This is a genomic window from Paraburkholderia ginsengiterrae (assembly GCF_001645125.1).
GTDB classification, from domain to species: domain Bacteria; phylum Pseudomonadota; class Gammaproteobacteria; order Burkholderiales; family Burkholderiaceae; genus Paraburkholderia; species Paraburkholderia ginsengiterrae.
The window spans coordinates 1-57495 of the sequence record NZ_LXKA01000327.1 but is presented as its reverse complement, the minus strand read 5'-3'; the positions used below and the strand labels follow the sequence as shown (position 1 = coordinate 57495).

Genomic DNA, 57495 nt, shown 5'->3' with positions numbered 1-57495 from the left:
CCGAAAATCGCGACACGTCCGCAATTGTGGATCCTCGGCTCGAGTGAATTCGGCGGACAGCTCGCCGCCCAGCTCGGCATCCGGTTTTCGTTCGCGCATTTCATCAACGCGCATTTCGGGCAACAGGTGGTGCAGGCCTACCGCGAGCGCTTCAAAGCCAGCCTGGAAGCGCAGAAGCCCTACCTCGCCGCAGCCGTCTTCGTGATCTGCGCGGACACCGAACAGGAAGCCGCCGACCTGGAGAAGGCCGTCGATCTGCGCCGCGTGCAGATGGCCCACGGATTGAATGAGCCGATTCCATCGATCGAACAAGGTCTCGCTCAGGAGTACGGAACACGCGAGCAACTCGTGGTCGACCGTGAAAAGCCTCGCAGTATCATCGGTACGCCGGAAACCGTCACCGAGCGGCTCCATGCGCTGCAGGAGCAGTTCCAGGCCGACGAATTGATCGTGCTCACCGTGGCGGGCAGCTACCGCGCCCGGCTGCGCTCCTATGAACTTCTTGCCGAAGCGTTCCAGACCGGACGCCCGGCCCCTAGCCCTTAACCCTTCGACCCTGCATGAAACTCGACCTGAAGATTCTCGATGCGCGCATGCGCGACCAACTCCCGGCTTACGCCACCACCGGCAGCGCGGGCCTCGACCTGCGCGCCTGCCTCGACGAACCGCTCACGCTGAAGCCAGGCGAAACCGCGCTGGTGCCGACGGGTCTCGCGGTTCACGTTGGCGATCCGGGCTACGCGGCGCTGATTCTGCCGCGTTCGGGCTTGGGGCATAAGCACGGTATCGTGCTGGGCAATCTGGTTGGCCTGATCGACTCCGATTATCAAGGTCAACTGATGATCTCGACGTGGAACCGCGGCCAGACCACATTCGTGCTTAATCCGATGGAACGTCTCGCGCAACTGGTCATCGTGCCGGTGGTGCAGGCCGAGTTCAATATCGTCGACGATTTCGAAACCAGCGAACGTGGAGCTGGCGGTTTCGGCAGCACAGGCAAGCACTGATCGAAGCCGATCGGTGTGCACAAAGAAAAACGGCGCGGGGTTTGAAACCCGCGCCGTTTTTTATAGCGACCGAAAGTTACTCGATTTCCACCGCTTCCGGATTCGGATTGCGCGGCGCCGGATGCTCGTCGAAGGTCAACTGCACCTTGTCTTCCGCATCGACGTCGACCGTCACACGGCCGCCGTTCATCAGCTTGCCGAACAACAGCTCGTCGGCGAGTGCGCGACGGATCGTGTCCTGAATCAGGCGCTGCATTGGCCGCGCGCCCATCAGCGGGTCGAAACCGTGCTTGGCGAGATGCTTGCGCAGCGCGTCGGTGAAGAGCGCGTCGACCTTCTTCTCGTGCAACTGATCTTCCAGCTGCATCAGGAACTTGTCGACCACACGCATGATGATTTCTTCATCGAGCGAGCGGAAGCTGATCGTCGCGTCCAGACGGTTACGGAATTCCGGCGTGAACATGCGCTTGATGTCGACCATTTCGTCGCCGGTTTCGCGGCGGTTCGTGAAGCCGATCACCGATTTGCCCATCGCCTCGGCGCCCGCATTCGTCGTCATGATGATGATGACGTTGCGGAAGTCCGCCTTGCGGCCGTTGTTATCCGTCAGCGTGCCATGGTCCATGACCTGCAGCAGCACGTTGTAGATGTCCGGATGCGCCTTCTCGGTTTCGTCGAGCAGCAGCACGCAATGCGGCTTCTTGGTGACAGCTTCGGTCAGCAAACCGCCCTGGTCGAAACCGACATAGCCCGGCGGCGCGCCGATCAGACGGCTGACCGCGTGACGCTCCATGTATTCCGACATGTCGAAGCGGATCAGCTCGATGCCCAGCGTGAACGCCAGCTGCTTCGCCACTTCGGTCTTGCCGACACCGGTGGGGCCGGAGAACAGGAACGCGCCGATCGGCTTGTCCAGCTTGCCGAGGCCCGCGCGCGCCATCTTGATCGCGGCCGACAGCGCGTCGATGGCCGGGTCTTGCCCGAACACCACGCTCTTCAGGTCGCGATCCAGCGTTTGCAGCTTGCTGCGGTCGTCTTGCGACACGCTTTGCGGCGGCACGCGCGCGATCTTCGAAATGATTTCCTCGATCTCGTTCTTGCCGATCGTCTTCTTCTGCTTCGACTTCGGCAGAATGCGTTGCGCCGCGCCCGCCTCGTCGATCACGTCGATCGCCTTGTCCGGCAGATGACGATCCGTAATGAAGCGCGCCGACAGCTCAGCCGCCGCCGACAGCGCACCCGACGAGTACTTCACGCCGTGGTGCTCTTCGAACCGCGACTTCAGGCCGCGCAGGATCGCCACGGTCTGCTCGACGGTCGGCTCGGTCACGTCGACCTTCTGGAAACGACGCGACAATGCCGCGTCTTTTTCGAAGATGCCGCGATATTCCGTGAACGTGGTCGCGCCGATGCACTTGAGCGTGCCCGACGACAACGCCGGCTTCAGCAGGTTCGACGCGTCCAGCGTGCCGCCCGATGCGGCGCCTGCGCCGATCAGCGTATGAATTTCGTCGATGAACAGGATGGCGTGCGGACGCTCCTTCAATTCCTTGAGGACCGTTTTCAGCCGCTGCTCGAAGTCGCCGCGGTACTTGGTGCCGGCGAGCAGCGCGCCCATGTCGAGCGAATACACCTGCGCATCCGCCAGAATGTCCGGCACTTCGCCGCGCGTGATGCGCCATGCGAGCCCTTCGGCGATCGCCGTCTTGCCGACGCCCGCTTCACCGACTAGCAGCGGATTGTTCTTGCGGCGGCGGCACAGCACCTGCACCACGCGCTCGACTTCCGACTCGCGCCCGATCAGCGGATCGATGCGGCCATCTTTCGCCATCTGGTTCAGGTTCTGGGTGAACTGGGCGAGCGGCGTTTCCTTCTGCGCGGCGGCCTCGTCGGACTCGGCATTCGCGTCGCTCGCTTTCGCGGCGTCCGTGCTGCTCGTCTTGGCGATGCCGTGCGAGATGAAATTCACCACATCGAGGCGCGTCACGCCCTGCTGCTGCAGGTAGTACACCGCGTGTGAGTCTTTCTCACCGAAGATTGCCACCAGCACATTCGCGCCAGTCACTTCCTTCTTGCCATTCGAGGTGGACTGCACATGCATGATCGCGCGCTGGATCACACGCTGGAAACCCAGCGTGGGCTGCGTGTCGACGTCGTCCGTGCCCGGCACGGTCGGCGTGTTGTCATGAATGAAGTTGCGCAGGTTCTGGCGCAGATCCTCGATATTGGCCGCGCATGCACGCAACACCTCCGCCGCTGTCGGATTGTCCAACAGTGCCAGCAAAAGATGTTCGACCGTTATGAACTCGTGCCGCGCCTGGCGTGCTTCCATGAACGCCATGTGCAGGCTGACTTCCAGTTCCTGGGCAATCATGCTTCCTCCATCACACACTGCAGCGGATGCCCGGCCTGCCGTGCGTGGGTAACGACTTGCTCGACTTTGGTCGACGCGATGTCCCGCGTATAGACCCCACAAACTCCCCTGCCTTCGCGATGCACCTTCAACATGACCTGCGTTGCGGTTTCACGATCTTTATTGAAATATTCCTGCACGACCATCACGACAAATTCCATTGGCGTGAAGTCGTCATTCAGCAGCACCACCTTGTACATGGATGGCGGCTTGAGCTTTTTCTCCTGCCGCTCCAGTACGGTGCCGTCCTGCTTGTCCGGGATAATCGCCATACACCCATTCTAAACAACTAGGACAGGCCCGCAATCCTGTCAAAACCCGGCCGACCGGCCGGTGATCCTGTTCGCCGCCGCCTGATGGGTGATTACCCTCCATGCGCGCGCCAATACGACGAGCCGCTTGCGGAGCCGGCCCCTATCCTGTGATGCATTGCGGTCGTGTTGCACCGCAGCCGGATCGAGTATCGCACAACCTGCCGCGGCTAGCTGAGGGGCTGCCCGCGCCGCCTGGCGGCGGGCAACCCGCAGAACACCATGTGAGTCGATTATGCGACTTTTCAAGACGCCTCGCTTGCGCAACCGCACATAACGAAAGCGGGAAAAACCCTGGAAAGTGCTGGTTTGCAACTCGACAACGGCATCTCAAAATTTTCTTGACACCCGAATAAAGAGCCCCAACAATCAAGCTGGCACTTTTTTCACCAAGCCATAATTTCGAAAAAATGCCGATGGTGAGCTTGTGAGGAGGGAGCGGCTGCACCGCGCGGTCGCCGAGCTTTTCGAGGGCTCGTGGTAGTGATATGAGTTACAGGGGAAGTTGGAAATGGCAACTGGTACGGTCAAATGGTTCAATGACGCAAAAGGTTTCGGATTCATCACGCCTGACGAAGGCGGCGAGGATCTGTTTGCACACTTCTCGGCCATCCAGATGAATGGGTTCAAGACCCTCAAGGAAGGCCAAAAGGTGACCTTCGAGGTCGTGCAAGGCCCGAAAGGCAAACAGGCATCGAACATCCAGGCACCCGCCTGATACTGGTCGATACCCGTCCTTTGAAACCCGGCTTCGCGCCGGGTTTCTTTTTTCTGGCGCGGGCCCAGCGCACGACGCAAGCGGCCAGCCAGAAACAGACAACCCCGGCCGCCTCGCGGCGCCGGGGTTGTTGATGCTAACCGGGCCAGCCCGGCGCGCGCCGCTTACATGTTTTCGATCAGCACCTGGCCGAAACCGGAGCACGAGACCTGCGTGGCCCCTTCCATCAGGCGCGCGAAGTCGTACGTGACGCGCTTTTGCAGAATCGACTTTTCCATTGACTTGATGATCAGGTCGGCCGCCTCGAACCAGCCCATGTGGCGCAGCATCATTTCCGCCGAGAGAATCTCAGACCCCGGATTCACGTAGTCCTTGCCCGCATACTTCGGCGCCGTGCCGTGCGTGGCCTCGAACATCGCGACCGAATCCGACAGGTTCGCACCCGGTGCGATACCGATACCGCCGACTTGCGCGGCCAGCGCGTCCGACACATAGTCGCCATTCAGGTTCAGCGTGGCGATCACGTCGTATTCGGCCGGACGCAACAGGATCTGCTGCAGGAACGCGTCGGCAATCACGTCCTTGATCACGACATCGCTGCCCGTTTTCGGGTTCTTGACCTTCATCCACGGACCACCGTCGATCAGCTCCGCGGCGAATTCCTTTTGCGCCAGCGCATAGCCGTAGTCACGGAAGGCGCCTTCCGTGAACTTCATGATGTTGCCCTTGTGCACCAGCGTGACCGAGCGGCGATCGTTGTCGATCGCGTACTGAATCGCCTTGCGCACCAGACGCTCCGTTCCCTCCCGCGACACCGGCTTGATGCCGATGCCCGACGATTCCGGGAAGCGGATCTTCTTCACGCCCATCTCTTCGCGCAGGAATTTGATGACCTTCTTCGCCTGTTCCGATTCGGCCGGCCATTCGATACCCGCGTAGATGTCTTCCGAGTTCTCGCGGAAGATCACCATATTGGTCTTCTCGGGTTCACGCACCGGTGAGGGCACGCCCTTGAAGTACTGCACCGGACGCAAACACACGTAGAGGTCGAGTTCCTGGCGCAGCGCCACGTTCAGCGAACGGATACCGCCACCCACCGGCGTGGTCAGCGGCCCCTTGATCGACACGACGTATTCCTTGAGCACCTGCAGCGTCTCTTCCGGCAGCCACACGTCCGGACCGTACACCTTGGTCGACTTCTCGCCGGCGTAGATTTCCATCCAGTGGATTTTCTTCTTGCCCGCGTACGCTTTTTCTACTGCGGCATCCACCACCTTGATCATGACCGGGGTGATGTCGAGGCCCGTGCCGTCGCCTTCGATGAACGGAATGATCGGCTGGTCGGAAACGTTGAGCGAGAAATCGGCGTTGACAGTGATCTTGTCACCGCCCGTCGGAACCTTGATGTGCTGATACGGCATGATCGGACTCCAGTGAAGGCTGTGCTGAAAGCTGATGGGAGACTGCGAAAATGGGCGCTCCTCGCTACGCGCGCCATGCCGGACGCCTGCAAGCGGCCTGGCCGCTATTCTAGCCCACACGGGCGCCGCAACGAGGCTGCGGCGGCTCGGGGTTTTCCAACATGAAAAGGCAAAGCAGCAAGGCATGATTCTTATATCTTATATAAGACATAAGAATCGTAGCGGCGTATTATGCTTTATTATCCCGCCCTTGACTATCTGACTGCCGGCCAGGCCTCTTGCCGGGACCTCGGCGGCATCGCCCGCCCCGGCCTGCACCGCGACTTTATCCATTGCTCCATGACCCTTCTCGCCCTGAACAAACCGTTCGGCACCATCTGCCAGTTTTCGCCGCACGAGACGCGCGCGTCGCTGGCCGACTGGGTCAAGGCGCCTGGCGTCTATCCCGCGGGCCGGCTCGATTCCGATAGCGAAGGCCTGCTGCTTCTCACCGACGACGGCGCGCTGCAGGCGCGCATCGCCGAGCCGCGTCACAAGCTTGTCAAACGCTACTGGGCGCAAGTGGAAGGCGCGGTCGATGCGGCTGCGCTCGGCAAACTCGCGCGTGGAGTCGACCTCGGCGACTATGTGACGCAGCCCTGCCGCGCCGACTATGTGTAACCGGCCGACACACTCTGGACACGCACGCCGCCGATTCGCTATCGCGCGGCGATACCGACCACGTGGATCGAGTTGTCGATCACGGAAGGCAAGAACCGCCAGGTGCGCCGCATGACCGCGGCAGTCGGATTTCCGACGCTGCGCCTTGTGCGCGTCGGCATCGGCGCGCTCGACATTTTTTCGCTCGGGCTGCAGCCGGGCGAAAGCGTCGAATTGCCGCCGAAGGCCCCTTGGCAAGGCATGGCCTAAACACGCCCGCGGGGCACGCACAGCTCGCCTAGAATCTGCGCCGAACCTCTATTTCATACTGCGAATTAATGCGCTAACTCGTTGTATCAACAAACAAAGTCGCGCGTGAAACCATTATAAAAACCGCGTGAAACAATTACGGGCACAGCCATTGCGCCGCCCCTCATCGGCATCTGTGCGCCGGCAAATAAATTTTCCAGAAAATTTGCGTCAACCGGTGCGCGAGTTCAGGCGTTATTCCACGCAGATGCCGCCCGAAGCTATCCGGCATTCAGCCTTAAGGGCCTTTGCACAAGCCGCTCGCGCGGCAAACGCGGGGAGTCTGAGCGCTAACGCAGACGTGTCGAAAAATTGTTCGATGCGGCTGTCAACCGAAAGGTGGATGGCACGTTTACCGACATGACTCCACATATAACCGGGTCATTTGGTTAATTAACTAAAGCTGAGGATTTACAAAATGAACAAACTGATCGCCGCTCTGGTCGCTGGCCTCTTCGCAACGGCAGCATTCGCACAAGCTTCGGCACCGGCAGCTCCGGCAGCAGCTTCGGCAGCTCCGGCAGCAGCAGCTTCGTCGGCAAAGAAGACCACGAAGCACGCTCACAAGAAGTCGCACAAGAAGGCAGCAGCAGCTGCTGCAGCTTCGGGCGCTTCGGAGTAAGTTTGTTGTAAAAACGCAGTCAAGAACACGCTTCATTGCCGTTCTTACGGCGTTGAAAGGCAGATCACCGCAAGGCGATCTGCCTTTTTGTTTTTGACGCGCTCGCGTAACATTCGCGGGTTAAATTCCAGCAAGGAGTCATGTCGTGCGATTTCCCCTGCGCTCGTTGATTGCGCGTTTCGCTGTTGCCGTTGTGCTGCCGCTCGCTGCGTTGTCCGCGGTGTCGATTACCGCCGCCACCGCTGCTCACGCGCAGCAGATGCCGGCCGGCGCCAAACAGCCTGGCGAATTCCCGCGCGCCAAGCTAACCGCCGGCATGTTCGTGATCGACGCCGCGGTTGCCGCGAACGACGCGGACCGCGAGCAAGGTCTCATGTATCGCACGAACCTCGCACCGAACGAAGGCATGCTGTTCGTTTTCAATGAAAACGCGGTGCATTGCTTCTGGATGAAGAACACGCTGATCCCGCTGTCGATTGCGTTCATGCGCGCCGACGGCACGGTCACCGACATCGACGAGATGCAGGCCGAGACCACCAACAATCACTGCCCGAAGAACAACGGCGTGTACGCGTTGGAGATGAGCAAAGGCTGGTTCACGTCGAAAGGCATCAAACCGGGCATGAAGATTCAGGGCTTGCCGGCCGCGCAATAAATCGCGCCGCCACGGCGGCGAGCGCTGCCGCTTCGTCCCACCGCTTCCGGAAAGCCGGTGCCTTGTCATGAGGCACCGGCTTTTTTTCGTCGACGCGCCGCAAAGCGCGGTATTGCGCCGTATCGAAGCCTGCCGTCGCGCCCCTCGAAACCTTGCCAGCAGCCGCTCGCGGCCGATTGGCAAGATTCCAGCAAAAGTCGGGCCGACGAGCTATCCTAGTAATCCTGGTCGAACAGCGACCAGGCTCCCCGGGCGGCATGGATTGCCGCCCGGCAAGCGTTTCAGGCGCGCTATTCCAAGGAGGTTCACGTGCCCCGCAAGACTCCCATCGAGCGCTACCGGAATATCGGCATCAGCGCTCACATCGATGCCGGCAAAACCACCACCACTGAACGCATCCTGTTCTACACCGGCGTGACCCACAAGATCGGCGAGGTTCACGACGGTGCGGCGACGATGGACTGGATGGAACAGGAGCAGGAGCGCGGCATCACGATCACGTCGGCTGCCACCACCGCCTTCTGGAAAGGCATGGCCGGCAACTATCCCGAACACCGGATCAACATCATCGACACTCCGGGCCACGTCGACTTCACGATCGAGGTGGAGCGCTCCATGCGCGTGCTCGACGGCGCGTGCATGGTGTACGACTCGGTCGGCGGCGTGCAGCCGCAGTCGGAAACCGTGTGGCGTCAGGCGAACAAGTACAAGGTGCCGCGCATTGCGTTCGTCAACAAGATGGACCGCGTGGGCGCGGACTTTTTCCGCGTGCAGCGGCAGATCGGCGATCGCCTGAAAGGCGTCGCGGTACCGATCCAGATTCCGATCGGCGCCGAGGAGCACTTCCAGGGCGTGGTCGACCTCGTCAAGATGAAGGCGATCTTCTGGGACGAAGAGAACCAGGGCATCAAGTTCGAATACCGCGACATTCCGGATGAACTCGCCGCCACGGCGAAGGAATGGCACGACAAGATGGTCGAGTCCGCCGCCGAGGCAAACGAGGAACTGCTCGACAAATACCTGCACGGTGGCGCGCTCACCGAAGAAGAGATCAAGCACGGCCTGCGCACGCGCACCATCGCCAATGAAATCGTGCCGATGCTGTGCGGCAGCGCGTTCAAGAACAAAGGCGTGCAGGCCATGCTCGACGCGGTGATCGACTATCTGCCTTCGCCGGTCGACGTGCCCGCCATCACCGGTCACGACGAGCACGACAACGAGATCGAGCGTCATCCGAACGACAACGATCCGTTCTCGGCGCTCGCCTTCAAGATCATGACCGACCCGTTCGTCGGCCAGCTGATTTTCTTCCGCGTGTATTCGGGCGTGGTGAATTCCGGCGACACGGTCTACAACGCGGTCAAGGAAAAGAAGGAGCGTCTCGGCCGGATCCTGCAGATGCACGCCAACGAGCGCAAGGAAATCAAGGAAGTCTACGCGGGCGACATCGCCGCGGCCGTCGGCCTGAAAGAAGCGACCACGGGCGATACGTTGTGCGACCCGAACAACGTGATCATCCTTGAAAAAATGATCTTCCCGGAGCCGGTGATCTCGCAGGCCGTCGAGCCGAAGACCAAGGTCGACCAGGAAAAAATGGGCATCGCGCTGAACCGTCTTGCCCAGGAAGACCCGTCGTTCCGTGTGCAGACGGACGAAGAATCCGGCCAGACGATCATCTCCGGCATGGGCGAGCTGCACCTGGAAATTCTGGTCGACCGCATGAAGCGCGAGTTCGGTGTCGAGGCCACGGTCGGCAAACCGCAGGTGGCGTATCGCGAAACGGTGCGCAACAAGGTCGAAGAGGTCGAAGGCAAGTTCGTCAAGCAGTCGGGCGGCCGCGGCCAGTACGGCCACGCGGTGATCACGCTGGAGCCGGCGGCGCAGGGCAAGGGCTACGAGTTCGTCGACGCGATCAAGGGCGGCGTGATTCCGCGCGAATACATTCCGGCGGTCGACAAGGGCATCGTCGAAACGCTGAAGGCCGGCGTACTGGCAGGCTATCCGGTGGTCGACGTGAAGGTGACGCTGACCTTCGGCTCGTACCACGACGTCGACTCGAACGAAAACGCGTTCCGCATGGCCGGCTCCATGGCATTCAAGGAAGCCATGCGCAAGGCCAAGCCGGTGCTGCTCGAACCCATGATGGCGGTTGAAGTGGAAACGCCGGAAGACTTCATGGGCAACGTGATGGGCGACCTGTCGAGCCGTCGCGGACTCGTGCAAGGCATGGAAGACATCGCGGGCGGCGGCGGCAAGCTGGTGCGCGCGGAAGTGCCGCTCGCGGAAATGTTCGGCTACTCGACATCGCTGCGCTCGGCCACCCAGGGCCGCGCGACCTACACGATGGAGTTCAAGCACTACGCCGAAACGCCGAACAACGTTGCCGAAGCGGTAATCAACGCCAAGCACAAGTAAGCACCGCGCAGCAGGCGGATCACACAAGCAACTCGAAGCCCGTCCCCTGTGGACGGGCTTTTTTTTGGTCCGCTGCACTGCACACAGAGCTGCTTCACACGCACGTTTTTGAACGTGCAAAAATGCCCGACAGCACCGCGCCGAGCATCGGGACTCCCGCCCACGAGGAGACGCATCATGAGCCAGGAACACGAACATCCGCACTACAAGAACGAGCAGCCCGCGGCGCCGGTCGATTGGCGCGAGCACGGCGTGAAGGTCATCCGGGGCGATCAACTCGACAGCAACACCGCGCAAACGCCGGGCATGAATCGCGCCGCCGCGATCAACGCGGCGCGGGTCGGCGCTCAGAAAATCTGGGCCGGCACCGTCACGATCCATCCGAACGCGAAGACCGGCGCGCATCATCACGGCGCACTGGAAAGCGTGATCTACGTGGTGCGCGGCCACGCGCGCATGCGCTGGGGCGAGCATCTGGAATTCACCGCCGAGGCCGGACCGGGCGACTTCATCTTCGTGCCGCCTTATGTGCCGCATCAGGAGATCAACGCGAGCACCGACGACCCGCTCGAATGCGTGCTGGTGCGCAGCGACAACGAAGCGGTCGTGGTCAATCTGAACATCGACGCGGTGGAGCAGCCCGAGACGGTTTTCTGGGTCGATCCGATCCATAAGCATCCGCACGACCATTAACGCCATTCGCTCCATGACCACCCGTCCACGCGATTCATGACGCCGACCGCCTCGCTGCGCCCTCGCCTGCTCACGCTCTACGCCGTTCTGATCGCCGCCAATGTCGGTGCATGGGCGTGGGCGCTGATCGCGTTTCGCCACTACCCGCTGCTGCTGGGCACCGCATTGCTCGCCTACGGCTTCGGCCTGCGCCATGCGGTCGACGCCGACCACATCGCCGCGATCGACGCCGCCACGCGCAAGCTGATGCAAACCGGCAGGCGGCCGCTCGGCATCGGGCTGGCATTTTCGCTGGGGCACTCGACCATCGTGATTCTGGCGACGGTCGGCATTGCATGGACCGCGCACTCGCTGCATGGCCGCTTCGAGACCTTCAAGGCGATGGGCGGCACGATCGGCACGCTCGTTTCGGCGACTTTCCTGCTGGCGCTGGCCGCCGTGAACCTCGTGATCCTGCGCGATGTCTGGCGCCACTATCGCCATGTGCAGCGCAGCGGCGAGTCGCCGCGCGAAGCGCCGGACGCCATTGCGCCCGCTGGCCTGCTGTCGCGCGCATTGCGCCCACTGTTCAGGCTCGTCACGGCAAGCTGGCACATGTATCCCGTCGGCGTACTGTTTGGTCTCGGCTTCGACACCGCGACCGAGATCGGCCTGCTGGCGATCGCCGCCTCCGAAGCCGGCAAAGGTCTGCCGCTCTATTCGATCCTCGTGTTCCCCGCGCTCTTCACCGCGGGCATGACGCTAGTCGATTCGACCGACAACGTGCTGATGGTGCACGCCTATAGCTGGGCCATGGACGACCCGAAGCGCAAGCTCTACTACAACGCGAGCATCACGTTCGTGTCGGCGGTGGTGGCGATCGTCATCGGCGGCATCGAAGCGCTGGGCCTGCTGTCGGACAAGCTCGGGCTGAGTGGCGGCGTATGGAATGCGGTGGCCGGCGTGAACGAACATTTCGGCATGCTGGGGTACAGCATCGTCGCGGTCTTCATGGCATGCTGGATCGGCTCGGTGCTGTTCCATCGCTGGCGGCGTCCGGGGGAGGCCGCGCGGTAAATTCAACAGCCTCCGCGCGGCGCGCCCGGTCAGCATGGCGCGGTTGTGGCGCGGAATCGTCCGTTGTGGCGGAGCGCTTGCGCTCACCGCACCCGCGGCGAGTTCGCAGAACGTTGTGGTGACGAGACACACCGGCCCTTTTATCCTCCAACCAGGCACCCGGCGCCGTCGCAAGCGTGCCGGATTCACGAGCAATCGCTTACACTGAACCCGCATCCCATCGTCGTATTCGACACTGCACTACCGTCGCCGCGTCGCGCGCATCCGGCGCGGCCCTTCAGAACCGGCAACAGAACGGACTGGACACTCCATCGATGAAGACTCCCGCGGACCGATTTCTCGCACTCGACGCAGCCCGCCGCACGGCCGACGCCTACGGCAACCACGCCATCGACGAATTCCTTGCCGGCCGCATCACGCGCCGCGAACTGCTGCGCTATGCCAGCGTGATCGGGTTGTCGCTCGCGGGCGGCGGCGTGCTCAATGCGCCGCGGGCGCGAGCGCAAGGCACTGCCGCCACGTCTGGTCAGACGATCCGCGTGGCTCACCTGACGCCCGCCGGCGCGGTCGATCCGCTCACCGTGACGGACGCGGCCAGCCTCGCGCTGCTGAACCAGACCGGCGAATTCCTGATCGATGACGACGGCGAAAAGCTCATGCTGAAACCGGCGCTCGCCTTGTCGTGGAAACCGAATGACAAGGGCGACGTGTGGACCTTCAACCTGCGCCCGAACGTCAAGTTCCACGACGGCCAGACGTTCACGGCCAAAGACGTGGTCGCCACATTCGACCGCCTCGCCGATCCGGCGAGCGGTTCCGCGGCGCTCTCGGTGCTCAAGGGCGTGCTGTCCAAAGGCGGCGCGAAGGTGGTCGACGATCACACGGTCGCGTTCCATCTGGATGCGCCCAACGGTAACTTCCCGTACTACGTTTCCTCCGACAATTACAACGCCGTGATCCTCCCTGCGAACTACGCGGGCGGCTATGAAAAGAGCTTCATCGGCACGGGGCCGTTCAAGCTCGAGAAGTATCAGGCGAAGGTGGGCGCGTCGTTCGTGCGCAATCCCGATTACTGGGGTGAGAAGGCGCTGCCGCAACGCGTGCAGTTCTCGTTCTACGCCGACGAACAGGCTCAGATGTTGGCACTGCAAGGCCATCAGGCAGATGTGATGGGCACCTTCACCGTGCAGGGCGGCGCCGGCATTCTGAACAATCCGGAATACAAGGCGGTGGGCGTGAAGTCGAGCGCGCACCGGCAGATTCACATGCGCAACGACGATCCGTTGTTCAAGGACAAGCGAGTGCGCCAGGCATTGGCGCTGTCGCTCGATCGCGACGTGCTGGTGCGCGGGCTGTTCAAGGGCCGCGCGCAGGTCGGCAACGACAGCCCGTTCGCGCCGTTGTTTCCGTCTTCGGATGCGGGCGTGCCGCAACGCCGGATCGACATCGCGAAAGCGAAGCAGCTGCTCGCGCAGGCGGGCGTGCCGAACGGCTTCGACGTGACGCTGACCACCGAAAAATACATGGAGATTCCCGATCTCGCGGTGGTCGTGCAGAACGCGGCAAAGGCCATCGGCGTGCGCATCAATCTGAAGGTCGAGAGTCAGTCGCTTTACTATGGCGCGGGCACGCCGGGCAAATCGGATTGGCTGGACTCGCCGCTCGGCATTACCGACTACGGCCATCGCGGCGTGCCGAACGTGTTCCTGAACGCGCCGCTCACCAGCACCGGCACCTGGAACGCCGCGCACTTCAAGAACCCGCAATACGATCAACTGGTCGCGCAATTCGTGGCGGCGGTCGACCTTGCCTCGCAGAAGAAAATCTCCGGACAAATCCAGACACTGCTGCTGGATGAGACGCCCATCATCATTCCGTTCTTCTACGATCAACTGATCGCCATGCGCAAGGGTGTCAACGGCGTGCGCTTCACCGCGCTCGCGCAACTCTATTTCGACCACGCGGTGCTGAGCGCGTAAGCACTCACGCGTCTTCGTCAGGAGAGCTCGATGTCGACCACGGCGCCCCCTTCCGCCACATTCGTTCCGAAGGGCAACGCGGGCCGCGTCGCACGTTTCCTGGCCACGCGCGTCGGCCTGTCGCTGATCACGCTGTGGCTGCTGTCGGTGATCGTGTTCGCGGGCGGCCAGCTGCTTCCCGGCGACATCGGCCGCGCGGTGCTCGGGCCGCTCGCCGACGCGCGCGCGGTCGCCGCGCTCAACCATCAGCTCGGCGCGGACCGTCCGCTCATGACGCAATACGTCGAGTGGATTACGCATTTCCTGCGCGGCGACATGGGGCTGTCCTATGCGTATCGCGAACCGGTCGCGCCGTTTATCGCCGACGCGCTCGCGCATTCGGCCAAGCTCGGCATGCTCGCCTTCATTGTGGTCGTGCCGCTCGGCATTGCGGGCGGCGTATGGTCCGCCATGCACGCGGGACGCTGGCTCGATCGAACCATCAGCATCGCCGGCTTGTCGGCCACCGTGGTGCCGGAGTTCGTGTCGTCGATCGTGCTGATTCTGGTGTTCGGCGTGTGGCTGCGCTGGCTGCCGATCGAAGCGTCGTATCCGCCTGAAGCGAGCGCACTCGAACAACTGCGTTATCTGATTCTGCCGGTACTGCCGCTGGTGCTGGTGTTCTTCGGCTATATCGCGCGAATGGCGCGCGCCGGCACCGTCGAGGCGCTCGATGCGGACTACACGCGCACCGCGATTCTCAAAGGCCTGCCACGCCGCATCGTGATCTGGCGGCACGTGTTGCGCAACGCGCTGCTGCCTACCATCACGGTCGCCGCCACCCAGCTCGGCTACATGATCGGCGGGCTGGTGGTGGTCGAGACACTGTTCCACTACCAGGGCATCGGCTCGCTGATCTACAACGCCGCCAAGGCCAAGGACTTTCCGATGCTCGAAGCGGGCGTGCTGACAATCGGCGTGGTCTACACCATCGCCAATCTCGCCGCCGATGCGCTGCACGTGCTGCTCAATCCCCGGCTGCGGGTAAGGAGCGCCGAATGAGCACGATCGTGCCGCCAGCCGTGCCGCCCACCTCACGTTCGGCCAGCGAGCCGCGCTTCGACCAGTTGCGCGTGCTGCTGCGTTCGCCCACTTTCGTGGTGGGCGTGGTGATCGTCACATGGTGGATCGTGTGCGCCATCGCCGGGCAATGGATTGTGCGCATCGATCCCTACGCGTCCGATCCGCTCAACTCGCTGACGCCGCCCGACGGCACGCACTGGTTCGGCACCGATCAACTCGGCCGCGACGTGTTCTCGCGCGTAATCGTGGGCGCGCGCGACATTCTCACCATCGCGCCCCTCGCCACCCTGCTCGGCACGGTGGCGGGCACTGCCCTGGGATTGATCGTCGGCTACTTCGAAGGCTGGGTCGACAACGTGGTCGGCCGCGCGATCGACGCGGTGCTCGCGCTGCCGCTCGTCATCGTTGCGCTGCTCGCGCTGGCCGCCGTCGGCGCGTCGAACTTTACGGTGATCCTCGTGATCGGCATCACGTTCACGCCGATCACCGCCCGCACCGTGCGCGCCGCCGTGCTCGCCGAGCGGCATCTCGACTACGTCGCCGCGGCGCAACTGCGCGGTGAGCGCGCGCCGTACATCATGTTCGCCGAGATTCTGCCGAACGTGCTGCCGCCGATCATCGTCGAAGCCACCGTGCGGCTCGGCTATGCGATCTTCGCGGTCGCCACGCTATCGTTTCTCGGCTTCGGCATTCAGCCGCCTTCGGCCGACTGGGGGCTCGCGCTGTCCGAGTCGTACACGCTGATGGCAGGCGGCGCATGGTGGACCGTGGTGTTCGCGGCGGGCGCGAGCGCCACGCTCGTGGTCGGCGTGAATCTGATCGCCGACAGCGTACAAGGCGTGCTCGACCGATGAACGGCCCGCCGCCCTCCTCGTTCCCCGCCTTCGACATGTCGAAGAGCGATCGCACGGATGCGCTGACCGTCGTCGGCCTGACGGTCACGTACCGGATACGCGGACGCGATCGCGAAGTGCTGCAGGACGTCTCGTTCCGCGTGCGGCGCGGCGAAGCCTACGGCCTCGTCGGCGAATCGGGTTGCGGCAAGTCCACAGTCGCGATGGCCGCGCTGCGTTATCTGCCGCGCAACGGCAAGGTGAAGGCGGGCAAGGTCATCATCGCCGGCGAGGACGTGCAGAAGCTCAACGCCGACGCGCTGCGCGCCATGCGCGCCAATGCAATCTCGATGGTCTATCAGGATCCGGGGCGCGCGCTGAATCCGTCGCTGACGATCGCGCGGCAAGTCTCCGAAGCATTCGAAGCTACCGGCCTCGCACGCGACGAGGCCCTGCGGCGCACGCTCGAGATGCTGCGGCGCGTACGCATCGCCGAACCGGCGCGCGTGATGGATAGTTATCCGCATCAATTGTCGGGCGGCATGCAGCAGCGCGTGGTGATCGCCATGGCGCTCGCCTCGAACCCCGCGCTGCTGATTCTCGATGAACCGACTACCGGGCTCGACGCGACCGTCGAAGCGGAAGTGCTCGACCTCATTGCGCAGCTGCGTGAGGAACTCGGTACAGCCGTGCTCTTCATCAGCCACAATCTCGCGGTCATCGGGCGGATGTGCGAGCGCGTCGGCGTGCTTTACGCGGGCAAGCTGGTCGAAGAAGGCGCAACGCAGGACGTGTTCGCGCGGCCGCGTCATCCGTACACCGTCGGGCTGTTGCGCTGCTTGCCCACGACCGGGCGCAGCAAGGACACCGAACGGCTCGATACGATTGCCGGCAGCCTGCCCTCGCCGGGTTCGGTCACGCAGGGCTGCCTCTACGCGGAGCGCTGCCGCCTCGCCGACGACAGGTGCCGCCGCGACGCGCCGCCGCCTTACCGCGTGAGTGCCGCGCATGGCGATCAGATGTCGCGCTGCCACTACCACGAACGCGCGATCGAGTTGCCGCGCGCGAGTGCGGAAGCCTTGCCCAAACGTGGCGATACGCCAGTCGACGGCAAGCCCGCAACGCGCGTGCTGCGCGCGGAGAAACTCTCGAAGACCTTTCATGTGTCCGGCGGACCGCTGCGTGCCGTCGACAACGTCTCGATCGACCTCGCCAGCGGCGAGACGCTCGGCCTCGTCGGCGAATCCGGCAGCGGCAAGACGACGCTCGCCAAGCTGATGCTCGGCCTGCTCACGCCGGATGCCGGCAGCGTGCTCGAACTCGACGGCACGCCGCTCGCCGCGCGCGTCACGCGACGCAACGACGAGCAGGTCAAGTCGCTGCAGATCGTGTTCCAGAATCCGGACTCCGCGCTCAATCGCTCGCACTCGGTCAAGCGGCTCATTGGCCGCGCGCTGTCGCGCCTCACCGCGCTGCGCGGCCCGGCGATCGACGAACGGCTCGCCACGCTGACGGCCGCCGTGCGTTTGCCGGAACGCTATCTCGGCTCGCGCACGCGCCAGCTCTCCGGCGGACTCAAGCAGCGCGTGGCGATTGCGCGCGCGTTCGCCGGCGAGCCGCGCGTCGTGGTGTGCGACGAGCCGACCTCCGCGCTCGACGTCTCCGTGCAGGCTGCCATTCTCAACCTGCTCGCCGATCTGCAGCGCGAGCGCGGCGTGAGCTACGTTTTCATCTCGCACGATCTGCATGTGGTGCGCTATCTGTCGGACCGCATCGCCGTGCTATATCTCGGCAGGCTGCTGGAAATCGGACCGGCCGCCGCGGTGTTCAGCGGCCCACATCATCCTTATACGGAAGCATTGCTGTCGTCGGTACCGACGCTCGACGCACACGCGAGCACGGCCCGCATTCGCCTGTCCGGCGATCTGCCGAGCGCTGCCTCGCCGCCGTCCGGCTGCGTATTCCACACGCGCTGCCCGCGCAAGCTCGGCGCCATCTGCGAACAGCAGGACCCGCCTTTCCTCGACGCCGGCGACACCGCCCGTCCGGCCGCGCATCGAATCCGCTGCCATATCCCGGCCGCCGAATTACGGGCGCTGCAAAGCGCTTCGCCCGACGAGTCGGCCAATGTCTCCGGCGATGGGTCGGAGAACACGTAGGGATCCGCGCGGGACCGCGTCTCGTGTAACGAATAGCGCTGTTTAACGCGGCAAAACGACCGTGCGTTTCATCGCCGAAACGTTTTGCGGTGTTTTTTCAGCATCCGCATCGCCCCTCCCTGTTCGAAGCCCGTTGCCGCAAGGTTTTGCGACCAGTGGCATGGATATCGCTATGAACTGGTCAGACTTTCGAAGCCAAACATACGCGGCGCAATGAATGGCGCCACCAAAAGGAAAGGAAGCGGGCAAGCGCGAGGAGACGCTTAGCCAGACACCGGCTGCCCAACCGGGAAGACAACAATGAGTGATTGACCGGCATCGGCGCGACGAACCGGGGGCGGCGTGACCCACGGACGAATAGGCCAACTGTCGCAGATTCAGTGTGAGAGATGGCGGCAGCGCGGTGCCGGTTTTCCCTCGGGAGAGACGCGATGAGGACCAGAATATTCAATCAGTACTACTTTGGGATCAGCCGGAGCACGGCAATCGCTGCAGGCGTGATTGCGCTCGCCACTCAGGTCGCGTATCCGGCATCGACGGATGTCATCCCCAAGTGGGTTGTGCTCGCCGATGCACCGCTGCCCGCCAGCGCCGCGCAGGCAGCGGCCCCCATCGCGCAGGAAGAGGGCGCGGCGCAAGACGGATTGACCGCGGGCGCGGCGGCCGGCGAGCCGACTGCTGCCGACGACGCGGCCACAATCTTTCACCCGCACGACTGTAACGGCTCCAGCTTCAACGGATGCACGCGTCTTGGCGGTGGCAGCGGCAACAACGCCGCGGCGAGTTCTGGCAACAGCGGCGGGTCGAACAGCGGCGGAAGTGCCGGTGGCGCTGCTGGTGGCGCTGGCGGAGCCGGATCGGGTAGCTCGGGCGGCAAGGGCAATAGTGGTGGAAGCAGTGGCGGCGGATCGAGCGGTGGTGGTTCCAGCGGCGGTGGTTCTAGCGGTGGTGGCTCAAGCGGCGGTGGTTCAAGCGGTGGCGGTTCTAGCGGCGGTGGTTCGAGCGGCGGTGGTTCTAGCGGTGGTGGTTCTAGCGGTGGCGGTTCAAGCGGTGGCGGCAGCAGCGGCGGCTGCGGCTGCGGCGGTTCCAGCGGCGGCCCAAGCGGCCCTGGTGGCGGTAAAGGCGGCGGCTTTGGCGGTGGGTTTGGCGGCGGCTTCGGTGGCGGTTTCGGCGGAGGCTTTGGCGGAGGCTTCGGCGGCGGCTACGGAGGCAAGGGTAGCGGCGGTAACGGTGGTGGCAACGGCGGAGGAAACGGGCATTAGCAGTCGCCCGTTTGCCGGATAGGGGGCCCCCGCGCCCTATCCCGCTGTCGACATCTTCCGGCATATCGTCCGGTGTCCGCCGGCATCGGCGGTGATGTCTCGATCCCCCGGTCGAGCGTCACCGCCCGAGGCCGGTCCGTCAGTGCATGCCATGGAAGCGGGTCCGCAAACCGCGATGCAACACATTCGGACCGCACCCGGCTACAGCAAACACGCCAACATGCAGCACTAGCAAGCGCGTGACCGGAACCAAACCGCGGCGATTGCCTCATATCAGATTCAACGTTCGATATGAGGGCACCACTACATGCAACGAAACGTCCCCCCCTCCGCGGCACGCGCGGCCGCCAGCTTGCTGATGGCCGCCGCGCTCGGCCTCGCATCGCTCGCCCATGCCCAAACGGCCGCGCAACCGGCGGCGCAGTCCGCGCAAGCCACGCAATCGCTCCCGCCCACGCTCTCGCAAGCCGCACCGCCCGTCGATCCCACGTTCTCCGCTTACTCGCTCGCGCAGACCTGCCAACGGAAAACCGACAACGTCGCGCAAGGCCAGTGCGTCGGCGCGATACGCGGCATCATCCATGGCTATCAGTACGGCGTGCTGTTCCTCAGTCAGCGCTCCGCCCTGCCGGTCAATGAAACCCAGCGCGTGTCGCTGTGCCTGCACGATACGCCGGTGTCGTCGCTCGTCGATGACTTTGTCGCGGACACCGCCCAGGTCAACGAAGATTCACTCAGGCACACCCCCGCAGAAGTCGCGGTGCTGGGTTCCGTGCACATGCACCACGCCTGCAACTAAGCCCGCCCGCGCAGCCCCTCGGGGGGTCACTGCGCGCGGCGCCTAGAGCATTTCGAGCGGACGCTTGCCGCGCGGCGGTTTGAAATAGGCGTCGATGGCGGCAAGTTCATCGGCTTCAAGTTGCAGATGCAACGCGCGGTGGTTGTCGCGCACGTGCTGGATCCGCCCCGCCTTCGGAATCGCGAACACGCCGGGCTCGCGCAACACCCACGCGAGCGCGACCTGGAACACGGAAACACCGCGCGCGTCGGCGATATCGTCGAGCGGCGAGCGTTTCGGCAGGCGTGCATGATCGACCGGGCTGTAGGCCATGCCCGGCATGTTGCGCGCTGCAAGCCATGGCAGCAGATCGTATTCCGGCCCGCGGCGCGCCACGTTGTAGAGAATCTGGTTGGTCGCGCACGCGTCACCGCCCGGCGTGTCGACGAGTTCTTCCATGTCTTCGGTGTCGAAGTTGCTGACGCCCCAATGGCGGATCTTGCCCGCCTCACGCAATGCCTCGAAGCCCGCGACAGTCTCCGCGAGCGGCACCGAGCCGCGCCAGTGCAGCAGATACAGATCGAGCCGGTCCGTTTTCAGACGCTTGAGGCTCTGCTCGCACGCGGCGATCACGCCACGCCGGCTGGCGTTATGCGGATACACTTTGCTGACCAGAAACACCTGGTCGCGCAAGCCGGCCAGCGCTTCGCCGAGGAGCGTCTCGGTGGCGCCGTCGCCGTACATTTCGGCCGTGTCGATCAGCGTCATGCCCAGTTCGATGCCGCAACGCAGCGCGTCGATTTCGGCGGCGCGGCGCGCAGGCGCTTCGCCCGTCTCCCAGGTGCCTTGCCCCAGTTTCGGTATGCGCTCGCCGTCGGGCAGGCTCACGCTTGCGATATCGCTCGTCATGCTGACTCCTCGAAGTGGCTCAATGGTCGGCGATGCACTCCGCGCGGGCGAACGCGCGGCGCATGGCACGAAAGACATAGCGGCGAGTTTAGCGGTTCGACGGGCGGCCGTTCGCCCCCCAGGCAAAAGCCCGCTATAACGTAACGCGCCGATGTCATAGAATTGCCGCTTGCCCTTCTCGCGTGAGCCCCATGACCTCTGCCTCGGAAGACCGTTGGCGCGATCTGCGCCCGGACCCGGAAAACGACACGCCGCTTTATCTGCAACTTGCACGCAAGCTCGGCTCCGCCATCCACGAAAACCGCTGGAACGCGGGCGAGGCGCTGCCCTCCGAGCGCGTGCTCTCCGAGGCGCTCGGCGTGTCGCGCATTACGTCGCGCAAGGCCATTGCCTTGCTCGTCGAGCAGCGATTGATCCGGCGCACTCAGGGCGCGGGCAGTTTCATCACGCCGCGCTACGAAGATCCGCTGTCGCGTCTGTCGAGCTTCAGCGAAATGCTGCGGCGGCGCGGTTTTACGCCGAGTTCGAAATGGCTTTCGCGCGAGATCGTGCCGGCCAACCGCGATGAGGTGATCCAGCTTGGCTTGTCGCCGGCGGCGGCGGTAACGCGCTTGCGGCGCTTGCGTCTGGCCGACGGCATCGTGATGGCGGTGGAGAACTCCACTTTCCCCGCCGCGGTGATTCCCGATCCTCAAGCCATCGGCGATTCGTTGTACTCGTACCTGGAGAACCGCGGCCTGACGATTGTCCGCGCGCTGCAGCATTTTCGGGCGGTGAACGCGAGCGATGAAATCGCGCAGCAGATGAGCATCGCCCCAAACGAAGCGCTGCTGCTGATTACCCGCGTGGGCTACACGGCCGATCAGCGCGCGATCGAGTTGACCGACACATACTGCCGCAACGACTACTACGACTTCGTGGCGGAATTGCGAAAGTAGGTTTGGCCGCGTTCTCATCGCGCGCTGTCCGCTTGCCGGTTGCCTCGCGATCGTCTGACGTTTGTGCGCCGGCCGTGCACCGGCGCATCCCGCAACCGAGGGTGAATACGCTCAGACCCAGCGTGCCTCATGCGCGCCCACCCGGCTGGGCGGCAGCGCGAAATAAGCGGGCGTCACGTCCAGAATTTCAGCCGGTTGCACGCCCAGAACGCGGCCAAATTCCGAATCGACGGTGGCAAGGCAATCGCGCACCTCGTCGAGCGTGACGTCGGGCGCGGTCCAGCCGTCGGGAATCTGCCCGAACGACTGCAACCAGCGGCCCGTTTGCGCGAGCGAGACCCGCACATGCCAGCTTCCGCCCTCGGTCGCCCGCCGCGCCAAGGCGGCCATCGCCCCGAAGGCGGCCAGATAGCCGGTTGCGTGATCCAGCGCCTGACACGGCAAATGCTTGGGCCCGTCCCATCCCGCGGCCTGCTGCTCGGTCAAGGCGATGCCGCTCGCCGACTGCACCAGACTATCGAAGCCGCGCCGCTGGGCCCAAGGCCCTTTGTGCCCATAGGCGGAGACCGACACATAAACGATTCCTGGACGCGTCCGCGCCAGTTCCTCGGGACCGAATCCGCGCGCCGCGAGTGCGCCGGGACGATACGCTTGCAAAAACACATCCGCGCCGCCCGCCAAGCCCTGTAACGTTTCGCGCCCGGCCGCGTCGCGCAGATCGACCACGGCCGAGCGCTTGCCGCGCCCATTGTCGATCACGAGCGGCGCAATGTTCGGCAGATGCGGTCCGTTGATCAGCAACACCTCCGCGCCATGCTGCGCGAGTGCCCGCCCGGCTACCGGCCCCGCGATGATGCGCGACAGATCCAGCACCCGCACACCCGCCAGCGGCCGGTCCGCGCCGCTCCCGCGCACCGGTTCGACCGGCGCGTCGCCGATGCGCTCGATCTCCAACAGCGGCAAGCCCGCCACCGCCTGCGCCTGTTCGAGCGAGGCCCACTCGTGCGGCGCGCGGATCAACGCGGCGCACAGGCCCGCATCGGCGAGCGTCTGATCGAGCCGCGCGCCATCCCAGCCGCGAATCGCCGCGGCCACTGCCGCGGGATCGTTCGCGCAGTCCAGCACCTGCAATACGCCGTGAAGATGATGGGGGAAATTCGTGTGCAGTTGAATCCAGCGGCCGTCGCGCGTCTCGTAGAAACCCGTCACCGGATCGCGCAGCGCAGGCGGCGGACCGTCGTCGATGCGCAAATAGCGTTCGCTGCGAAACGACGCCAGCGCGCGCCGCATGTCCACCGCGACGTGCTGCCTGTGCCCCGTTCGCAAGCGATGGTATTCGGCGGCCGCGAGGCCCGTCGCTGCGATGGTCGCCGAGGCAAGGCTCCCCACCTGATAAACCGACGGCAAAGCTGGCTCGGCGCCTGTCAGCGAGACGTTTCTCAACGCGGTCGGGTCGCATTCCGCGAGGGTCCAGATATGTTTGAGAGCAAGTTCGGGCGTCATGGCGTTCATAGCGGAACAGGAAGAAGGTGAACCGAGTCTAGAATTCCGCCACGCTGCAATCAATCTTGATTATGATAATCAATATATATTGATTTCTTCGGTTTCCACACCTTTCCATGCCTGCCTCGAATGTACTAACCGCCGCCGAAGCCGCCGCCACGCTCGGCATCAGCTTGCCCACGCTTTACGCGTACGTGAGCCGCGGCATGCTGAGTTCGTCGCCGGACGCGCAGGGCAAGCATCGGCTGTATGACGCCGGCGAAGCGCGGCGGCTCGCGCGCCGCAAGGAAGACGGCAAGCGCGCGGGCAAAGTCGCGCAGAAGGTGCTGGACTGGGGCGTGCCGGTGCTCGAATCGTCGATCACGCTGGTGGCGGACGGCCGCCTGCTGTACCGCGGGCACGACGCCATGACACTGGCGCAAAGTGCGACGCTCGAAGACATCGCGGCGTTGTTGTGGGAATGCAGCGCGCGGCGGCTTGCGGAAGCGCCGGCTGTGCCGTTTGCCGGCGCGCAGTGGGCGGCGTGGCTCAAACTCTGGGGCGACAGCACGCCGCTCGATCGCGCGCTCGTGCTGTTGCCCGCCGCCGCGGCGCAAATGCCCCGGGTGTGGGCGCTCGGCCGCGATGCCCAACTCGACACAGCGTGCGCCGTCATGCGCTTGCTGGCCGCCGCGATGATTTCAGCGGCGCCGTCGAACGAGCCGATGCACCGGCAATTGGCTCAAGCGTGGCAAGTGCGCAACCGGCAGCAAGCCGGCTTGCTGCGCGCGGCGCTGGTGGCCTGCGCGGACCACGAGTTGAACGCGTCGACCTTCACGGTGCGCTGTATCACTTCGACGGGAACGCACCTGTTCGGCGCGGTGGCGGGCGGTCTGGCGGCATTGTCCGGGCCGCGCCATGGGGGTGAGACGGTGCGCATCGCCGCGCTGCTCGATGAGGCGTCGCGCGCGCCCGATCTCGACCGCTATCTGGCGAACCGCCTCGCGCGGCACGAACACGGCACACAAGGGCCGGTGCTGTCGGGCTTCGGTCATCCGCTCTATCCGCAGGGCGACCCGCGCGCGCGGTTGCTGCTCGCCCTGCTCGCCGACTGCGCGCCGGCGCGTTCGCCGCTCGGCGAGGTGCTGGCATTGGCGCGAGCGGTGCGCGATACGACCGGCGCGGAACCCACGGTGGATTTTGCGCTGGCCGCCATCGAGCGGACCCTGGGTCTGCCGGCCGGCGCGGCTTTCACGCTGTTCGCTGTGGGCCGGGTGGTTGGCTGGATCGCGCATGCGATGGAACAGACGCGCGACGGCCGGCTGATCCGGCCGCGCGCGCGTTACATCGGGGACTACGAGACGCCAGGGCCAAACTAAGGCTCCACTGCGGCGCCCCGGACACCTGGCCAATGCCCCGTCCGCTTACGCGTCAGGCCACACCCAGCCAGCGCGGCAACCAGTTCAGCATAGGCACCGGCCGCGCCGAGGAGGTCCGCTCAGACCCGCTCGCCATCGCAAAGCGCGCACCGGCCTGCCCCGCGCTGATCCACGCCACCGCTCCGCGCGGCAGTTCGATCGATTCGCCGGTGGCGAGCCAATGATCGTCGCCCTCGCCTTCGACAGTCAGCCAGATCTCGCCCGAGATGACCTTGAAGATCGACGGACGAGCGACACGCCAGGCCGTCGCGGGCTCGCCATGTTCCAATTCGAATATCCGGACTTCACGCATCGCCTTTCTCCTTCAAAAAACTTTTCTGTTGTACGGATTATTGACGTGCGAAGATCGGAAACCCATGCACAGTTCCGAACACTTTCATCGGAACTGTTCAGTTGAAAAACCGGACAGTTGGCGGCGACCTCGCCGTCCGATGAAGGAAGATCCGCATGAAACTTGAAATCGAGCTCGACCGGGACAACGGCGTGCCGCTGACCGAGCAGATCGTCACGGGCGTCACGGCCTGGATCCGCTCGCGGGCCGCGCACCCCGGTTCCAAGCTGCCGTCGATCCGGCAGTTCGCCACCGATTACGGCGTGAGCCGCTTCCCCGTGATCGAGGCTTACGACCGGCTGGTGTCGCTTGGCTATGTCGACTCGCGCCACGGCTCGGGCTTCTATGTCACCGACCGCCAGCCGGCCAGCTCGCGGTGCCAGGGCAGTTCGGACCCGCGTCGCGCCGAGGACGAATCCGACCACCTGCTGCAGCAGTTCAATCACCCGGGCGAAACGCTCAAGCTCGGCAGCGGCTCGATTCCGGAATCGTGGCGCGATATGGACGGCATCGCGCAGGCGATCCGTCACGTGTCGCGCACCGACCCCGCGAGCATGGTCGACTACGCCACCCCGCTCGGCAATCTGAGGCTGCGCGAACATCTGCAGAGCCGTATCGGCCAGTTGGGAATCCAGGCGGAGCCGTCGCAGATCCTGATCACCAACGGCGCCAGCCAGGCGTTCGATCTGCTGATGCGCTACATGCTCAAGGCCGGGGACACGATCTTTGTCGAAGACCCCGGCTACTACAACCTGAACGGCCTCTTGAAACTGCACGGCGTGAAGCTGATCGGCATTCCACGCACCCGCAACGGTCCGGACCTCGACGTGATGCAGGAGCAGCTGAAGTCGCACCGTCCCAAGCTCTTTTTCATCAACACCGTCTTCCACAATCCGACCGGGACCACGGTTGCGCCGCCCGTCGCGTTTCGCCTGTTGCAGCTGGCGCGCGAGCACGGCTTCTCGATCATCGAAGACGACATCTACACCGATTTTCAAACCGACGTCACCGACCGCCTGGCCACGCTCGATCAGCTCGAACATGTGATCTACGTGGGCGGCCTGTCGAAAACGCTGTCGTCGTCGCTGCGCATCGGCTGCGTGGTGGCGAGCCACGCGGTCATCAAGGATCTGGTCGACATCAAGATGCTGACGAGCATCGGCGGTTCGCGTTTTGCCGAAGCGGTCGCCGTATCGATGCTCGAGCGCGGCGCGTACCACAAGTATCTGGAGCGTCTGCGCCGGCGCATGCGCGATGCACTCGGCTCAACCATCCAGACACTCGAAGACGCGTGCTGGGAAATATTCGAGAAGCCAGTAGGCGGGAAATTCGTCTGGGCTCGCGTGCCGCATGTCGACGATGCGGAACGGCTGGTGGAGTGCGGCGCGCCGCTGGGCGTAACAGTCGTGCCCGGCAACTACTTCCGGCCCAACATGGAAGTGAGCCCGTGGATCAGGATCCACATCGCGTTCACTAACGAACCTCGTGCGCAGGCGTTCTTCCACGCGGCGGCGGCGTTGCCAGCGTCGGAATGAGCCACGGATGGCGTGGCGCATTGAAACAGGCTGGCGCACCCACTGCGCCGGACCGCGCTTTTCCCTAGAATAGCGAGTCCCCTGCCCGTCCCCGCGCCTTGCCGCCCTCCATGACCACACCGCCGTCCGCTTCTGCCGCCAGCACCAAATCGGCCAACCCATCGGCCACCCCGTCGCCCCGCTCGCTCACCGTGATGCTGTGGCTCGTCGCCACCGGCTTCTTCATGCAGACGCTCGACTCGACCATCGTCAACACCGCGCTTCCCGCGATGGCGACGAGCCTCGGCGAGCTGCCGCTGCGCATGCAGTCCGTGGTGATCGCCTACTCGCTGACGATGGCCGTGATGATCCCGGTGTCCGGCTGGCTCGCCGACAAGCTCGGCACGCGCCGCGTGTTCTTCAGTGCGATCCTCGTATTCGCGGTCGGCTCGCTGCTGTGCGCGAACGCCCATACGCTGAATCAACTGGTGATCTTCCGCATCGTGCAGGGTGTGGGTGGGGCCATGCTGCTGCCGGTCGGACGGCTCGCCGTGCTGCGCACCTTTCCCGCGGAACGCTACCTGCCGGCGCTCTCGTTCGTGGCAATTCCCGGCCTGATCGGACCGTTGATCGGCCCCACGCTCGGCGGCTGGCTCGTGAAAATCGCGTCGTGGCACTGGATCTTTCTGATCAACGTGCCGGTGGGCGTGATCGGCTGCATTGCTACTTTCATTTTCATGCCGGACAGCCGCAACGAACAGGTCGGCAAATTCGATCTGAAAGGCTACCTGCTGCTGGTCATCGGTATGGTGGCGATTTCGGTCGCGCTCGATGGCCATACCGAGTTTGGCATTCAGCACGCCACCGTGCTGGTGCTGCTGATCCTGAGCCTCGCCGCCTTCGTCGCCTACGGCTTGCACGCGGTGCGCGAACCGGCGCCGATTTTCTCGCTCGACCTCTTCAAGATCCACACCTTCAGCGTCGGCCTGCTCGGCAATCTGTTTGCGCGGATCGGCAGCGGCGCGATGCCCTATCTGATCCCTCTGCTATTGCAGGTGAGTCTCGGCTATAGCGCGTTCGAGGCCGGCATGATGATGTTGCCGGTGGCGGCCGCCGGCATGGCGTCCAAACGTCTCGTGACGAAGCTGATCGTCAAGCACAGCTACCGGCGCGTACTGATCGTCAACACGGTGCTGGTCGGCCTGACCATGGCGAGTTTCTCGCTCACCAGCGCAAGCCAGCCACTCTGGCTGCGGCTCGTGCAACTGGCATTCTTCGGCGCCGTCAACTCGATGCAGTTCACCGCGATGAACACGTTGACGCTCAAGGACCTCGGCACCGGCGGCGCGAGTAGCGGCAACAGCCTGTTTTCGCTGGTCCAGATGCTCTCGATGAGTCTCGGCGTGACGGTTGCCGGCGCACTGCTCGCCACCTTCACCGGCCTGCTGCCGCGTGTGACTGCCGCCAACTCGCTGCCCGCGTTTCACGCCACGTTCCTTTGCGTGGGCATCATCACCGCGGGCTCGTCGTGGATCTTCGCGCAACTGTCGCCGGACATTCGCACACCCGCCAAAAAAACCGATCCTTCAGAGCGAACCTGAACCAACCTGAGCCAACCTGAGGAGCGAATACCCCGGCGCGCGCATCGCCCCGCGGCCGACCCGCAACGGGGCGCGCCGCACCAACGGAGTGCGAAACATCACGTTCGAGCCCGCACAGGCGCACAATCGCGTGATCAGAGTGTGACAACCAGGCATGCGCGCCGTGTTTCCGTACGCGCATAGTTCTTGCTCACCTATCCTGTAAACTCACATTTTGCGCGTGCGGACTCGTGTCGAGCATGCAGGCGCGCCGCTACCTCACTCGACTGACATGATGAGCATGATCGAACTCGATCCTCCCGGCTTCCAGCCGCCGCGCCCGATGGCCGGCGATGAAGGCGCCCGGCGCACTGTTCTGTACGGCGGGTACACCGTTTTCAGCGTGTTCCAGCCGGTTTTCTCGGTATCGCACCGGCGCGCGATCGGTTATCACGCATCGCTGCGCGCACACGACGAACATGCGCTGCAGGTCCCGTCGCACGAGGTTTTTACCCAGGCCGCACGGCGCGGCGACCTGCTGGAGCTTGGGCGGCTCGCCGAATCGCTGCATCTGGGCAACTTCAACGCTTTCGACAGTCACGACGAATGGCTCTTCCTGAGCCTGCACCCCGCTGCCCTGATGGACACCAGCTATGGCGACGCGCTGCTGGCCGGCCTCAAGGCGCTCGGCCTGCCGCCGCAACGCGTGGTGCTGGAAGTGTCCGAACAGGCGGGCGGCGAGACCACGCGTTTTGCGGAAATTATCGACGCGCTGCGCAAATCCGGCTTCCTGATCGCGCTCGACGGCTTCGGCGCGAAGCATTCGAACATTGACCGTGTGTGGAACCTGCGGCCCGACATTGTCACGCTCGACCGCTGCATCCTCGCGCAAGCCAGCGAACACTCGCACATTGAACGCGTGCTGCCGGGCCTCGTCTCGCTACTGCACGAATCCGGCCAACTGGTGCTGATGGGAGGCCTGAGCACTGAGCGCGACGCGCTGATCGCGCTCGAATGCAACGTGGATTTCGTGCAGGGCACGTTCTTCGCGGGCCCGAGCGTCGAGCCGGTCAAGCCGCAAAAGGCGGCCAATCTGATGGACTCGCTCTCGGCCGCACTGCGCGAGCGGGTCGCCACGCGTGAACGCGCACAGGCCGAGCGGCTCGCGCCGTACGTCGCGGCGCTCGAAACCGCCACCGCGCAACTGGTGGCCGGCGAATCGGTGGCACACGCCACCGCGCCGCTGCTCAAGCTTGGAGAGACGGCGCGCTGCTTCGTGCTCGACGGCTCGGGCCGGCAGATCGGTGACAACGTGCTGCCGCCCGGACGCGCTTCGCAACGCGCCAAGCGGTTCCGCCCGCTCCTACATTCGGAAGGCGCGAGCTGGGAGCGCCGGCCGTACTTCATCCAGGCGATGCGCGTGCCCGGCCAGGTGCATCTCACCCCGCCCTACCTGTCGATCAACGAAGCGCACCTGTGCGTGACGGCCTCGATCGCCGCGCACACGCCGGCCGGCACCCAGGTGCTATGCGTGGACATCAACTGGGAAGTCGCTGCGCACCGCAATTGAGGTCGTTGCGCTGCGCTGGATTCGCGCGAGCAGTTGCGTGACGGCCGTGCGGCCCAGCACGCGGTTGATGGCCTGCAAACGCGCCGCGCCGGTCACGATGCGCAGGGCGACAATCTTCGTTGAGCCATCCGGCAGGCCGTTGATGGACACGTCGAGTATCCCGACCACGTCGCCCTCGAAGAACAGCGCGATACACAACATGCCCGCAACCGACACGGTCTCGGCGTGGCTCGCGTGCCCGGCGAGCGACGTTACCGTGTCCACCCACCCTGCTGCTGCCGGTTCCGGCGCTGTCTCCCGTGCGGGCGCGGCTGCTGGCACACACCCGGGCGCCTCGCCGACGACTTCCGGCGCGTCGCTAAAGAGCCGCAACAGGCCGGTTCGATCCTGCGCCTCCAGCACCGAACGCAAGCGCTCTACGATCCGGGCATGGGCAACGGCGTCGGGCCGCGCGAGCGGCGCACCCGCGCGCCTGAGGCGCGTCTTGGCCCGATGGACGATCTGTCTGCAGGCGGCCGGTGTGCGCTCGAGAATGGCCGCGATCTCCGCGTAATCGCAATCGAAGGCTTCGTGCAGCACGAAGGCCGCCCGTTCGTCGGGTTTCAGACGCTCGAGCAGCATCATCACGCCGTATGACATCTCGGCCGACCGCAAGGCCAACTCTTCCGCCGATGGCGCCACCTCGTCCAGCCACGGCTCCGGCAGCCACCCGGCGGCCTGCGACGCGCGTTCGCGCTGCACATGCCGGAGCCGGTCGATCGCCGCGCGCGCGGTAATCGTGGTGAGCCAGGCGACCGGCGTCTGAACCTCTTGCGTGTTCGCGAGGTGCCATTTCAGCCCGACGTCCTGCACCACGTCTTCCGCTTCGGCCCGGCTGCCGAGCATTCGGTACGCCAGCGCGAGCAGGCGGGCGCGCACGGCCTCAAAGCTGGATGCCTTGTCGATTCCCTGTTCCGTCATACCTGGACCTCCAGTTCGTGCGTGGTGATAAACGCGCGCCGCCCTGCCTGCGAAGTTGTCCGGGCGCGCTGCCAACAACATCCTTTCCATCTTGACGGCTGAGCACCGGACCATGTGACAGCCGCACACAAAAATATTTTCGTCACACCGCCGCGTGCCAGGCCGTCATAACGGCAGTACCCGGCGCAATCAGCGCACGGGTTTCAATCCGGCTGCCGCGCAACCTGCGCCGCTCACCCAGACCGCCTACACGAGGTGAACATGCACCCCAGCTCTTCCACCATCACCGGGCTCGGCCTCGTGCCCACCGTGATCGAACAGTCCGGCCGCGGCGAGCGCGCCTATGACATTTATTCGCGTTTGCTGCGCGAGCGCATCATCTTTCTGGTCGGTCCCGTGAACGAGCAGTCGGCCAGTCTGATCGTCGCGCAGCTGCTGTTTCTGGAATCCGAGAATCCCGATAAGGATATTTCCTTTTACATCAATTCGCCGGGCGGCTCGGTGTACGACGGCCTCGCAATCTACGACACCATGCAGTTCATCAAACCGGAAGTGTCCACGTTGTGCACCGGTTTTGCCGCGAGCATGGGCACCTTCCTGCTGACCGCCGGTCAACGCGGCAAGCGCTACGCGCTGCCGAACGCGCGCATCATGATTCACCAGCCGTCCGGGGGCAGCCAGGGAACGGCGGCGGACATCGAGATACAGGCCAAAGAAGTGATCTATCAGCGCGAGCGCCTGAACGCCATGATGGCCGAGCGCACCGGGCGCAGCGTCGAGGAAATCGCGCGGGACACCGATCGTGACAACTTCATGTCGGCGCACGCCGCGAAAGCGTACGGTCTCGTCGACGAGGTGCTGGAAACGCGCGCGGCGCTCAACGCCTCGCCGCATCGCGTCGACATGTAGCGCGGCGGCCGCACGGGTGCGCCCGGAACACAAATGCTGTTCACCTTCGCTGGAATCGCTATCATGGTCGCGGTCGTCGCGTTCGACGGCCGCTTCAATGGAGAAATACATGGCGTCATCCAACGAAACCGTCAGCATGGCGCTATTTTGCGACTTCGAAAACGTCGCGCTCGGCGTGCGCGACGCGAAGTACGACAAGTTCGACATTAAACTGGTGCTCGAACGCCTGCTGCTCAAGGGCAGCATCGTCGTGAAGAAGGCGTATTGTGACTGGGACCGCTATAAGAGCTTCAAAGGCGCCATGCACGAGGCCAATTTCGAACTGATCGAAATTCCGCACGTGCGCCAATCGGGCAAGAATTCCGCCGACATCCGGCTCGTGGTCGACGCGCTCGACCTCTGCTACACGAAATCGCACGTCAACACCTTCGTTATCATCAGCGGCGACTCGGACTTTTCGCCGCTGGTATCGAAACTGCGCGAGAACGCCAAGCAGGTGATCGGCGTCGGCGTACAGCAATCCACTTCCGACCTGCTGATCGCGAACTGCGACGAGTTCTTCTTCTACGACGACCTCGTGCGCGAAAGTCAGCGCACGGTCGCCAAGCGCGAGTCGTCGCGTCCGCAACAGCCGGCCCAACAGGCGGCGAAGCGCGCGCCCGACGAAGAGAAGACCCGCAACAAGGAAGACCTCGAAAAACGCCGCACCAAGGCAGTCGAGATCGCGGTGCAGACGTTCGACGCGCTCGCCTCGGAGCGGGGCGACAGCGGCAAGATCTGGGCGTCGGTGCTCAAGAACGCAATCAAGCGCCGCAAGCCGGATTTCAACGAGACGTACTACGGCTTTCGCGCGTTCGGCAATTTGCTGGAAGAGGCTCAAGCACGTGGGTTGCTCGAGTTTGGCCGCGATGAAAAATCAGGCGCGTATGTGTATCGGAGCACCGCTGTGACGGTGATGAGCGAGAGCGCAAACGAACCGGGCGAAGCCGAGGGGTCCGCTGAACAGCCGGATGAGGTGCAGGCCACCGACATGATGATCGCCGAAACGGGCGGCAAGCACGAGGCTCGTGGTCGTGGACGTGGCCGTGACAGTCGAAGGGCAGGCCGGGGTACGCATAAGGTCGCTCGCGAAGAACGTCCTGCCGTTGACCAGGGCAGCGACGTCCACGCTAAAACGGACCGCACGCATGCACCAGCGCCGGCAAGCAGCGAATTCATCGCCGAGCAGTCGCAGGCACCTTCAGCGGAGTCCGTAGGCGTGACGGCCGCCGAAGCGGTCAGCTGGGGCGACCCGGACAACACCGCGGGCGAACTGGATGCGAGCGGCAAGAAAGCGAAACACCGCAAAGAACGCACACCGCGCAAGACGGCCGCGAAGAAGGCAAAGAAGGCCGCGCCGCGCAAGAGTAACGACGTGCCGGAGATTGCGGCGCCCGCCGAAGCCCCGCATTCCGTGCCCACCGCGGCCGCCACCGCCGAACAAACGCCTGCGCCGGCAAAGAAGGCAGCGCGCAAAGCCGCGCCGCGCAGCCGCACTCCGCGTAAAACGGCTGCGGCAAGCAACGCGGAATAGGTCACAGCAAACCGAACACCGCCACACCATTCGTGGCGCCCACGTACACCTTGCCGCGCGCGATCATCGGCGTAATGAACTTGTTGCCCGCGCCCCATTGATCGCGCGTGCCGGCCTGATTGCTGTTGTACAACTCGACGGCGAGATTGCCTGCGTTGTACGCATGCAGCGCGCCGACCGTGCCGTTTTCGGCCGCCCAGACGATGCCATTGCTTGTGCCGTTCGCCGATACGGCCGGCGTCGCGCCGGGATACGCAAAGACGGTCGCGCTCTTCGATGCCGCCGTGGTGGCAAGGTACGCCCCCGTGACCGGCAGCGCCTTCAGATTATCGTTCAGTCCTCCGTAGTAAACCACGCCGTTGTAGTAGGCCGGCGATCCCCAGATGCCGCCCGCCAGCGAACCGATCAATTCCTGCCAGATGTTGTTCGCGGTCGGGCTGAATTTGCCCATCGAATCGCGGTCGACCACGTAGATGATGTTGTCCTTGCCGGCCGCCACCGCCAGATGCTTGACGACGCCGCCCGCCGTCGTCTGATCCGGCAACAACATCACGCCGCCCGAGCCGAAATCGTTGTCCGCGTTGGCCTCCGCCACGACGTTGGACATCGCGAAGTAGTCGGTGACCTGCAGGGTGCTCAACGAGAGTTTCATCAGCGAGTTGCCAAAGTCGCCGTCGACCGGAAAGCCTTGCGCGTTCAGCGTCGTGCCGAACGTGCCGTTGCCGTCCACGACGTAGAGCGACGTGCCGTCGGATGCCATGCCCGAGCCTGCCATCCAGATCGATCCCTGACTACCGTTCGGCGCGATGTCGAGCACACCGGCCTGTTTCAGCGTGTCGGCGCTGTAGGCCATCGCCCAGCCGGTGTAGGCGCCCGACATGCAGTGCGCGGTCCAGCCCATGTAAATGTTGCCGCCGACCAGCGTGAGTGCCGCGCGCACCGCGTGCAGCGCGGGGTTGAACGTGATCACGCCGTTGACGCTGCCCGCGCCGTTGCCCGGGTAAGTCGCCGCGATCTCCATCGGGCCGCCCAGCATTTCTGCTCCGCTCGCCAGATCGAGCGCATGCAGCCGGTGATGATAGCCACCGTTGGCGTCTTTGGTCATCGCTACCGCATATAGCACGCCAGTCGTGCCGCGATTGCGGTCGATAGCCGGCGTCGACGTGATGCCGATCTCCGGGGTGATGTCCTGGCACCCGCGGTCGTCGCTGGGCGTTTCGCCGTTGCCTATCAGCGAGACTTTCCAGAGTTGCGCGAACGTGTTGGCGTCATAGGCGTAGACGCTATCGTGTTCGGTGACCACATAGACGACATCGTGCGACGCGCCGCCGATAGTCAGGCTGGTCACAAAAAGTGGCTGCCCGTCGACTTTGCCGTCCGCGGCAAGAAATGCGACTTTGCCGAAGCTCGCCGAATTGACGTTCGCCGGCGTGAGCGTAGTCTCGGCGAGCATCTGACCGGTGCGAGCGAGGTCGTTGTGATGCATGAGCACGTCGGTGGCGTAGGCCGTCGCCGATGTGGTGCCCGTTCCTGTGCCTGAACCGGTGCCGGTACTGCCCATTCCCGTGCCGCTGCCGCCCGTGCCGCTACCACCTGTTCCACTGCCGCCTGTGCCCGTGCTGCCGGTTCCAGTTCCGCCCGTGCCCGAGCCACCCGACCCAGCCCCCGCGCCACTCGCCGCCCCGCTTCCACTCGCCGTCGCGCCGGACGAACCACCCGAGCCACCACCGCACGAAACAAAACCGAATCCGAAGACGATGGCGAGCAGAATCGCCAACAAGCCCAGGCGGGACAGAACGCCCAGCCCGGACGCCTGATCGTCCGCTTGCGAGATTCGCATGTTCGCCTCATCTCTTGAACGATGCGACGGAGAGCGCCGCACGAGAATTCGTGCGTGTCGTGAATCACGTCGCGTGCCGCAAGAGAGGAGTCCGCCTCGCGCGTCTCCCGGTAATGGAATGGTTTTGTTGCCCCTGCGGCTGACTAACCGTACGCCGTTCGCGAAGGCGTTTGCCGCCATCGTGCTGTCTCGTTCCGCCATACGCTGACGAGACAGGACAACGGCGGAACCTGGTGGAACGAGATGCGCGACGAAAATCGATCAGTAGTACGGATAGGGTGCGTACATGACCGGAGGCGGCCCGTAGTAACGTGGCGGCGGAGCAACATAGACCGGTTGCGGCGCATACACGGGCTGCGGTACATAGACCGGCATTCGCGGTTGCGAAATCGTATTGCCCTTTGAGGTCATGCACTGGGCGTACGCGGCGTCGTACCGCGCCTGCAGGCTGTTGGCCGAGTACTGCGCGCCGTTCGCACCGGCCGCGCCGCCTAGCAGCAAGCCGCTGCCCGCGCAAATGGCCGCCCCCGCGCCGGCGTTGCCAGCCGCCGCGCCGATCAGCGCGCCGACGGCCGCTCCGCCCAATGTGCCGACCGCCGCGCTATTGACGCTGTTCGTGGTCGCCCCCTGAGCGGCGCCGGCCGCGTCGGACGAGCGGTACGCATAGTCGCGGCAGGAGTAATCGTCCTGCTGGAACTGATTGAGCGACTCGCCGGTGCGCGGCAGCGCGACGATGGAAGGACCGCTGGGCGGCACCACCGCGCAGCCGCCGAGAAGCGCCAGTGCGACCGCCGCCACGGGCAATGCGACGCGTATTGGGGTGAGATTTAAAATCATGATGGCGCACGTTTTATCGGAAAGAACACCCACGTTAGACCGATTTGTGTGAGTCTTGTTTACGAGATAGTTACCGATCTTTTTACGCTTACATTTGGATACACCGAGGTAACGGTCGCCCCAGCGCTGTTACGAACGGTGACAAAGATTCATTGGCGGCGAGGCGTGACAGACGACACTGCGCCGTTCAGGCACGATTTCCCTCACGCGAGGCGGCAGGACGGTAGTAATCTCCGATACTGTAATTGGGGGCAGGAATCAGGGTGTAACGCAAACGACGAATTCACTCCAGGAGCCGGGCAAATGGGAAGCACTAGCGCAGTTGCGGCAGCGGCAATCGCTTTTGTGGGCAGCCACTTTCTCCTCTCTCATCCGCTGCGCAGGCCTGTGGTTGGCGCGATTGGCGAAGCGGGGTTCCAGGGTGTCTATTCGCTGGTCGCGTTCCTGACGCTCGGCTGGCTGGTCGTGGCTTACCGCAAAGCTCCGCTGACCGCGCCACTCTGGGCGGCTGGGGACGTCCTCTGGGCGGTGGTGACGGTCGTCATGCTGATCGCGTCGATCCTGCTATTGGGTTCCCTGATCCGCAATCCGGCGCTTCCCACTGGCGGGCGGCGCAGTTCATTCCCGGAAGTGGCGCTTGGCGTGTACGCGGTGACGCGCCATCCGATGATGTGGTCGCTCGCACTTTGGGGGCTGTGCCACATCGCCGTGTACCCGGTGGCGAAGAACATCATTCTTGCCGCGGCTATCGTCATTCTCGCGCTCGTCGGCGCCGCCTTGCAGGACCATAAGAAGGAGCAGCTCGAACCCGCTCGCTGGCCCGAATGGGAGTCGAAGACGAGCTACCTGCCCTTCGCGGCGATCGCCGCGGGCCGTGCGCGGCTAGGCGGATTCGGCCTGCATGCGCTGCTCGGCGGCCTCGTTGTGTGGCTCGTGGCGACGTGGGCTCATCAGCCACTCACCGGCTGGGCCGCGGGCATCTGGCGCTGGCTGTAACGGCCGCCAGCGCGGCCGCTGAACCAGCCACGCATCATTCGCCACGCTAATACTCAGGACCATAAATTTCCGGGCGCCTACGGCACAACGGGTCGGCTCGGCGGCGTCAACTCCCACAGGTTTACTTCGCATGCGAATAAAGATATATTTCGCATGCGAACTTTTAAACCCGACGGCGTTCCCAAGGTGCGTGCCCTTGGGGCTGCCGCAAATTTTAGGGAACGAGACGATGACCCCGGAAATTAAAGCAGAGCTTTCAGACAATGGTGTACTGGCCGTTACGATCTCTCGGCCGGACAAGAAAAACGCCCTCACCAACGATATGTACGCCGCACTTGCCGATGCCATCGCAAAGGCAAATGAGGACGACGAAATTCGCGTGTTGCTGTTTCAGGCCGATGGCGACATGTTCTCAGCCGGCAACGACATTTCGGAATTCGCAGCGCAGGCGATGGGCAACGGGCCTGAAGAACGCAACGTCTTCCGCTTTCTGCGAGGCCTCGCGAATGCCACGGTGCCCATCGTTGCCGCCGTGCAGGGCAAGGCCGTCGGAGTTGGGACGACGATGTTGCTCCACTGCGATTACGTGCTTCTGTCCACTGATGCGCAACTGATCACGCCCTTCGTGAACCTGGCCCTGGTTCCCGAGGCTGCCTCCAGCCTTCTGCTTCCGTCGTGCATTGGACATGTGAAGGCATTCGAAATGTTCGCGCTCGGTGAGCCGGTTTCGGCAGAATCCGCCGTTGCGTGGGGGATTGCGAACAAGGTGGTCGCCGCCGAGGAACTGCGTGCCGAGGCACTGCGCATTGCCGGGAAACTCGCCCTTAAACCCGCCGGGTCACTGACCGCCATGAAGCAGCTGATGCGCGACGCCGAGAAGCTGACCGCTCGGATCGATCGCGAGAGCGCTATCTTCGCTGAGCGACTGGCAAGCGACGAGGCAAAGGAAGCCTTCGCAGCGTTCGCTCAAAAGCGCCAGCCGGACTTCACGAAAATCGTTCGGAAATAGGAACGGCAAGCGCAACGGGACACCGCCGGTGTCCCGAATCTGGCTAATCCGGGCTCTCGTCGACGGCCGGAAACTTCTCCTGCAAACTTGTCAGCCATCGCGCTACGACGTCGATCTCGGACGCGGTAAACCCTTCCGTCAGCCGGGCATTCAGATCGGCGAGACCTGCTTTCGAACGCTTGATTGCCGCGCGCCCTTCGCCTGTCAACCACAGTCGTGACGCGCGTCGATCGAACTCATCCGTGTAGCGCTCGATGAGACCGGCACGTTCGGCTCGGTCGACCAATCCACTCATTCCCGGCGCCTTGAGGTCAAGCGCTGCGGCCGCTTCATTCGTGAGGGCGCCGTCGTTCTTTGCCAAGAAAAAAAGCAGGCCCGCTTGCGCTGCTGTCACGCCACCCAAGGCTGTTCGCGCCTGCGACCACCGGTGCAGGCGCCGCTGCCCCACATTCAGTAGATAGACAAGCCGATGATCCATTCCGAGCCTCGCTTTACGTTCCAGTCACCGCAGCATTGATCAACCATTAGTTCGCGTGCGAAATATATCATGAGCCGCGGCGAACGCTGTAAAAGAAACGGCCACAAAAAAGCCCTCTCGCGGAGGGCTTTCTTGACTACTAGGCTTTCAGACTATCTGGTCACGCTACAACCGGCAAATTTACGCGAAGTTCTTCGACGCGAATTCCCAGTTGACGATGTTCCAATACGCTTCGACAAACTTCGGACGTGCATTGCGATAGTCGATGTAGTACGCGTGTTCCCACACGTCGATCGTCAGCAGTGCCTTGGCGTCCGTGGTCAGCGGAGTGGCTGCGTTGCTCGTCGACACCAGGTCGAGCGAACCGTCGGCCTTTTTCACCAGCCATGCCCAGCCCGAGCCGAACGTGCCGACTGCGGTCTTGGCGAATTCTTCCTTGAACTTCTCGAACGAACCCCACTTGGCGTTGATTGCGTCCGCCAGCGCACCGCTCGGCGCACCACCACCTTGCGGCGACAGGCTGTTCCAGAAGAACGTGTGGTTCCACACCTGAGCTGCGTTGTTGAACAAACCGCCCGACGCCTTCTTGACGATTTCTTCGAGCGACAGGTTCTCGAATTCCGTACCCTTGATCAGATTGTTCAGGTTGGTCACATAGGTCTGGTGGTGCTTACCGTAGTGAAACTCGAGCGTCTCTTCCGACATGTGCGGGACGAGTGCGTTTTTCGCGAACGGCAGCGGCGGGAGCGTATGTTCCATGGTGCTTTCCTTCTGTCTGTATCTGTTGTGGGGAGTCTGCGGATAACGCTATTGAGCACTCGATTGTAGGCGAGTTGGAATAACCCCGCAAACCAACGGACTTTATGTCCGGCATTGGCAAACATGCCGCACACATAGCGTATTTAGTGCTTCCGCACAACGCATGCCCGGACGTTGCGACTGGCAAAAAATCACTCCCCGGCGCCGTCGGCGAAGTGTCAGAAACCGTCCGTCAAACGCGGTTGCACGTCGGCCAGCGCAATGTCCGCGGCACCTTCCGCGAGATGCACCGTCAGGCGCCGCCCCGGCTTCAGCGACGACGGCGAACGCACCGCGCGCCCGCTCTGCGCATCGAGCACGGCGGCATAGCCACGCTCCAGCGTGCGCTGCGGACTCAGCACTTCGAGGCGCGCGGCGAGCGTCGCGATACGCGCGGTCTGACGTTCATGCTGGCGTAACAATGCCGCGTCCAGACGTTGCGTGAGATGGGCGAGCTTCGCCTGATGCGCGGCGAGATCCGGACGCCAGCGCTGCCAGCGCATCTGCAACAGCGAAAAACGTGCTCGCGCGTCGCGCACCGGGCGCGCGCCTGCCGACGCGAGCCGCACGCTCAACTGCTGCAGATGGGTGCGTTGCCGCTCGAGCCGCTCGGCCGGCGACACGAGCCGGCGCGCCAGCCAGTCGAGCTGCTGGGCGCGCCGCTCCATCATGCGGCCGAAGCCGCGCGCGAGCATGCCATGCCGGTGATCGAGATCGCGCAACAGCAGCACGCGCTGCGGACTGACGAGTTCCGCGGCGCCGGTCGGCGTTGGCGCGCGCACGTCCGCCGCGAAGTCGGCAATCGTGAAATCGGTTTCGTGACCGACGCCGCTCACCACGGGAATGGCGCTTTCCGCGATCGCGCGCGCCAGCACTTCTTCGTTGAAGGCCCACAGGTCTTCGATCGAGCCGCCGCCACGGCAGACGATCAGCACGTCGACTTCGCGCCGCGCGTTCGCGGCGTCGACCATCGCCGCGAGCTTGCCGCTTACGCCCACGCCCTGCACGGGTGCGGGATAGACGATCACCGGAATGTGCGGAGCGCGGCGCGACAGCGTGGTGAGGACATCACGCAAGGCCGCGGCCTGCAGCGACGTCACGATGCCGATCGCGCGCGGATGAGGCGGCAACGCGCGTTTTCGCTCGGCGGCAAAGAGCCCTTCGGCTTCGAGCTGCGCCTTGAGCCTGAGAAACGCTTCGTAGAGACGCCCCTGTCCGGTACGGCGCACCGCTTCCACGTTTAGTTGCAATTCGCCGCGCGGCTCGTACATCGTCACCAGCGCGCGCACTTCGATCCGGTCGCCTTCGCGCGGCGTGAATTCCGCGTATTGCGCCCGCCCGCGGAACATCACGCAGCGCATCTGCGCCTGCGCGTCCTTGATCGAGAAGTACCAATGGCCGCTCGCGGCGCGCGTGAAGTTCGACACTTCGCCGGATACCCAGACGAGCGGAAACGAACGTTCGAGCATCGTGCCGATCGCACGATTGAGCGCGGAAACGGGGACGACGACCTCACCGCCGGGCGTCGCCGGCGAAGCAAAAGGGCTTTCGGGATTCATGCGAGGAATATCTGTGACTGGCCGGACAGACGATAGACCGAGTGGCCAACGGCGTCCAGCACGGCGCGAGAATTGTTAAAAGTGTCCACATGACGGGAAACGCCAGACGATTCCCGCCAGATCGCCCGCGCAGCCGCATGAATTACAAGCATGCCATTGATTTATATGGCATTTATATCTCATTAAGGAGAATGATTACCGATACCGAGCGCACGGAATGGGCTTCTCCGGGCATCGGACGGCAGGTTCTCCACAAAGTTATCCACAGGCCGTGAATCACGCTTGAAGCGCCGGGTCGGCGCACGGCGCGGCGCGCCCGACTTGCCGTGCGGGACGCACGCGCGCTAGAGTGGCGGGTTCGACAGCATGCCTGACATCCCCGCGAGGCGCGCTGCGGCGGCACATGGTGCAACTGCGGGTGCAACTGCGGGCGCAACTGCGGATGCAACTGCGGGCGCGAGTGCGCCGGCATGACCGCCGCCTCGCTTTCGCTTCATTTTCGATTGTCCGGAGAACCGCGTTGATGCTTGCCCCGCGTAGTGCGCCTGGCGCCTCCTCCACACCGCTGCCGGGATTCGTTCCCGCGTGCGGCGCACCGCTCGCTTTCGCGGCTTGCCCATGAGCGAACTCAAGAACCGTCTGGAAGCACGCCTTGCCCACGAGTGGCAACGGCGCGGTCCGCTCGCCTGGGCACTGACGCCGTTCGCGTGCGTGTTTGGCACGATCGCCGTCGCACGCCGTACCGCCTTTTCGATGGGCTGGTTGAAATCGGTGCGCATCGGCGTGCCCGTGGTGGTGGTCGGCAATGTGACCGTGGGCGGTACCGGCAAGACGCCGACGGTGATCGCGCTGGTCGAGGCCCTGCGCGTCGCGGGTTTCAAGCCTGGCGTGGTGTCGCGCGGCTACGGCGCGCGCGTGAAAGCGCCCACGCCGGTCACGCCAACCTCCGCCGCGAGTGTCGGTGGCGACGAACCGCTGCTGATCGCGCGCCGCACCGGCGCGCCAGTCTGGGTCTGCCCGGATCGCGTGGCGGCGGCGCAGGCGCTGTGCGCGAAGCATAGTGACGTCGACGTGATCGTCAGCGACGACGGCTTGCAGCATTACCGCCTCGAACGCGACGCGGAACTGATCGTGTTCGATCACCGACTCGGCGGCAACGGCTTTCTGCTGCCGGCCGGCCCGCTGCGCGAGCCCCTGTCGCGCCGGCGCGATGCGACGCTCATCAACGATCCCTATGCGCGCACCTTGCCCGCGTGGCCGAACACCTTCGCGCTGCAACTTGCGCCCGCCGACGCGTGGCATCTCGACAATCCTTCGCTGCGCCGGCCGCTCGCGCAATTCACCGGCCAGCGCGTGCTGGCTGCGGCCGGCATCGGCGCGCCGGAGCGCTTTTTCGCCACGCTGCGCGCGGCCGGCCTCGCGCCGGCCACCCGCGCGCTGCCGGATCACTACGCGTTCGAGCGCAATCCTTTTACCGACGTGGATGCCGAAGCCATCCTGATAACGGAAAAGGATGCGGTAAAATTAGGGTCCTGGCATGATGCGCGACTCTGGGTTGTCCCGGTGGAAGCCGCGCTCGATCATCGCCTCATTGCATTAGTTGTGGAGAAAGTCCGTGGACGCTCGCCTGCTTGAAATTCTTGTCTGCCCGATCTGCAAGGGCCCGCTTAGCTACGACCGCGCCGCGCAGGAATTGATCTGCAACGCGGACAAGCTCGCCTACCCGATCCGCGACGGCATTCCCGTCATGCTGGTCGACGAAGCGCGGCAGACCGTGGAAGGCACGCCGGTCGATCTGAATCCGGGTTCCGTGGCCTGAGTCATTGTCTAGCCGATGACCCACACCGCCGCCACTCCTCCCTTTATCGCCGTCGTGCCGGCCCGGCTCGCCTCGACGCGCCTGCCCAACAAACCGCTCGCCGACATCGGCGGCAAGCCGATGGTGGTGCGGGTCGCCGAGCGCGCGCGCGAATCGGGCGCGCAGCAGGTGCTGGTCGCGTCGGACGCGCAATCCGTACTCGACGCGGCCCGCGATCACGGCTTCGAAGCTATGTTGACGCGTGCCGATCATCCGTCGGGAACGGACCGTCTCGCGGAAGTCGCGGCGCATTTCGGCTGGAGCGACGACACGATCGTGGTCAACGTGCAAGGTGACGAACCGCTCATCGATCCGGCTCTGGTGTGCGGCGTCGCGTCGCACCTCGCGGCGAACAATGGCTGCGCGATCGCCACCGCGGCGCACCCGATCACCGACCCCACCGAAATTTTCAACCCGAACGTCGTCAAGGTCGTGCTCGACGCGCAGGGCGTAGCGCTGTATTTTTCGCGCGCGCCGATTCCGTGGGCGCGCGACGCCTGGCAGCCGCACTGGCCCAACGTCGCCTCGATGCCCACGCCGCCGGCGCCCGCCGTGGTTCATCGGCATATTGGTCTGTACGCGTATCGCGCCCAATTCCTGCGCACTTACCCGAGCCTCGCGATCTCTCCACTCGAACAGGTCGAAGCGCTCGAACAACTGCGCGCGATGTGGCACGGCGAGCGTATCGCTGTGCTCGTGACGCAAGACGTGCCGCTGCCCGGCGTCGACACGCCCGCCGATCTCGCGCGCGTGCAGGCCTTATTCGGGTCTTGAGCGGAAAAACCCGTGGCATAATCGGACGGTTGTGCGCGCCTTCTACACCAAGCGAGAGCCAGGGTTTGCCCGGTTGCACCGTTGCCGTCTTGCAGCGCCGTCGTCTTCGACGTGCAGCGCGAGACCCGCAAACGGCAGTCGATGCGGGTCCCTCGGCAAGCTCGCAGGAAGGCTGCAGCGCCACACAAGAATTCACATAGATCTGGAGATATCACATGCGTTTGATCCTTTTGGGTGCACCTGGCGCGGGTAAGGGCACTCAGGCAAACTTCATCAAGGAAAAGTTCGGCATTCCGCAAATTTCCACCGGTGACATGCTGCGCGCGGCCGTCAAGGCGGGCACGCCGCTCGGCCTCGAAGCCAAGCGCTTCATGGACGCGGGCGAGCTGGTCACGGACGAGCTGATCATCAACCTGGTGAAAGAACGTCTGCAGCAGCAGGACTGCGCGAACGGCTATCTGTTCGACGGCTTCCCGCGCACCATTCCGCAAGCGGAAGCCATGAAGCAGGCCGGCGTTCCGATCGACTACGTGCTGGAAATCGACGTGCCGTTCGACGAGATCATCGTGCGCATGAGCGGCCGCCGCTCGCACGCCGCATCGGGCCGCACGTACCACGTCAAGTTCAATCCGCCGAAGGTCGAAGGCGTGGACGACGTGACCGGCGAACCGCTGATCCAGCGCGACGACGACAAGGAAGAAACGGTCAAGAAGCGCCTGGAAGTGTACGAAGCGCAAACCAAGCCGCTGATCGACTACTACAACAACTGGGCGAAGAACGGCGATTCGTCGACTTCGCTGGCAGCGCCGCAATACCGCTCTATTTCGGGTCTCGGCAGCGTCGACGAAATTCGCGCCCGCGCGTTCGAGGCGTTGAAGTAAATTCGCTGCCTTGCTGTGTTTGCTGCGAGAAAACCCGCCCATGCCGGCGGGTTTTTTTATGGCGTGAAGCGCAATGTTCCGCGCTTTTCGCTGGCGCTTCGAGCCATGTATTACTTAGCCATCCAGAACGATTTGACGCTGCCGCGGGTCACTGCCCTCGAACGGGGTAGCCTCCTGCCAGTTCGCTTTCCGCATTGCAGCACAGCCGCTACAATCGATCATCGAAAAGATATTCGATCCTGACATTACTGAACCGTATCAAAGGAGAAGACATGGAGATTCGCGACAACGTATTCCTGATCACCGGCGGTGCATCGGGTCTTGGCGCCGCCACGGCGCGCCTGCTCGTCGAGAACGGCGGCAAGGTGGTGCTCGCCGACCTGAATCAGGACGCCGGCGAAGCGCTCGCGAAGGAACTCGGCGGCATTTTCGTCAAATGCGACGTGAGCCGCGAAGACGACGCCACGCAAGCCGTCGAAGCCGCCACGAAGCTCGGCACGCTGCGCGGCCTCGTCAATTGCGCGGGCGTCGCACCCGCCGTCAAGACGGTCGGCAAGGACGGCCCGCATCCGCTCGACTCATTCGCGCGCACCATCTCCATTAACCTGATCGGCACCTTCAACATGATCCGGCTTGCCGCCACGGCCATGTCGAAGAACGAACCGAATGCGAATGGCGAGCGCGGCGTGATCATCAACACGGCATCCGTGGCCGCCTATGACGGCCAGATCGGCCAGGCGGCTTACGCGGCGTCCAAGGGCGGTGTGGTCGGCATGACCTTGCCGATCGCACGCGACCTGTCGCGCAACGCGATCCGCGTCATGACGATCGCGCCGGGCATCTTCGAAACGCCCATGCTGCTCGGCATGCCTCAAGAAGTGCAGGACGCCCTCGGCGCGATGGTGCCGTTCCCGTCGCGGCTGGGCAAACCAGTGGAATACGCGATGCTCGCCAAGCAGATTTTCGACAATCCGATGCTTAACGGCGAAGTGATTCGCCTGGACGGCGCAATCCGCATGCAGCCGAAGTAATTCCCGCATGCCCCGTGCCGCGCGAGGTGCGCGCGGCCATGAAAAACGCCTGCCCATGATTCATGGGCAGGCGTTTTGTTTTGTCCGTCCTTTAAGCGCTTTTCGTCGGCGTTACTCGTGATCGTCGTGCTGGGTGCGTTGACGCAGTTCATGCAACTGCGACTCCACGACCGTGGCGTCCTCGGCATCCGGGCGGTCGCCGAGATAGCGCTCGAGGTCCTCGAGCGCGGGACGCAGATAGTCGAGCCGCGCGTAAGCAAAGCCCCGATCGCGCACCTCCTCGATACTGTGCGGCAGCAGGATCACCAACCGCTGCTGCACGGCCAACAGACGCTGCCAGCGTTCCGTCTGAAGATACGTGGACTTCAGATTGCGCAGCATCCGCGCGATGATCTCGCGACGCGTGGCCGGCTGCAGCAGCATGCGCAGCGCCCTGCCCACCGATTCGCCCGCCGACACCACGTACGGCTCGAGCATTTCCACCATCTCTGATTCAGACAGCGAGTGCCCGGTGGTGGGATCGAGCATGACGTCGCCGTCGGGCGTTGTCACGCGCAGCAGGAAATGGCCCGGAAACGACACGCCACGCGCCGGAACGCCAATCTGCTCGGCCATCTCGAGATACAGGACCGCGAGCGAAATCGGAATGCCGCGGCGGCGCTTGAGCACCGCGTTCAGATGGCTGTTGTCGGGATCGTAATAATCGTTGAGATTGCTGGCGAAACCCAGCTCACGAAAGAAGAACCGGTTCAGGATGCCGACCTTCTGCTTGATATCGGCGTCCTCCGGCATGCGCCGCCGCAGGCGCACCACCAGCTCGTCGATCTCGGCCAGCGTGCCTTGCAGGTCGAGATCGGGATAAGCGTCCTGGGCGAGCGACAGCGCCGCCTCGGTCAACGGAAGACTATCGTCTTCGGCGACGAGCGTGCTGAAATAGTCGAGAACCCGCGTCATGGTAATCACTTCACTCGCCTTTTGAAGTACGCGTACTTGAAGCCCATCAGCCAAAGCATACCGAAATATAGCGCGGCAAACAGCACGAGGCACGCTGCCAGCAACACCATGCGGTCGACCGGCCGGCTGTGCATGCCGATCCAGTCGAAGCTGATGGCCAGCCAATGCATGACGCCGGCCAGCACCAGACAGGCCCCAAACAATTGCACGAAGAACTTGAGCCAGCCACTCGACGGCGTATAGATGCCGCGCTTACGCAAGCCGAGAAACAGCAGCAGCGCGTTGCCGCACGCGCCGAGTCCGACGCTCAGCGTCAAACCCGCATGCGCGAAAATCGGCACGAACACATAGTTGCTCAACTGGGTCAGGATCAGCACGCCGACACCGATCTTCACCGGCGTCTTGATGTCCTGCTTCGCGTAGAAGCCCGGCGCGAGGATCTTGATGAGAATCAGGCCGATCAGGCCGACGCCATATGCCGCCAGCGCACGCGCGACCATCACGACCGAGTTGCCGTCGAACTTGCCGTAGTGAAACAGCGTGGCGGTCAGCGGCTGCGCGAAGAAAAACAGCGCGATGGCGCTCGGCGCCGCCAGCAGGAAGGTGACGCGCAGCCCCCAGTCGAGCAGCGACGAATACTCATGCGAATCGGCGTCGACGTGCGCCTTGGAGAGGCTCGGCAGCAGGATCGTACCGAGCGCGACGCCCAGCAGCGCGGTCGGGAACTCCATCAGCCTGTCAGCGTAATTGATCCACGACACGGCGCCCGGACCGATGCGCGACGCGATATTCGTGTTGATGATCAGGCTGATCTGCGCGACGGAAACGGCGAACATGGCCGGCACCATCTTGGACAGCACCCGCTTCACGCCGCGATGCGCGAGCGCCTTCAGCGGATTCAGGCCGATGCGCGGGATCATGTCGATCTTCTTGAGCCCCGGCAACTGCACGACGAATTGCAACACGCCGCCGGCGATCACCGCCCAGGCGAGCGCGTAGACCGGCGTTTGCAGACGCGGCGCCACGAACACCGCGGCGACAATGAACGCGACGTTCAGCAAAACCGGGGCGAACGCAGGCAGCGAAAAGTTCTTGTACGTATTCAGCACGCCCGACGCCAGCGACGTCAGCGATATGAAAATGATGTACGGGAACATGATGCGCGTCATGGTGACCGCGAGCGCGTAGGCCTGGCCTTCGTGCGCGAGACCCGATGCGACGATGAACACCACGCCTGACGCACCCACCACGCCAATCAGCGAGAGGATGGCGAGCGCCCAGGCCAGCACCGTCGACGTGGCGTCAACCAGCGCCTTGGTGGCGTCATGTCCTTGGCTGTTCTTGAACTCGGCGAGAATCGGCACGAAGGCCTGCGAGAACGCGCCTTCGGCGGAAATTCGGCGCAGCAGGTTCGGAATACGGAAGGCGACGTAGAACGCGTCAGTGAATTGACTGGCGCCGAACGCGCGGGCGATCAGCGTTTCGCGGGCCAGGCCGGTCACGCGCGAGAGCAGCGTGAAACCGCTGACAGTCAGCAGGGCTCGGAATAGATTCATGGGGCGCTTATTATACGGGTGCCGCAAGTGCGGTCGAGGAGCCGAGACGCGATTCGGACCGATTTGCCGTGCAGACGTTCGATTCCACGGACCGGCCGAGGCACTTTATCGTGACCTGCCGCGCCGTTCTGCCCGCGTGGCCCACTTGCGGCCCGTGCCTGACGCTCAAGCCGCCCGCTGGCTCGGGCCGGATGGCCTCCACACGGGCGCCGGAGTTCGCGTCACCGGCCGGCATCGCGCAATAGCGCTTTTCCGTTGCCACGTGCCTGATTTTGTTGCTATAATCGCCGGTTTCGAAGCTCGCTCAACTTTCGGTCGGGTTTTCAGACGGGGTGACGGATCGGCGCCGGATTTATACCGCAGCGCTTGCCAACGCCCTTGAATACCCTGAAAACACGAGCCTGCTTTCGCGTAGTCCGATCGATTTTTCGACACTTTTGCGCTCTTGGGCAATCGCTTCCAGGAGTTCGATCTAAAAGCAGCGCCTCACCACTTGAAGGTCAGGCACTGGAAACAGGAACAGGATAAGGAACCGTCATGGCTAATTCCGCACAAGCACGCAAGCGCGCCCGTCAGGCCGCGAAGGCAAACTCGCACAACTCGGCACTGCGCTCGAAGTTCCGCACGGCTACCAAGGCTGTCCGCAAGGCAATCGAAGCAGGCGACAAGGCTAAGGCCGCTGAAATCTTCCAGGCATCGTCGAAGACCATCGACATCATCGCCGACAAGAAAATCGTTCACAAGAACAAGGCAGCTCGCCTCAAGAGCCGCCTGGCTGCAGCCGTCAAGGGTCTGCAAGCGTCCGCAGCGCAGTAATTCCGGTCAGCCCGCTTCGGTGGGCTACCTCCTGTTTCCGCTGCACAGAAAAGCTCGCCTCGGCGGGCTTTTTTGCTTGGGATCCGCCTAGGATTGATTGGTTGGCGCGATTGGTTGGCGTTGACACGCAGCGCCATGAACCCACCGCATACCTCGCCAAAGCCCTCTTCCCCGGCTTAAAGCCACAAAAAAACCCGCCGCGGCGGGTTTTTGCTTTTTCGGCTCGTCTGGTCCGAGGACCGCACCGTCTTAGCGCGTGTTCTTGGCCTGCTGCGTACCGTGTTCAGGAGGCAACTCGCACGCTTCGGTCACGACCAGGTCGTTGTCTTTCGCAAAGTTGAGAACAAAGTCGAATGCCATCGGCTCGATGTCGCGCAGGCGCGAATCGAGGATCACGCACTTGAGATCGCCAAGCATGGTTGGCCGGACGTACACCGAATACTGCATATAAGCGTTCGGCCCCTTCCTTGCACCAGGGCCAAAGCATGACATGACGCCCGCGAGCCGCTCCGACCAGTCGCTCGGCCGAAACTTCTTTCCCGTCGACGTGATGCCCTGAATGAAAAATTCGGTTGGAGCTGCTTCGGCCATGTAGAAATACCTGTGTGACTGCCCAGCGGGATAACGGCAAAACTGACGGCGAAATTGACAGCGAAACGGCTGGAAAATGTCCGAACTCACCGACACACCGCGATGGCGAGGCCCGCCACCGGAAACCGCGAAAAGCCTGCCAAGCCGCCTCGGCGCTGGCTATGACGACACCTGGCGAGGAGACTTTCCCGAACCGCGCGAGCCGCAACGCCCATGCGAAATACCGGCTGGCTGGGCTTTGAAATAACCGGCAGATTATAGCGCAGCGGGGCTCTTTCCGCAGCGCACACAAGACTTGTCTGACGGTTGCGCCTCGCTTTCAAAGCGCTTGCCCGGCCTTTTGGCTGACTCGTCAAACGGGGCGAAATCCTTTATGCTGCATTGAGTTACCACAAACGACGGCGGCGCCGTCCGGCAATCCTGCCGGGTGAGACCGCCGTATTTGTTTCATGACCGCCAAGAAAATTCGCCACTACCTGCAGTTCAAGGATTTCTCGCTGGACGACTACGAGTACGTGCTGGAACGCGCGCGCATTCTGAAACGCAAATTCAAGAACTACGAGACCTACCACCCGCTGCACGACCGCACGCTGGCCATGATCTTCGAAAAGAATTCGACACGCACGCGCCTGTCGTTCGAAGCCGGCATTTTCCAGCTGGGCGGGCACGCCGTTTTCATGAGCACGCGTGACACGCAGCTCGGCCGTGGCGAACCGATCGAAGACGCCGCGCAGGTGATCTCGCGCATGGTCGACATCATCATGATCCGCACGTTCGGCCAGGACATCATCCAGCGCTTCGCTGAGAATTCGCGCGTGCCGGTGATCAACGGCCTGACCAACGAATATCATCCGTGCCAGGTGCTGGCGGACATCTTCACGTACTTCGAGCATCGCGGCCCGATTCGCGGCAAGACGGTCGCGTGGGTCGGCGACGCCAACAACATGCTGTACACGTGGATCGAAGGCGCGCAGATCCTCGGCTTCAAGCTGCGCATTTCCACACCGCCGGGCTACAAGCTCGACCACGCCATGGTGGCCGCGGAAAGCGCGCCGTTCTACGAAGAATTCGACGACCCCAATGAGGCCTGCGCCGGCGCCGATCTGGTCACCACAGATGTCTGGACCAGCATGGGCTTCGAAGCCGAAAACGAGGCACGCAAGAAAGCCTTCGCCGACTGGTGCGTCGACGCGGACATGATGGCGCGCGCCAGCGCAGACGCGCTCTTCATGCACTGCCTGCCCGCCCACCGCGGCGAGGAAGTCAGCGCGGAAGTGATCGACGGCCCGCAAAGCGTCGTGTGGGACGAGGCGGAAAATCGTCTGCACGTGCAAAAGGCCCTGATGGAATACCTGCTGCTCGGCAAGCTGAATCACTGAGCAAGCCGCTGCCCTGCGCGTTAAGCAGCACCTGCGTGAAGCGCGGTGGGGCCTTGAAACGAGACAAGGCATTCCCGCCCGCGCGACGCATCGAGCCGGTGTCCACCGCTTGCACGCGGACCCGGCTTCACCGTCGCGACGCCCCCAAAAACGCGGGCGCTTGATGGTTTAGTGTCAAAATAGTGTTTTTCCGCGCTCCGGACCCGCCGGCGCGCCTTGTTTTCCCGCTTTCTCCAGCTACGAGTTCACCATGAGCGATATCAAGAAAGTCGTGCTCGCCTATTCGGGCGGCCTCGACACCTCCGTCATCCTGAAGTGGTTGCAGGACAATTACGACGCCGAAGTCGTCACGTTCACGGCCGACATCGGCCAGGGCGAAGAGCTGGAACCGGCGCGCAAGAAGGCCCTGCAACTCGGCATCAAGCAGGAAAACATCTTTATCGAAGACCTGCGCGAAGAATTCGTGCGTGACTTCGTGTTCCCGATGTTCCGCGCCAACACGATCTACGAAGGCGAGTACCTGCTGGGCACGTCGATCGCGCGTCCGCTGATCGCCAAGCGCCAGATCGAAATCGCCCGCGCCGCAGGCGCGCAGGCGGTCTCGCACGGCGCAACCGGCAAGGGCAACGACCAGGTTCGTTTCGAACTCGGTTATTACGCGCTGGAACCGGGCATCAAGGTGATCGCCCCGTGGCGCGAATGGGACCTGCTGTCGCGCGAAAAGCTGCTGGCGTACGCGGAAAAGGCCGGCATTCCGATCGAAATGAAGCACAAGCAAGGTGGTGCGCCGTATTCGATGGACGCGAACCTGCTGCACATTTCGTTCGAAGGCCGTCACCTGGAAGACCCGAAGGCGGAAGCCGAAGCCGACATGTGGCGCTGGACGGTGTCGCCGGAACAGGCACCCGACCAGGCTGAATATCTCGACATCGAGTACGAGCACGGCGATCCGGTCGCAATCAACGGCCAGCGTCTGTCGGCAGCGGAAATGCTGACGGAACTGAATCGTCTGGGCGGCAAGCACGGCATTGGCCGTCTCGATCTGGTGGAAAACCGCTACGTCGGCATGAAGTCGCGCGGCTGCTATGAAACGCCGGGCGGCACGATCATGCTGAAGGCGCACCGCGGCATCGAGTCGATCACGCTCGACCGCGAAGTGGCGCACCTGAAAGACGACCTGATGGCCCGTTACGCTTCGCTGATTTATAACGGCTACTGGTGGAGCCCGGAGCGCCGCGCGATCCAGGTGCTGATCGACCATACGCAAGAGAAGGTCAATGGCTGGGTGCGTGTGAAGCTGTACAAGGGCAGCGTCTCGGTGGTCGCGCGCGATTCGAAGGAAACGCTGTTCGACAAGACCATCGCCACGTTCGACGACGACGGCGGCGCCTACAACCAGGCCGACGCCGGCGGCTTCATCAAGCTGAACGCCCTGCGCATGCGGATCGCGGAAAACGCTCGCCGTCAGCGGGGCTGATGGTGAGCGTTTCGGCGTAGGCTAACGTCGCGCAAGCGAAGTTAAGCGCCGCAAGGCGCGGCCGAAGCCAAAACGCAGGCATAAAAAAAAGGCGCCCGGAGACTCCTCCGGGCGCCTTTTTTCATTTCACCAGCAGAAAACCCGCGAGCCAAGCCACCCAGTCACAAACAAACCGGCTCCGCCTCCAGCTCCACCCCGAACCGCTCGAGCACATCGCGCTGAATCGCTTTTGCCAGCGCCAGCACTTCCGCACCGGTCGCCCCACCGCGATTCACCAGCACCAACGCCTGGCGGTCATGCACGGCCGCCGCGCCCATCGAGCGGCCTTTCCAGCCACACCGATCGATCAGCCAGCCCGCGGCAAGCTTTACCCTGCCATCCGGCTGCGGGTAGGACACGATCTCCGGCTCCTTGACCTTGAGCGCCGCGAACTGCCCCGCCTCCACCACTGGATTCTTGAAGAAGCTCCCGGCGTTGCCCAGTTCCAGCGGATCGGGCAGTTTGGCGCGCCGCACCGCCACCACCGCATCGAAAATAGCCTGCGCTGTGGGCGGCGTACCAGCATCGCCATGCGCAGCCAGCTCACGAGCCAGATCCGCGTACCCGGCACGCGGCTGCCAAACCTTCGGCAAACGGAATGTCACCGACGCAATCACGAAACGCTCGCGCCCTTCCCGCTTGAAGAAACTATCGCGATAACCAAATCGGCAGGCCTGCGCGCCGAGCTCGACCACGGCGCCCGTGGCCAGCTCCACCGCGCGCAGCGATGCGAAACGTTCGCTCACCTCCAGCCCATACGCGCCGATGTTCTGAATCGGCGCCGCGCCCACCGTGCCCGGAATCAGCGCAAGATTCTCCAGACCGGGCAGGCCTTGCGACAACGTCCATTCGACAAACTCATGCCAAGGTTCGCCGCCGGCCGCTTCGACGTACCATGCGTCGGCGTCCTCGCGCACCACGCGGCGGCCTTGCAACGCCACCAGCAGCACCAGTCCGGCGAAGTCGCCCGTCAGCACCACATTGCTGCCACCGCCCAGCACGAGGCGCGGCAGGCCGGCCACACGCGGATCACGCACCGCCGCCATCAATTGCGCTTCGTGCTCGATGCGGCACGCGAACTGCGCACGGACATCGAAGCCAAATGTGTTGTGCGCTTTCAGCGGATAGCCGGTAATCAACGCGGCGGAGTCGGATTGGGACATCGGGATCGGAACAGTGGAACGGCAAATGAAACGGCTTCGGGCCCTGGCTGCGCGGCAATGCGCGGCGGCCTTGGGCAAAAGGGAGTGGCATCGGTAAAATGACTCCGGTCCGTGATTATAGCGAGTGCCCCGTGAGCAGCCGACCGGCCGCGTCACGCACCGCAGCACTATTGGGAGAAAGCAATGCCATCGTTTGACGTCGTCTGCGAAGCGAACATGATCGAAGTCAAGAACGCGATCGAGCAGTCCAACAAGGAAATTTCCACGCGCTTCGACTTCAAGGGGTCCGACGCGCGTGTCGAACACAAGGAAAACGAAATCACCGCCTACGCGGACGATGATTTCAAGCTCGGCCAGGTGACCGACGTTCTACTGTCCAAAATGGCCAAGCGCAACGTGGACGTGCGCTTTCTCGACTACGGCAAGATCGAGAAGATCGGCGGCGACAAGGTCAAGCAGGTCATCAAGATCAAGAAGGGCGTGTCCGGCGACCTGTCGAAGAAAATCGTCCGCCTCGTGAAGGACAGCAAGATCAAGGTGCAGGCGAGCATTCAGGGCGACGCGGTGCGCATCACCGGCGGCAAGCGCGACGATCTGCAAAGCGTGATCGCCATGCTGCGCAAGGACGTGACCGACACGCCGCTCGACTTCAACAACTTCCGCGACTGATGCGGGATTAATCCGCGGGGCGCGCGTACGCACGTCTGGCTGCGACGCGCCACGCGGCGTTTGCACACCCCGCTGTGCAGCGCGCCGCACAGCGGTTGCGAAACCCGCGTAGGGCGTCGGCAAGCTACGCGAGAACCACCCACGGATTACTCACGCGGACGCGGCAGAGTTCGTGACAAACCCGCCGCGCACCAAGCCTCACCGGTCGTTGCCGCCCGCCGGGCTGGCCGCCGCGTCGGCCTTCTTCTTGTCGCCGATGCGGCTTTCCTGGCCGCGCATCAGCTTGGCGATGTTGCCGCGATGGCGCCACACCAGCAGCGTACTCATCACGACGATTGCCAGCGCGATGATATGCGGCCCGAACAGGAAACCGTCGAAGAGCGGCGCGAACACCGCCGCCGACAGCGCCGCCAGCGACGAATAACGCGTGAAGAACGCCACGATCAGCCACGTCAGCAAGGTCGCAACGCCGAGAATCGGATTGATCGCGAGCAGCACGCCCGCGGCGGTCGCCACGCCCTTGCCGCCCTTGAAGCGAAAAAACACCGGATACAGGTGGCCGAGAAATACGGCGATCGAGGCGATCGCGACCGACGTGTCGTCGAGACCGAAACGCGCGCCGAAGTGCACGACGAACCACACCGGCAGCCAGCCTTTGAAGGCGTCGCCGATCAGCGTGAAAATCGCGGCCTTCTTGCTGCCGCTGCGCAGCACGTTGGTGGCGCCCGGGTTGCCCGAGCCGTAGGTGCGCGGGTCGTCGAGGCCCATCGCGGCGCTCACGATCACGGCGAACGACACCGAACCGATCAGGTAGGCAACCACGGCGACGATCAGGTTTTGCATCTGGGACTCTTATAAGGATCGGCGGTCTGAAACTCGATACCCCAACCGCAACAGGGCGTGCAATGCGGAACAACGCGGCGCACATTCTACCGAACCCGCCCGCCCGGAAAACATTCAGGCAAACGTCAATCCACGCTCGCGCACTGCACGGCTTTGGCTTCCAGCAAATCGGTCAATACCGTGGGCGCGATACTCACCAGAAATCCGCGCCGGCCGCCGTTCAGCCAGATCGTGTCCATCTCGAGAATGCTCGATTCGACGTACACCGGCATCGGCTTGCGCGTGCCAAATGGCGACGTGCCGCCGATCAGGTAGCCGGAATGCCGGTTCGCCACCTCGGGCTTGCACGGCTCGACGCGCTTCGCGCCGATCTGCCGCGCGAGGTTCTTGGTGCTGACGGTACGGTCGCCGTGCATCAGCACGATCAGCGGCTTGGCGTGCTCGTCTTCCATGACCAGCGTCTTTACCACGTGATGCTCGTCCACGCCGAGTTGGCGCGCCGATTCGCCGGTGCCGCCATGCTCGACGTAGTCGTAAGGATGTTCGCCGAAAATGACGCCATGACGGCGCAGGAACTGCGTGGCGGGCGTTTCGGAAACGTGTCGGGATTTGCTCATCGGCGCATTGTAATGGCGACTTTGCACAACGGCTATTTGCCGAACGGCCAATTGTGCGGGTCATACGATTGTGGCACGATCGTTCGAAAATCTTCCGGTCGACATTGGAGACAGCATTGGGCTCTGAATCTTTCACCTCGTCCATGATCGACGTTCCCGCGCTGCTGGCATCGCTGCCCACGCGTATTAGCGAGATCCCGGCGCTGGCCGCGGCACGCGATCCGCAGCACATCGCGCTGATCGAGGATGCGCGCCGTCTGACCAGCGCGCAACTGCTGCAAGCCGTCGACGCCACGGCCGCCCTGCTGCGCGAATGGGGCGTGGGCGGCGGCGATCGCGTGATGATCGTCGCGGAGAACAGCATCGCGCAGATCGTGCTGCTGTTCGCCACCGCCCGGCTCGACGCGTGGGCACTGGTGTCGAACGCGCGCCTTTCCGAGGCGGAGCTCGACTCGATCCGCGCACACGCGCAGCCCCGCGTGGTGGCGTACGCAGTCGAAAGCTCGGCCGACGCCCGCCAGCATGCGCAGCGGCATCAAGCTGCAGCGGCGCCGGCCATCGCGCCGGACATCGGCGCGTGGTCCTACACGGTGGACAGCACCGTGACCGCGGAGTCCGTCGAAGTGGCGAACGACCGCCAATGTGCCGCCCTGATTTACACCACCGGCACCACCGGCGCACCGAAGGGTGTGATGCTGTCGCATCGCAACCTGATGTTCATCGCCGCGGTCTCGAGCCGCCTGCGCAAGGTCAACGCCGACGACGTGGTCTACGCGGTGCTGCCTATCTCGCACGTGTACGGGTTTGCGTCGGTCTGTCTGGGCAGCCTGTACGCCGGCGCGACCTTACGGCTCGCGCCGCGCTTCGCGCCGGAAGCCGTGCGGCGCGCCCTTGCCGAAGAAGGCGTGTCGATCTTCCAGGGCGTCCCGGCCATGCACGCAAAATTGCTCGAACACCTGCAGACGCACGGCCACGCGTGGTCCGCGCCGCATCTCCGGTTTGTCTATTCGGGCGGCTCGCCGCTCGACGCCGCCCTGAAAGCCCACGTGGAAAGCGCTTACGGCCTGACGCTGCACAACGGCTACGGCATGACCGAGAGCAGCCCGACCGTGTCGCAGACCATGCTCGACACGCCACGTAGCGACTGCTCGGTCGGCGAGATCATTCCGGGTGTCGAGGTGCGTTTCGTCGGGCTCGACGGTGTCGATGCCGCGCCGGGCGAAATCGGCGAGCTCTGGGTGCGTGGTCCGAACGTGATGCTCGGCTATTACCGCAGTCCCGAACAGACGCGCGCCGCCGTCACCGAAGACGGCTGGCTCAAGACGGGCGATCTGGCGCGGCAGGACGCGGACGGCGCCTTGCATATCGTCGGACGCAGCAAGGAGTTGATCATCCGCTCGGGTTTCAACGTGTATCCGGCCGAAGTCGAACACGTGTTGAACGCGCATCCGCAGGTCGTGCAGTCCGCCGTGATCGGGCGCACGGTCGAGGGCAATGAGGAAGTGGTCGCGTTCGTCGAATTGACGGCGGGCGCGACGGTCACGCCCGCTGAATTGATCGGCTGGTGCGGCGAGCGTCTCGCGCCGTACAAGCGGCCGGCCGAAGTGAAAATCCTCGCGGCGCTGCCCGCCGCTTCCACCGGCAAGATCCTCAAGGCGCGGCTGCGCGAGTTCGTCTAGACGCTTGGCCCGTGCCCGGGCAGGCGCCGCCACGAGCGCATTTCAGCCGCGCGGATGATGCTGCGCATGCAGCGACTTCAAGCGTTCGCGGGCCACGTGCGTGTAGATCTGCGT

At 63.8% G+C, this 57495-nt stretch carries 51 protein-coding genes and 1 pseudogene (1 of these 52 only partly in view); 34 read left to right on the top strand and 18 right to left on the bottom strand.

Features of this window, described 5'->3' with window-relative positions:
- Positions 1-546: the 3' portion of an LLM class flavin-dependent oxidoreductase gene (locus tag A6V37_RS22625; protein WP_064268667.1), read on the top strand. Its footprint begins 474 nt before the window's first position; 546 of the gene's 1020 nt are visible here — the last part of the coding sequence; the start codon falls outside the window, past its left edge; it ends in the stop codon at positions 544-546.
- Between the two features lie 14 nt (positions 547-560).
- Positions 561-1007, top strand: a complete 447-nt coding sequence (dut, locus tag A6V37_RS22620) for a dUTP diphosphatase (RefSeq protein ID WP_064268668.1) — start codon at positions 561-563, stop codon at positions 1005-1007.
- Positions 1008-1083: 76 nt separating this feature from the next.
- Here dut and clpA read toward each other — a convergent pair whose 3' ends face one another.
- Together clpA and clpS are read right to left on the bottom strand one after the other, a co-directional pair.
- Positions 1084-3381 (bottom strand): ATP-dependent Clp protease ATP-binding subunit ClpA, encoded by a 2298-nt coding sequence (gene clpA, locus A6V37_RS22615; protein ID WP_064286367.1) that lies wholly within the window; start codon positions 3379-3381, stop codon positions 1084-1086.
- Complete coding sequence (gene clpS, locus A6V37_RS22610; RefSeq protein WP_012434130.1) at positions 3378-3692, bottom strand: ATP-dependent Clp protease adapter ClpS; 315 nt, start codon at positions 3690-3692, stop codon at positions 3378-3380. The genes clpA and clpS overlap by 4 nt, the downstream gene beginning before the upstream one ends.
- 550 nt (positions 3693-4242) lie before the next feature.
- Between clpS and A6V37_RS22605 the strand changes: the two genes are divergently transcribed.
- Positions 4243-4449, top strand: coding sequence for a cold-shock protein (locus A6V37_RS22605; RefSeq protein WP_007180614.1), 207 nt, complete (start codon positions 4243-4245; stop codon positions 4447-4449).
- A 164-nt stretch (positions 4450-4613) separates the two neighbouring features.
- Here A6V37_RS22605 and icd read toward each other — a convergent pair whose 3' ends face one another.
- Positions 4614-5870 (bottom strand): NADP-dependent isocitrate dehydrogenase, encoded by a 1257-nt coding sequence (icd, locus tag A6V37_RS22600; RefSeq protein ID WP_064268670.1) that lies wholly within the window; start codon positions 5868-5870, stop codon positions 4614-4616.
- A gap of 339 nt (positions 5871-6209) precedes the next feature.
- Between icd and A6V37_RS22595 the strand changes: the two are divergent.
- The 12 genes and pseudogenes from A6V37_RS22595 (at position 6210) to A6V37_RS22545 (ending at position 20353) form a co-directional block, all read left to right on the top strand.
- Positions 6210-6779: pseudogene (locus tag A6V37_RS22595) on the top strand (pseudouridine synthase).
- A gap of 457 nt (positions 6780-7236) precedes the next feature.
- A complete protein-coding gene (locus A6V37_RS39410) occupies positions 7237-7440 on the top strand; it encodes a hypothetical protein (RefSeq protein ID WP_075643538.1) in 204 nt (67 codons plus the stop codon).
- A 145-nt stretch (positions 7441-7585) separates the two neighbouring features.
- A complete protein-coding gene (locus tag A6V37_RS22590; RefSeq protein ID WP_064268672.1) occupies positions 7586-8095 on the top strand; it encodes a DUF192 domain-containing protein in 510 nt (169 codons plus the stop codon).
- A 309-nt stretch (positions 8096-8404) separates the two neighbouring features.
- Entirely contained in the window at positions 8405-10510 is a 2106-nt protein-coding gene (gene fusA / locus A6V37_RS22585; protein ID WP_064286366.1) for an elongation factor G, read from the top strand.
- 177 nt (positions 10511-10687) lie between these two features.
- Complete coding sequence (locus A6V37_RS22580) at positions 10688-11203, top strand: cupin domain-containing protein (RefSeq protein WP_064268674.1); 516 nt, start codon at positions 10688-10690, stop codon at positions 11201-11203.
- 36 nt (positions 11204-11239) lie between these two features.
- On the top strand, positions 11240-12259 hold the full coding sequence (locus A6V37_RS22575) for a HoxN/HupN/NixA family nickel/cobalt transporter (RefSeq protein ID WP_064286365.1): 1020 nt from the start codon (positions 11240-11242) through the stop codon (positions 12257-12259).
- 314 nt (positions 12260-12573) lie between these two features.
- Positions 12574-14238, top strand: coding sequence for an ABC transporter substrate-binding protein (locus A6V37_RS22570; RefSeq protein ID WP_064268676.1), 1665 nt, complete (start codon positions 12574-12576; stop codon positions 14236-14238).
- Positions 14239-14268: 30 nt separating this feature from the next.
- A complete protein-coding gene (locus A6V37_RS22565) occupies positions 14269-15279 on the top strand; it encodes an ABC transporter permease (RefSeq protein ID WP_064268677.1) in 1011 nt (336 codons plus the stop codon).
- Positions 15276-16154 carry an ABC transporter permease gene (locus A6V37_RS22560; protein ID WP_064286364.1) on the top strand — a complete coding sequence of 293 codons (879 nt, stop codon included), beginning with the start codon at positions 15276-15278 and terminating at the stop codon, positions 16152-16154. The genes A6V37_RS22565 and A6V37_RS22560 overlap by 4 nt, the downstream gene beginning before the upstream one ends.
- A complete protein-coding gene (locus A6V37_RS22555) occupies positions 16151-18292 on the top strand; it encodes an ABC transporter ATP-binding protein (RefSeq protein WP_064268679.1) in 2142 nt (713 codons plus the stop codon). The genes A6V37_RS22560 and A6V37_RS22555 overlap by 4 nt, the downstream gene beginning before the upstream one ends.
- Positions 18293-18723: 431 nt before the next feature.
- Positions 18724-19554 carry a hypothetical protein gene (locus A6V37_RS39405; protein ID WP_075643537.1) on the top strand — a complete coding sequence of 277 codons (831 nt, stop codon included), beginning with the start codon at positions 18724-18726 and terminating at the stop codon, positions 19552-19554.
- Between the two features lie 307 nt (positions 19555-19861).
- Positions 19862-20353, top strand: a complete 492-nt coding sequence (locus A6V37_RS22545) for a hypothetical protein (RefSeq protein ID WP_064286362.1) — start codon at positions 19862-19864, stop codon at positions 20351-20353.
- 42 nt (positions 20354-20395) lie between these two features.
- On the opposite strand, the gene A6V37_RS22540 is transcribed toward A6V37_RS22545, so the two are convergent.
- Entirely contained in the window at positions 20396-21241 is an 846-nt protein-coding gene (locus A6V37_RS22540; protein WP_064268682.1) for an aldo/keto reductase, read from the bottom strand.
- 191 nt (positions 21242-21432) lie between these two features.
- Here A6V37_RS22540 and A6V37_RS22535 point away from each other — a divergent pair, with 191 nt between their 5' ends.
- On the top strand, positions 21433-22179 hold the full coding sequence (locus A6V37_RS22535) for a GntR family transcriptional regulator (protein WP_064286361.1): 747 nt from the start codon (positions 21433-21435) through the stop codon (positions 22177-22179).
- 111 nt (positions 22180-22290) lie between these two features.
- Here the strand turns inward: A6V37_RS22535 and A6V37_RS22530 are convergent, their stop codons facing one another.
- On the bottom strand, positions 22291-23682 hold the full coding sequence (locus tag A6V37_RS22530; protein ID WP_064268915.1) for a CoA transferase: 1392 nt from the start codon (positions 23680-23682) through the stop codon (positions 22291-22293).
- A 116-nt stretch (positions 23683-23798) separates the two neighbouring features.
- Here A6V37_RS22530 and A6V37_RS22525 point away from each other — a divergent pair, with 116 nt between their 5' ends.
- A complete protein-coding gene (locus tag A6V37_RS22525) occupies positions 23799-25040 on the top strand; it encodes a citrate/2-methylcitrate synthase (RefSeq protein WP_064286360.1) in 1242 nt (413 codons plus the stop codon).
- A gap of 52 nt (positions 25041-25092) precedes the next feature.
- On the opposite strand, the gene A6V37_RS22520 is transcribed toward A6V37_RS22525, so the two are convergent.
- Positions 25093-25392 (bottom strand): DUF2917 domain-containing protein, encoded by a 300-nt coding sequence (locus A6V37_RS22520; RefSeq protein ID WP_064268685.1) that lies wholly within the window; start codon positions 25390-25392, stop codon positions 25093-25095.
- Between the two features lie 155 nt (positions 25393-25547).
- On the opposite strand from A6V37_RS22520, the gene A6V37_RS22515 reads away from it, so the two are divergent.
- The 3 genes from A6V37_RS22515 (at position 25548) to A6V37_RS22505 (ending at position 30095) form a co-directional block, all read left to right on the top strand.
- On the top strand, positions 25548-26966 hold the full coding sequence (locus tag A6V37_RS22515) for an aminotransferase-like domain-containing protein (protein WP_064268686.1): 1419 nt from the start codon (positions 25548-25550) through the stop codon (positions 26964-26966).
- A gap of 110 nt (positions 26967-27076) precedes the next feature.
- Positions 27077-28546: a multidrug transporter subunit MdtD gene (mdtD, locus tag A6V37_RS22510; protein ID WP_064268687.1), complete on the top strand. Its 1470-nt coding sequence runs from the start codon at positions 27077-27079 to the stop codon at positions 28544-28546.
- Positions 28547-28820: 274 nt separating this feature from the next.
- Entirely contained in the window at positions 28821-30095 is a 1275-nt protein-coding gene (locus A6V37_RS22505) for an EAL domain-containing protein (RefSeq protein ID WP_064268916.1), read from the top strand.
- On the opposite strand, the gene A6V37_RS22500 is transcribed toward A6V37_RS22505, so the two are convergent.
- Positions 30051-31055, bottom strand: a complete 1005-nt coding sequence (locus A6V37_RS22500) for a sigma-70 family RNA polymerase sigma factor (RefSeq protein WP_064268688.1) — start codon at positions 31053-31055, stop codon at positions 30051-30053. The two genes, A6V37_RS22505 and A6V37_RS22500, sit on opposite strands and share 45 nt — an antisense overlap.
- A gap of 261 nt (positions 31056-31316) precedes the next feature.
- Between A6V37_RS22500 and clpP the strand changes: the two genes are divergently transcribed.
- Both clpP and A6V37_RS22490 read left to right on the top strand, forming a co-directional pair.
- A complete protein-coding gene (gene clpP, locus A6V37_RS22495; protein ID WP_064286359.1) occupies positions 31317-31964 on the top strand; it encodes an ATP-dependent Clp endopeptidase proteolytic subunit ClpP in 648 nt (215 codons plus the stop codon).
- Positions 31965-32073: 109 nt separating this feature from the next.
- A complete protein-coding gene (locus A6V37_RS22490; protein WP_064268690.1) occupies positions 32074-33537 on the top strand; it encodes an NYN domain-containing protein in 1464 nt (487 codons plus the stop codon).
- Between the two features lies 1 nt (position 33538).
- Here the strand turns inward: A6V37_RS22490 and A6V37_RS22485 are convergent, their stop codons facing one another.
- Positions 33539-35377 carry a PQQ-binding-like beta-propeller repeat protein gene (locus A6V37_RS22485; protein WP_100249396.1) on the bottom strand — a complete coding sequence of 613 codons (1839 nt, stop codon included), beginning with the start codon at positions 35375-35377 and terminating at the stop codon, positions 33539-33541.
- A gap of 261 nt (positions 35378-35638) precedes the next feature.
- Complete coding sequence (locus tag A6V37_RS22480; protein ID WP_064286358.1) at positions 35639-36214, bottom strand: glycine zipper family protein; 576 nt, start codon at positions 36212-36214, stop codon at positions 35639-35641.
- A gap of 303 nt (positions 36215-36517) precedes the next feature.
- Between A6V37_RS22480 and A6V37_RS22475 the strand changes: the two genes are divergently transcribed.
- The gene (locus A6V37_RS22475) at positions 36518-37210 is read left to right on the top strand and encodes an NnrU family protein (protein WP_064268692.1); all 693 of its coding nucleotides are present in this window, start codon (positions 36518-36520) and stop codon (positions 37208-37210) included.
- Between the two features lie 229 nt (positions 37211-37439).
- Positions 37440-38219, top strand: a complete 780-nt coding sequence (locus A6V37_RS22470; protein WP_064268693.1) for an enoyl-CoA hydratase-related protein — start codon at positions 37440-37442, stop codon at positions 38217-38219.
- A gap of 43 nt (positions 38220-38262) precedes the next feature.
- Here the strand turns inward: A6V37_RS22470 and A6V37_RS22465 are convergent, their stop codons facing one another.
- The 3 genes from A6V37_RS22465 to xseA all read right to left on the bottom strand — a co-directional run bounded on the left by A6V37_RS22465 (position 38263) and on the right by xseA (position 41054).
- Positions 38263-38697, bottom strand: coding sequence for a MarR family winged helix-turn-helix transcriptional regulator (locus tag A6V37_RS22465; RefSeq protein WP_064268694.1), 435 nt, complete (start codon positions 38695-38697; stop codon positions 38263-38265).
- A 180-nt stretch (positions 38698-38877) separates the two neighbouring features.
- On the bottom strand, positions 38878-39456 hold the full coding sequence (gene sodB / locus A6V37_RS22460) for a superoxide dismutase [Fe] (RefSeq protein ID WP_064268695.1): 579 nt from the start codon (positions 39454-39456) through the stop codon (positions 38878-38880).
- 218 nt (positions 39457-39674) lie between these two features.
- Entirely contained in the window at positions 39675-41054 is a 1380-nt protein-coding gene (gene xseA, locus A6V37_RS22455) for an exodeoxyribonuclease VII large subunit (RefSeq protein ID WP_064268696.1), read from the bottom strand.
- A gap of 618 nt (positions 41055-41672) precedes the next feature.
- On the opposite strand from xseA, the gene lpxK reads away from it, so the two are divergent.
- The 5 genes from lpxK (at position 41673) to A6V37_RS22430 (ending at position 45598) form a co-directional block, all read left to right on the top strand.
- Positions 41673-42689: a tetraacyldisaccharide 4'-kinase gene (lpxK, locus tag A6V37_RS22450; RefSeq protein ID WP_064268697.1), complete on the top strand. Its 1017-nt coding sequence runs from the start codon at positions 41673-41675 to the stop codon at positions 42687-42689.
- Positions 42670-42873, top strand: coding sequence for a Trm112 family protein (locus A6V37_RS22445; RefSeq protein ID WP_007180583.1), 204 nt, complete (start codon positions 42670-42672; stop codon positions 42871-42873). The genes lpxK and A6V37_RS22445 overlap by 20 nt, the downstream gene beginning before the upstream one ends.
- A 15-nt stretch (positions 42874-42888) precedes the next feature.
- Positions 42889-43686, top strand: coding sequence for a 3-deoxy-manno-octulosonate cytidylyltransferase (gene kdsB / locus A6V37_RS22440; protein ID WP_064268698.1), 798 nt, complete (start codon positions 42889-42891; stop codon positions 43684-43686).
- 215 nt (positions 43687-43901) lie between these two features.
- Positions 43902-44567 carry an adenylate kinase gene (gene adk / locus A6V37_RS22435; RefSeq protein ID WP_064268699.1) on the top strand — a complete coding sequence of 222 codons (666 nt, stop codon included), beginning with the start codon at positions 43902-43904 and terminating at the stop codon, positions 44565-44567.
- A 272-nt stretch (positions 44568-44839) separates the two neighbouring features.
- On the top strand, positions 44840-45598 hold the full coding sequence (locus tag A6V37_RS22430; protein ID WP_064268700.1) for a 3-hydroxyacyl-CoA dehydrogenase: 759 nt from the start codon (positions 44840-44842) through the stop codon (positions 45596-45598).
- A 111-nt stretch (positions 45599-45709) separates the two neighbouring features.
- Here the strand turns inward: A6V37_RS22430 and A6V37_RS22425 are convergent, their stop codons facing one another.
- Together A6V37_RS22425 and murJ are read right to left on the bottom strand one after the other, a co-directional pair.
- A complete protein-coding gene (locus A6V37_RS22425; RefSeq protein WP_064268918.1) occupies positions 45710-46552 on the bottom strand; it encodes a SirB1 family protein in 843 nt (280 codons plus the stop codon).
- A 5-nt stretch (positions 46553-46557) separates the two neighbouring features.
- Positions 46558-48108 carry a murein biosynthesis integral membrane protein MurJ gene (gene murJ, locus A6V37_RS22420; RefSeq protein ID WP_064268701.1) on the bottom strand — a complete coding sequence of 517 codons (1551 nt, stop codon included), beginning with the start codon at positions 48106-48108 and terminating at the stop codon, positions 46558-46560.
- Between the two features lie 537 nt (positions 48109-48645).
- On the opposite strand from murJ, the gene rpsT reads away from it, so the two are divergent.
- Positions 48646-48924, top strand: a complete 279-nt coding sequence (gene rpsT, locus A6V37_RS22415) for a 30S ribosomal protein S20 (protein WP_064268702.1) — start codon at positions 48646-48648, stop codon at positions 48922-48924.
- A gap of 249 nt (positions 48925-49173) precedes the next feature.
- Here rpsT and A6V37_RS22410 read toward each other — a convergent pair whose 3' ends face one another.
- Complete coding sequence (locus A6V37_RS22410; protein WP_064268703.1) at positions 49174-49515, bottom strand: DUF3579 domain-containing protein; 342 nt, start codon at positions 49513-49515, stop codon at positions 49174-49176.
- 449 nt (positions 49516-49964) lie between these two features.
- On the opposite strand from A6V37_RS22410, the gene argF reads away from it, so the two are divergent.
- Both argF and A6V37_RS22400 read left to right on the top strand, forming a co-directional pair.
- A complete protein-coding gene (gene argF, locus A6V37_RS22405) occupies positions 49965-50894 on the top strand; it encodes an ornithine carbamoyltransferase (protein ID WP_064268704.1) in 930 nt (309 codons plus the stop codon).
- 250 nt (positions 50895-51144) lie between these two features.
- The gene (locus A6V37_RS22400) at positions 51145-52371 is read left to right on the top strand and encodes an argininosuccinate synthase (protein ID WP_064268705.1); all 1227 of its coding nucleotides are present in this window, start codon (positions 51145-51147) and stop codon (positions 52369-52371) included.
- A 161-nt stretch (positions 52372-52532) separates the two neighbouring features.
- Here the strand turns inward: A6V37_RS22400 and murB are convergent, their stop codons facing one another.
- Positions 52533-53573, bottom strand: a complete 1041-nt coding sequence (murB, locus tag A6V37_RS22395; RefSeq protein ID WP_064286357.1) for a UDP-N-acetylmuramate dehydrogenase — start codon at positions 53571-53573, stop codon at positions 52533-52535.
- A gap of 183 nt (positions 53574-53756) precedes the next feature.
- Between murB and A6V37_RS22390 the strand changes: the two genes are divergently transcribed.
- On the top strand, positions 53757-54242 hold the full coding sequence (locus A6V37_RS22390; protein ID WP_064268707.1) for a YajQ family cyclic di-GMP-binding protein: 486 nt from the start codon (positions 53757-53759) through the stop codon (positions 54240-54242).
- Between the two features lie 198 nt (positions 54243-54440).
- Here A6V37_RS22390 and plsY read toward each other — a convergent pair whose 3' ends face one another.
- Both plsY and ybaK read right to left on the bottom strand, forming a co-directional pair.
- Positions 54441-55085, bottom strand: a complete 645-nt coding sequence (plsY, locus tag A6V37_RS22385) for a glycerol-3-phosphate 1-O-acyltransferase PlsY (RefSeq protein WP_064268708.1) — start codon at positions 55083-55085, stop codon at positions 54441-54443.
- Between the two features lie 125 nt (positions 55086-55210).
- A complete protein-coding gene (gene ybaK, locus A6V37_RS22380; RefSeq protein ID WP_064268709.1) occupies positions 55211-55702 on the bottom strand; it encodes a Cys-tRNA(Pro) deacylase in 492 nt (163 codons plus the stop codon).
- A gap of 143 nt (positions 55703-55845) precedes the next feature.
- On the opposite strand from ybaK, the gene A6V37_RS22375 reads away from it, so the two are divergent.
- The gene (locus A6V37_RS22375) at positions 55846-57381 is read left to right on the top strand and encodes a class I adenylate-forming enzyme family protein (RefSeq protein WP_064268710.1); all 1536 of its coding nucleotides are present in this window, start codon (positions 55846-55848) and stop codon (positions 57379-57381) included.
- Positions 57382-57495 lie beyond the last annotated feature (114 nt).

Coding starts and splice junctions, on each gene's coding strand:
- A6V37_RS22530 (WP_064268915.1), bottom strand. CDS start 23,682: ATGACGCCCGAACTTGCTCTCAAACATATCTGGACCCTCGCGGAATGC.
- A6V37_RS22430 (WP_064268700.1), top strand. CDS start 44,840: ATGGAGATTCGCGACAACGTATTCCTGATCACCGGCGGTGCATCGGGT.
- A6V37_RS22400 (WP_064268705.1), top strand. CDS start 51,145: ATGAGCGATATCAAGAAAGTCGTGCTCGCCTATTCGGGCGGCCTCGAC.
- A6V37_RS22580 (WP_064268674.1), top strand. CDS start 10,688: ATGAGCCAGGAACACGAACATCCGCACTACAAGAACGAGCAGCCCGCG.
- A6V37_RS22490 (WP_064268690.1), top strand. CDS start 32,074: ATGGCGTCATCCAACGAAACCGTCAGCATGGCGCTATTTTGCGACTTC.
- A6V37_RS22570 (WP_064268676.1), top strand. CDS start 12,574: ATGAAGACTCCCGCGGACCGATTTCTCGCACTCGACGCAGCCCGCCGC.
- A6V37_RS22465 (WP_064268694.1), bottom strand. CDS start 38,697: ATGGATCATCGGCTTGTCTATCTACTGAATGTGGGGCAGCGGCGCCTG.
- lpxK (WP_064268697.1), top strand. CDS start 41,673: ATGAGCGAACTCAAGAACCGTCTGGAAGCACGCCTTGCCCACGAGTGG.
- A6V37_RS22515 (WP_064268686.1), top strand. CDS start 25,548: ATGAAACTTGAAATCGAGCTCGACCGGGACAACGGCGTGCCGCTGACC.
- kdsB (WP_064268698.1), top strand. CDS start 42,889: ATGACCCACACCGCCGCCACTCCTCCCTTTATCGCCGTCGTGCCGGCC.
- A6V37_RS22390 (WP_064268707.1), top strand. CDS start 53,757: ATGCCATCGTTTGACGTCGTCTGCGAAGCGAACATGATCGAAGTCAAG.
- adk (WP_064268699.1), top strand. CDS start 43,902: ATGCGTTTGATCCTTTTGGGTGCACCTGGCGCGGGTAAGGGCACTCAG.
- A6V37_RS22410 (WP_064268703.1), bottom strand. CDS start 49,515: ATGGCCGAAGCAGCTCCAACCGAATTTTTCATTCAGGGCATCACGTCG.
- murJ (WP_064268701.1), bottom strand. CDS start 48,108: ATGAATCTATTCCGAGCCCTGCTGACTGTCAGCGGTTTCACGCTGCTC.
- A6V37_RS22605 (WP_007180614.1), top strand. CDS start 4,243: ATGGCAACTGGTACGGTCAAATGGTTCAATGACGCAAAAGGTTTCGGA.
- A6V37_RS39405 (WP_075643537.1), top strand. CDS start 18,724: ATGAGGACCAGAATATTCAATCAGTACTACTTTGGGATCAGCCGGAGC.
- murB (WP_064286357.1), bottom strand. CDS start 53,573: ATGTCCCAATCCGACTCCGCCGCGTTGATTACCGGCTATCCGCTGAAA.
- A6V37_RS22375 (WP_064268710.1), top strand. CDS start 55,846: ATGATCGACGTTCCCGCGCTGCTGGCATCGCTGCCCACGCGTATTAGC.
- A6V37_RS22545 (WP_064286362.1), top strand. CDS start 19,862: ATGCAACGAAACGTCCCCCCCTCCGCGGCACGCGCGGCCGCCAGCTTG.
- ybaK (WP_064268709.1), bottom strand. CDS start 55,702: ATGAGCAAATCCCGACACGTTTCCGAAACGCCCGCCACGCAGTTCCTG.
- xseA (WP_064268696.1), bottom strand. CDS start 41,054: ATGAATCCCGAAAGCCCTTTTGCTTCGCCGGCGACGCCCGGCGGTGAG.
- A6V37_RS22575 (WP_064286365.1), top strand. CDS start 11,240: ATGACGCCGACCGCCTCGCTGCGCCCTCGCCTGCTCACGCTCTACGCC.
- dut (WP_064268668.1), top strand. CDS start 561: ATGAAACTCGACCTGAAGATTCTCGATGCGCGCATGCGCGACCAACTC.
- clpS (WP_012434130.1), bottom strand. CDS start 3,692: ATGGCGATTATCCCGGACAAGCAGGACGGCACCGTACTGGAGCGGCAG.
- rpsT (WP_064268702.1), top strand. CDS start 48,646: ATGGCTAATTCCGCACAAGCACGCAAGCGCGCCCGTCAGGCCGCGAAG.
- A6V37_RS22525 (WP_064286360.1), top strand. CDS start 23,799: ATGCCTGCCTCGAATGTACTAACCGCCGCCGAAGCCGCCGCCACGCTC.
- clpP (WP_064286359.1), top strand. CDS start 31,317: ATGCACCCCAGCTCTTCCACCATCACCGGGCTCGGCCTCGTGCCCACC.
- icd (WP_064268670.1), bottom strand. CDS start 5,870: ATGCCGTATCAGCACATCAAGGTTCCGACGGGCGGTGACAAGATCACT.
- A6V37_RS22535 (WP_064286361.1), top strand. CDS start 21,433: ATGACCTCTGCCTCGGAAGACCGTTGGCGCGATCTGCGCCCGGACCCG.
- A6V37_RS22560 (WP_064286364.1), top strand. CDS start 15,276: ATGAGCACGATCGTGCCGCCAGCCGTGCCGCCCACCTCACGTTCGGCC.
- A6V37_RS22520 (WP_064268685.1), bottom strand. CDS start 25,392: ATGCGTGAAGTCCGGATATTCGAATTGGAACATGGCGAGCCCGCGACG.
- A6V37_RS22480 (WP_064286358.1), bottom strand. CDS start 36,214: ATGATTTTAAATCTCACCCCAATACGCGTCGCATTGCCCGTGGCGGCG.
- A6V37_RS22475 (WP_064268692.1), top strand. CDS start 36,518: ATGGGAAGCACTAGCGCAGTTGCGGCAGCGGCAATCGCTTTTGTGGGC.
- A6V37_RS22540 (WP_064268682.1), bottom strand. CDS start 21,241: ATGACGAGCGATATCGCAAGCGTGAGCCTGCCCGACGGCGAGCGCATA.
- plsY (WP_064268708.1), bottom strand. CDS start 55,085: ATGCAAAACCTGATCGTCGCCGTGGTTGCCTACCTGATCGGTTCGGTG.
- A6V37_RS22565 (WP_064268677.1), top strand. CDS start 14,269: ATGTCGACCACGGCGCCCCCTTCCGCCACATTCGTTCCGAAGGGCAAC.
- A6V37_RS22485 (WP_100249396.1), bottom strand. CDS start 35,377: ATGCGAATCTCGCAAGCGGACGATCAGGCGTCCGGGCTGGGCGTTCTG.
- A6V37_RS22425 (WP_064268918.1), bottom strand. CDS start 46,552: ATGACGCGGGTTCTCGACTATTTCAGCACGCTCGTCGCCGAAGACGAT.
- A6V37_RS22555 (WP_064268679.1), top strand. CDS start 16,151: ATGAACGGCCCGCCGCCCTCCTCGTTCCCCGCCTTCGACATGTCGAAG.
- A6V37_RS22500 (WP_064268688.1), bottom strand. CDS start 31,055: ATGACGGAACAGGGAATCGACAAGGCATCCAGCTTTGAGGCCGTGCGC.
- clpA (WP_064286367.1), bottom strand. CDS start 3,381: ATGATTGCCCAGGAACTGGAAGTCAGCCTGCACATGGCGTTCATGGAA.
- sodB (WP_064268695.1), bottom strand. CDS start 39,456: ATGGAACATACGCTCCCGCCGCTGCCGTTCGCGAAAAACGCACTCGTC.
- mdtD (WP_064268687.1), top strand. CDS start 27,077: ATGACCACACCGCCGTCCGCTTCTGCCGCCAGCACCAAATCGGCCAAC.
- A6V37_RS39410 (WP_075643538.1), top strand. CDS start 7,237: ATGAACAAACTGATCGCCGCTCTGGTCGCTGGCCTCTTCGCAACGGCA.
- A6V37_RS22505 (WP_064268916.1), top strand. CDS start 28,821: ATGAGCATGATCGAACTCGATCCTCCCGGCTTCCAGCCGCCGCGCCCG.
- A6V37_RS22470 (WP_064268693.1), top strand. CDS start 37,440: ATGACCCCGGAAATTAAAGCAGAGCTTTCAGACAATGGTGTACTGGCC.
- argF (WP_064268704.1), top strand. CDS start 49,965: ATGACCGCCAAGAAAATTCGCCACTACCTGCAGTTCAAGGATTTCTCG.